This window comes from Paraglaciecola sp. G1-13 (assembly GCF_055809255.1).
This window is the reverse complement of record NZ_CM147903.1, coordinates 1,671,046-1,728,716: the sequence shown is the minus strand read 5'-3', so window position 1 is coordinate 1,728,716 and position 57,671 is coordinate 1,671,046. Positions and strand designations below refer to the sequence as shown.

The 57,671-nt window shown below is 44.9% G+C and carries 42 protein-coding genes and 1 CRISPR repeat array (2 of these 43 only partly in view); of the genes, 23 read left to right on the top strand and 19 right to left on the bottom strand.

Features of this window, described 5'->3' with window-relative positions:
* The 8 genes from AC0L6N_RS07260 to fghA form a co-directional block, all read left to right on the top strand.
* A protein-coding gene (locus AC0L6N_RS07260) for an autotransporter outer membrane beta-barrel domain-containing protein (RefSeq protein ID WP_473480155.1) crosses the window boundary here: on the top strand, positions 1 to 5,528 show its 3' portion. It extends 10 nt beyond the left edge of the window; the window shows 5,528 of its 5,538 coding nt (coding positions 11-5,538); its start codon lies beyond the left edge, outside the window; it ends in the stop codon at positions 5,526 to 5,528.
* Positions 5,529 to 5,866: 338 nt separating this feature from the next.
* Positions 5,867 to 7,288, top strand: coding sequence for a 30S ribosomal protein S12 methylthiotransferase RimO (gene rimO, locus AC0L6N_RS07255; protein ID WP_473480154.1), 1,422 nt, complete (start codon positions 5,867 to 5,869; stop codon positions 7,286 to 7,288).
* Between the two features lie 2 nt (positions 7,289 to 7,290).
* Positions 7,291 to 7,740, top strand: a complete 450-nt coding sequence (locus AC0L6N_RS07250) for a DUF2721 domain-containing protein (RefSeq protein ID WP_011574652.1) — start codon at positions 7,291 to 7,293, stop codon at positions 7,738 to 7,740.
* Positions 7,741 to 7,815: 75 nt separating this feature from the next.
* Positions 7,816 to 8,568 (top strand): SDR family NAD(P)-dependent oxidoreductase, encoded by a 753-nt coding sequence (locus AC0L6N_RS07245; RefSeq protein ID WP_473480153.1) that lies wholly within the window; start codon positions 7,816 to 7,818, stop codon positions 8,566 to 8,568.
* A 57-nt stretch (positions 8,569 to 8,625) separates the two neighbouring features.
* Positions 8,626 to 9,525 (top strand): amidohydrolase family protein, encoded by a 900-nt coding sequence (locus AC0L6N_RS07240; protein ID WP_473480152.1) that lies wholly within the window; start codon positions 8,626 to 8,628, stop codon positions 9,523 to 9,525.
* A gap of 115 nt (positions 9,526 to 9,640) precedes the next feature.
* Entirely contained in the window at positions 9,641 to 10,090 is a 450-nt protein-coding gene (locus tag AC0L6N_RS07235; protein ID WP_011574649.1) for a hypothetical protein, read from the top strand.
* A 103-nt stretch (positions 10,091 to 10,193) separates the two neighbouring features.
* A complete protein-coding gene (locus AC0L6N_RS07230) occupies positions 10,194 to 11,312 on the top strand; it encodes an S-(hydroxymethyl)glutathione dehydrogenase/class III alcohol dehydrogenase (protein ID WP_473480151.1) in 1,119 nt (372 codons plus the stop codon).
* Positions 11,312 to 12,208, top strand: coding sequence for an S-formylglutathione hydrolase (gene fghA / locus AC0L6N_RS07225; RefSeq protein ID WP_473480150.1), 897 nt, complete (start codon positions 11,312 to 11,314; stop codon positions 12,206 to 12,208). Before AC0L6N_RS07230 ends, fghA begins: the two co-directional genes overlap by 1 nt.
* A 193-nt stretch (positions 12,209 to 12,401) precedes the next feature.
* Here the strand turns inward: fghA and AC0L6N_RS07220 are convergent, their stop codons facing one another.
* Positions 12,402 to 15,137, bottom strand: coding sequence for a M14 family metallopeptidase (locus tag AC0L6N_RS07220; RefSeq protein ID WP_473480148.1), 2,736 nt, complete (start codon positions 15,135 to 15,137; stop codon positions 12,402 to 12,404).
* Between the two features lie 452 nt (positions 15,138 to 15,589).
* On the opposite strand from AC0L6N_RS07220, the gene AC0L6N_RS07215 reads away from it, so the two are divergent.
* Positions 15,590 to 18,475, top strand: coding sequence for a TonB-dependent receptor (locus AC0L6N_RS07215; RefSeq protein ID WP_473480147.1), 2,886 nt, complete (start codon positions 15,590 to 15,592; stop codon positions 18,473 to 18,475).
* A 128-nt stretch (positions 18,476 to 18,603) separates the two neighbouring features.
* On the opposite strand, the gene treF is transcribed toward AC0L6N_RS07215, so the two are convergent.
* The 3 genes from treF to AC0L6N_RS07200 form a co-directional block, all read right to left on the bottom strand.
* Positions 18,604 to 20,133, bottom strand: coding sequence for an alpha,alpha-trehalase TreF (treF, locus tag AC0L6N_RS07210; RefSeq protein ID WP_473480146.1), 1,530 nt, complete (start codon positions 20,131 to 20,133; stop codon positions 18,604 to 18,606).
* A 4-nt stretch (positions 20,134 to 20,137) separates the two neighbouring features.
* Positions 20,138 to 21,385, bottom strand: coding sequence for an MFS transporter (locus AC0L6N_RS07205; protein WP_473480144.1), 1,248 nt, complete (start codon positions 21,383 to 21,385; stop codon positions 20,138 to 20,140).
* 101 nt (positions 21,386 to 21,486) lie between these two features.
* The gene (locus tag AC0L6N_RS07200; protein ID WP_473480142.1) at positions 21,487 to 22,512 is read right to left on the bottom strand and encodes a LacI family DNA-binding transcriptional regulator; all 1,026 of its coding nucleotides are present in this window, start codon (positions 22,510 to 22,512) and stop codon (positions 21,487 to 21,489) included.
* 425 nt (positions 22,513 to 22,937) lie between these two features.
* Between AC0L6N_RS07200 and AC0L6N_RS07195 the strand changes: the two genes are divergently transcribed.
* The gene (locus AC0L6N_RS07195) at positions 22,938 to 25,208 is read left to right on the top strand and encodes a TonB-dependent receptor (RefSeq protein WP_473480140.1); all 2,271 of its coding nucleotides are present in this window, start codon (positions 22,938 to 22,940) and stop codon (positions 25,206 to 25,208) included.
* Positions 25,209 to 25,303: 95 nt separating this feature from the next.
* Here the strand turns inward: AC0L6N_RS07195 and AC0L6N_RS07190 are convergent, their stop codons facing one another.
* On the bottom strand, positions 25,304 to 25,498 hold the full coding sequence (locus AC0L6N_RS07190) for a hypothetical protein (protein WP_473480138.1): 195 nt from the start codon (positions 25,496 to 25,498) through the stop codon (positions 25,304 to 25,306).
* A 424-nt stretch (positions 25,499 to 25,922) separates the two neighbouring features.
* Between AC0L6N_RS07190 and AC0L6N_RS07185 the strand changes: the two genes are divergently transcribed.
* Both AC0L6N_RS07185 and AC0L6N_RS07180 read left to right on the top strand, forming a co-directional pair.
* Positions 25,923 to 26,297: a hypothetical protein gene (locus AC0L6N_RS07185; RefSeq protein WP_473480136.1), complete on the top strand. Its 375-nt coding sequence runs from the start codon at positions 25,923 to 25,925 to the stop codon at positions 26,295 to 26,297.
* Positions 26,298 to 26,598: 301 nt separating this feature from the next.
* Positions 26,599 to 27,918: a YHYH protein gene (locus tag AC0L6N_RS07180; protein WP_473480134.1), complete on the top strand. Its 1,320-nt coding sequence runs from the start codon at positions 26,599 to 26,601 to the stop codon at positions 27,916 to 27,918.
* A 314-nt stretch (positions 27,919 to 28,232) separates the two neighbouring features.
* Here AC0L6N_RS07180 and AC0L6N_RS07175 read toward each other — a convergent pair whose 3' ends face one another.
* Positions 28,233 to 28,499, bottom strand: coding sequence for a hypothetical protein (locus AC0L6N_RS07175; RefSeq protein ID WP_473480132.1), 267 nt, complete (start codon positions 28,497 to 28,499; stop codon positions 28,233 to 28,235).
* A 165-nt stretch (positions 28,500 to 28,664) separates the two neighbouring features.
* Between AC0L6N_RS07175 and AC0L6N_RS07170 the strand changes: the two genes are divergently transcribed.
* The 7 genes from AC0L6N_RS07170 to AC0L6N_RS07140 all read left to right on the top strand — a co-directional run bounded on the left by AC0L6N_RS07170 (position 28,665) and on the right by AC0L6N_RS07140 (position 40,604).
* Positions 28,665 to 29,825, top strand: coding sequence for a Card1-like endonuclease domain-containing protein (locus tag AC0L6N_RS07170; protein ID WP_473480131.1), 1,161 nt, complete (start codon positions 28,665 to 28,667; stop codon positions 29,823 to 29,825).
* A gap of 405 nt (positions 29,826 to 30,230) precedes the next feature.
* The gene (locus AC0L6N_RS07165) at positions 30,231 to 31,130 is read left to right on the top strand and encodes a hypothetical protein (protein WP_473480129.1); all 900 of its coding nucleotides are present in this window, start codon (positions 30,231 to 30,233) and stop codon (positions 31,128 to 31,130) included.
* A complete protein-coding gene (locus tag AC0L6N_RS07160) occupies positions 31,117 to 33,492 on the top strand; it encodes a hypothetical protein (protein WP_473480127.1) in 2,376 nt (791 codons plus the stop codon). The genes AC0L6N_RS07165 and AC0L6N_RS07160 overlap by 14 nt, the downstream gene beginning before the upstream one ends.
* Before the next feature lie 3 nt (positions 33,493 to 33,495).
* Positions 33,496 to 35,229: a hypothetical protein gene (locus AC0L6N_RS07155; RefSeq protein ID WP_473480125.1), complete on the top strand. Its 1,734-nt coding sequence runs from the start codon at positions 33,496 to 33,498 to the stop codon at positions 35,227 to 35,229.
* A gap of 2 nt (positions 35,230 to 35,231) precedes the next feature.
* A complete protein-coding gene (locus AC0L6N_RS07150) occupies positions 35,232 to 36,995 on the top strand; it encodes an RAMP superfamily CRISPR-associated protein (RefSeq protein WP_473480124.1) in 1,764 nt (587 codons plus the stop codon).
* On the top strand, positions 36,992 to 38,506 hold the full coding sequence (locus tag AC0L6N_RS07145) for an RAMP superfamily CRISPR-associated protein (RefSeq protein WP_473480122.1): 1,515 nt from the start codon (positions 36,992 to 36,994) through the stop codon (positions 38,504 to 38,506). The genes AC0L6N_RS07150 and AC0L6N_RS07145 overlap by 4 nt, the downstream gene beginning before the upstream one ends.
* Positions 38,499 to 40,604 carry a hypothetical protein gene (locus AC0L6N_RS07140; protein ID WP_473480120.1) on the top strand — a complete coding sequence of 702 codons (2,106 nt, stop codon included), beginning with the start codon at positions 38,499 to 38,501 and terminating at the stop codon, positions 40,602 to 40,604. The genes AC0L6N_RS07145 and AC0L6N_RS07140 overlap by 8 nt, the downstream gene beginning before the upstream one ends.
* A 127-nt stretch (positions 40,605 to 40,731) precedes the next feature.
* Positions 40,732 to 41,173: direct repeats of the CRISPR family, unit length 35 nt; unit sequence GTCTTAATCCCTTATTAAACAGGGTCAGTGCGTAC.
* Between the two features lie 139 nt (positions 41,174 to 41,312).
* Here the strand turns inward: AC0L6N_RS07140 and cas2 (AC0L6N_RS07135) are convergent.
* The 7 genes from cas2 (AC0L6N_RS07135) to AC0L6N_RS07105 all read right to left on the bottom strand — a co-directional run bounded on the left by cas2 (AC0L6N_RS07135) (position 41,313) and on the right by AC0L6N_RS07105 (position 47,581).
* A complete protein-coding gene (gene cas2, locus AC0L6N_RS07135; RefSeq protein ID WP_473480118.1) occupies positions 41,313 to 41,585 on the bottom strand; it encodes a CRISPR-associated endonuclease Cas2 in 273 nt (90 codons plus the stop codon).
* 2 nt (positions 41,586 to 41,587) lie between these two features.
* Positions 41,588 to 41,863 carry a CRISPR-associated endonuclease Cas2 gene (gene cas2, locus AC0L6N_RS07130; RefSeq protein ID WP_473480116.1) on the bottom strand — a complete coding sequence of 92 codons (276 nt, stop codon included), beginning with the start codon at positions 41,861 to 41,863 and terminating at the stop codon, positions 41,588 to 41,590.
* Positions 41,860 to 43,542 carry a CRISPR-associated endonuclease Cas1 gene (gene cas1 / locus AC0L6N_RS07125; protein WP_473480114.1) on the bottom strand — a complete coding sequence of 561 codons (1,683 nt, stop codon included), beginning with the start codon at positions 43,540 to 43,542 and terminating at the stop codon, positions 41,860 to 41,862. Before cas1 ends, cas2 (AC0L6N_RS07130) begins: the two co-directional genes overlap by 4 nt.
* 251 nt (positions 43,543 to 43,793) lie before the next feature.
* A complete protein-coding gene (locus AC0L6N_RS07120; RefSeq protein ID WP_473480113.1) occupies positions 43,794 to 44,213 on the bottom strand; it encodes a hypothetical protein in 420 nt (139 codons plus the stop codon).
* A 3-nt stretch (positions 44,214 to 44,216) separates the two neighbouring features.
* Complete coding sequence (cas6, locus tag AC0L6N_RS07115; RefSeq protein WP_473480111.1) at positions 44,217 to 45,149, bottom strand: CRISPR system precrRNA processing endoribonuclease RAMP protein Cas6; 933 nt, start codon at positions 45,147 to 45,149, stop codon at positions 44,217 to 44,219.
* Positions 45,150 to 45,249: 100 nt separating this feature from the next.
* A complete protein-coding gene (locus AC0L6N_RS07110; RefSeq protein ID WP_473480109.1) occupies positions 45,250 to 46,077 on the bottom strand; it encodes a hypothetical protein in 828 nt (275 codons plus the stop codon).
* Positions 46,078 to 47,278: 1,201 nt separating this feature from the next.
* Positions 47,279 to 47,581, bottom strand: a complete 303-nt coding sequence (locus AC0L6N_RS07105) for a YkgJ family cysteine cluster protein (RefSeq protein ID WP_473480107.1) — start codon at positions 47,579 to 47,581, stop codon at positions 47,279 to 47,281.
* Positions 47,582 to 47,816: 235 nt separating this feature from the next.
* Between AC0L6N_RS07105 and AC0L6N_RS07100 the strand changes: the two genes are divergently transcribed.
* Positions 47,817 to 49,895, top strand: a complete 2,079-nt coding sequence (locus tag AC0L6N_RS07100; RefSeq protein ID WP_473480105.1) for a S9 family peptidase — start codon at positions 47,817 to 47,819, stop codon at positions 49,893 to 49,895.
* 117 nt (positions 49,896 to 50,012) lie between these two features.
* On the opposite strand, the gene AC0L6N_RS07095 is transcribed toward AC0L6N_RS07100, so the two are convergent.
* Positions 50,013 to 50,552: a DUF924 family protein gene (locus AC0L6N_RS07095; RefSeq protein ID WP_473480103.1), complete on the bottom strand. Its 540-nt coding sequence runs from the start codon at positions 50,550 to 50,552 to the stop codon at positions 50,013 to 50,015.
* Between the two features lie 150 nt (positions 50,553 to 50,702).
* On the opposite strand from AC0L6N_RS07095, the gene AC0L6N_RS07090 reads away from it, so the two are divergent.
* Positions 50,703 to 51,869 carry an aspartyl/asparaginyl beta-hydroxylase domain-containing protein gene (locus AC0L6N_RS07090; RefSeq protein WP_473480101.1) on the top strand — a complete coding sequence of 389 codons (1,167 nt, stop codon included), beginning with the start codon at positions 50,703 to 50,705 and terminating at the stop codon, positions 51,867 to 51,869.
* A gap of 113 nt (positions 51,870 to 51,982) precedes the next feature.
* Here the strand turns inward: AC0L6N_RS07090 and AC0L6N_RS07085 are convergent, their stop codons facing one another.
* Positions 51,983 to 52,153 (bottom strand): hypothetical protein, encoded by a 171-nt coding sequence (locus AC0L6N_RS07085; RefSeq protein ID WP_473480100.1) that lies wholly within the window; start codon positions 52,151 to 52,153, stop codon positions 51,983 to 51,985.
* 292 nt (positions 52,154 to 52,445) lie between these two features.
* On the opposite strand from AC0L6N_RS07085, the gene AC0L6N_RS07080 reads away from it, so the two are divergent.
* On the top strand, positions 52,446 to 52,841 hold the full coding sequence (locus tag AC0L6N_RS07080) for a DUF3718 domain-containing protein (protein WP_011574635.1): 396 nt from the start codon (positions 52,446 to 52,448) through the stop codon (positions 52,839 to 52,841).
* Positions 52,842 to 53,069: 228 nt separating this feature from the next.
* Here AC0L6N_RS07080 and AC0L6N_RS07075 read toward each other — a convergent pair whose 3' ends face one another.
* The 4 genes from AC0L6N_RS07075 to AC0L6N_RS07060 are packed head-to-tail and all read right to left on the bottom strand — an operon-like array spanning position 53,070 to position 57,070.
* Positions 53,070 to 54,044: an NADPH:quinone oxidoreductase family protein gene (locus AC0L6N_RS07075; protein WP_473480098.1), complete on the bottom strand. Its 975-nt coding sequence runs from the start codon at positions 54,042 to 54,044 to the stop codon at positions 53,070 to 53,072.
* A 57-nt stretch (positions 54,045 to 54,101) separates the two neighbouring features.
* Positions 54,102 to 55,136 (bottom strand): phosphotransferase family protein, encoded by a 1,035-nt coding sequence (locus AC0L6N_RS07070; protein WP_473480096.1) that lies wholly within the window; start codon positions 55,134 to 55,136, stop codon positions 54,102 to 54,104.
* A 14-nt stretch (positions 55,137 to 55,150) separates the two neighbouring features.
* Positions 55,151 to 56,377 carry an acyl-CoA dehydrogenase family protein gene (locus tag AC0L6N_RS07065; protein ID WP_473480095.1) on the bottom strand — a complete coding sequence of 409 codons (1,227 nt, stop codon included), beginning with the start codon at positions 56,375 to 56,377 and terminating at the stop codon, positions 55,151 to 55,153.
* A gap of 15 nt (positions 56,378 to 56,392) precedes the next feature.
* Positions 56,393 to 57,070, bottom strand: a complete 678-nt coding sequence (locus AC0L6N_RS07060; RefSeq protein WP_011574631.1) for a histidine phosphatase family protein — start codon at positions 57,068 to 57,070, stop codon at positions 56,393 to 56,395.
* A gap of 335 nt (positions 57,071 to 57,405) precedes the next feature.
* Between AC0L6N_RS07060 and AC0L6N_RS07055 the strand changes: the two genes are divergently transcribed.
* On the top strand, positions 57,406 to 57,671 hold the start of the coding sequence (locus AC0L6N_RS07055) for a TonB-dependent receptor (RefSeq protein ID WP_473480094.1). The gene runs 2,323 nt beyond the window's last position; the window shows 266 of its 2,589 coding nt (coding positions 1-266); its start codon is at positions 57,406 to 57,408; its stop codon lies off the right edge, out of view.

The window sequence follows — 57,671 nt, the reverse complement described above, 5'->3', positions numbered from 1 at the left end:
GAGCAGTCCACATAAGATCTCTAACGAATGATATCAGTGCAATCCAGCCTACCAGCGCGCAGGCAATGCAGCCGTTACATCACCCCAATAGACTAAGCCAAGTCGCTTTAGCTATCACCATTGCACTGGTAAGTCAGCAGTCCTTCGCTGGTGTGCAAACCGACGAGAATACTCGTTCAAATGTGTCAATGGGCAGCTTTAATTTTGGCGTGTCAGACCAAAGCGTTTGGGCGCCTGATGGCCCGAGCAGCTTCAAAGTGGACTGGGAGTTAACAAGCAAAGAGTGGGACTCTGTGTTTGGCAGACCGCCCAGAGCCCGCTTAGGTGTAGGCAGAGTTGAAGGCGGTTGTTTTCTAGGAGCCTGTGCGTATTTTGGCGCAGCAGCGGGCGTGCAGCTTGAAGCCTATATGTTACCTTATTTGAACCTTAACCTTGAGCCTGGCACCTTCGATGCCACTGCTCATTACACCCCTACTGTCAGCTATCAATTTGAGGGCTTAGGGACCGATAGATTTTCCCTCGATACGCGTTCTGGGTTACATGAAGAAAACTCTAGCTTCTCAGTAGATGCTCCGCGATTTGAGCTTAAAACGGGGTTAAATATTCAAACCAATTTAAGCCTATTTGCTGAGGCGTGCATAGTAGACTGCTTTATCGATGAGAAATACGTCATACCCGGCACCACCAATAATTTTGATATCGACTTACTAAGAATTGATTCCTTCAAGGGCGAGTTTGCGTACCTCAATCTTGATATAAATGAAGTATCCGCTCAGGACATTGTCGACTTTATCTCGGGTGATGCCAACGTCGTGGATGCCTTTTACCATCAAATTACCACCGAAGATGTGGCGAATAAAGTCAAAGAGCAAGCGGACAAACGACTCAGTGAAGGGAAAGCCAGCACCGTTAAAAATTTACTGGAAATTGATACCGGTCCTATCTCTATTGATCTATCAAACCCTTTTACTGAAAACGCACAAGGCAGTATTAACAACGGCAGCTTTTCCGCCAGTCTTGGGGGCGATTTACTTGATGTTAGCTTGGATATAGACGAAGTCATCGGCTATGCCTTTGGCTTGACCAGTGGCGGCACGCTTGCGTTTGAAGAAGGTCCATTAACGGCTCAACTCACAATAGGTGACATAAACGCTGGGCCCACCGTTGATTTAATTCAAGATATCAGCGTGACGCCAGAGCTGATGGTCAACATGCAGTTCGATAATGAAATATTTGTCGCCGGGCGCATCGGTAAACAAACCTCTTACTATGGTGCATGGGACAGCCTGCCAGATTTCGCGCTACTCGCTGACTCAAACATACTGCGTGATGGTGAGCAACCACAAGACAAAACCGTTAATGCCAGTACCGCATTTTCATTAAACGCAACGGTTAAAAATCGCACATATTTGGATATCGGAGCACAAGTATCAGGCGAGCTGCTATCTGCCTCAATCGATATTGATGATTTTACCGCCCTAGCGATTGGCCCCTTGTTGTCATTTCAAGAAGAAGCATCGTTATTTGAAGTGGACGTATACAATAATTCCTTCGCGCTTAATCACTGGTCAAGCATAGACACCAACGGAATTGAAACCGGCGTAAAAACCTTGCAAGGTGAGAACCTCTCGTTCAATGGCTTTGGCGAAATTGTCTTTCAAGGCAGAGGTCAAGGTGATTTCAATAGCGGCGCGAGCGACGCATATTATTATGATGACGACCGCATCGACCAGTATCTAACCGCAGATGAATTGATTAAATATGATGCAGGCGAGCGCTACTACAACCAAATACAAGACAGCTCGCTCAAAAATAGACTGTACCAAGAATACACCGTTGACCAGTATCAAGCGGGTCAAATCATGCAAGACGGCAAATTAACCGTCAATTCAAATCGCACTATGACCATTGAAGCTGAAGCGAGTGTTGAAATGGGCATGGACAATAACTATCGCGTGCGCAATATTTTTGAAGAAACCGAAGACCGCACAGAGTTAGGGCTTGTTAACCAAGGGCAACTTAACGTTTACGGGGAAATATACAGCAATGCCGGTATTGAAAACCAACAATACGTGTTTCGAAACACAAGCGATGCGCAAATTTCTGTTGGTGCTAACGGCTGGCTTAAGTTTGACGGCAATATGCAAAATCAGGGTGAAATCAACAATTATGGACGAATAGAAAATACCGCGGAAGCGAGCTGGTCAACAGGAAAAATTGCCAATAAAGTGGGTGCTAACTTTGATGTGTACGGCAGCTTCGAGCTCATCAACAATCACCAAATATCTGAGCAATACTCCAACGATGGCACTGTGGGTGTGTATAAAGGGGGCGAGCTGGTCGTTAAATCATCCACTGGCCAAGGGTCTTTAAACAACACTGGTACCCTATCCATTGAGCACGGCGCAGAGCTTCGCACCCACAATACGACGAATTTAGCGACGACGGTTATCAATAATCAAGGTTTAGTCGAGAATGCAGGGTATGTGTTCAACAGCGCTCGAAGCACCATTAATAACGGCACGACATCAAGTGTTTCCCCTGACAACATTGCCAATTCAATGGTCGCATGGCAATCCTCTCGCACATCCATTGAGCAGCAGTACAATGCGGAGGGAGGCTACCTAGACACCAATCAACAAATGGAAAAAGCGGCTAACGCCAATCGTAACGCCAAGTTGTATTGGCATGACGATCCGTGGTCGAACGAAGCGACCTATGCAACGACCTCAAACACCTTAAATAACTATCGTAAAGACGGCGGTACGCTAGACCAAGCCTATCAGGCAGTACAAAGTGAAGTAGATACCCTAAAAGCGGCCGGGTTTGGCGTTTGGGAAAACAACAAAGACGCCTTACTCGTTAACGAAGGCACTTTTAATAACAATGCCGTAATGGTCAATAACGTTGGCGCACACTTTTACAATGAGGGCGCACTGAACAATAACGGTTACCTCAGTAATACTGGGCGGTTGGTAAGCCAAAATAGCACCGGGATCATCAATAAAGGCCTGATAGAAAACGGCACAGGTTCGGTGAAACTAGCCAATATTTCGACATTGGTGGTAATGGACCACTTAGATAACACCGGACACATTATCAATCACGATACCATGACAAATTATGGCGAGATATATCATGAACAAGGAAATGCTCAGTCACCATTACAACCGAAGATCACCAACCATGGACTGCTTTCAAACGTTGGTACGATGCATAGTGCTGCCCAGTTGAGCAACGAGCAAGGCGCACAAATTGACAACTACGGCCATATTGAAAACAACAGCACACTGAACAATCACGGCTTTTTAAATAACGGCATCGAAAATCAAGCGGCATCAACGATCAACGATAATGCCAGCGTCATTGCCAATGCACAGCTATTCAATAACACGTCCCGCGCGCTAGAAGTAGAAGATATTCAGTTAACAAAGCTACTGACTAAATTCGAAAATGAAAGTGCTCGCCAATCGCTCAATGGCTTTAAAGGAGAAGTAAGCGATGCCAGCACGAATGCGTTTGCTATTCACCTCTATGAGAAATACTTGGTGTCTGATCAAGCCTACGGTTACGGACCACAAGCAGGCACATTGGAAGACAACCGCGAGTCTATCCGCGATTGGGTCACCAGTAGAGGTCAGTTACGCCAGGAAACCAAAGATGCGTGCGACGACAATATGCTTGAGTGTTATAAAATTTATTACGGTGATCGAAACGATGTAAACGACAGCGTTAATGCAATAAATTACGTTTTAGGGGATAACAATACTGGTATACAACATTACAGTTTGTATGCAGATTCCGGCCTAGAGCAGAATATTAATGGTGCCCAGGGTGAACACGGTGACAATCAGAATCGCTTCGAATGGACCATGTTAATGATGCTCAATGCAGAAGGGTTAGGCCTTAACTCTGTATTGGATTTGGAAGCGATGCAAAACATTTATCCGGGTCAGTTAAACCCCCAAGATGAAGCACGTTTGTTTAAATCTAATTACTTCGCCTACGGCGACAGAGGCAATTTTGGCAGTGGCGATATTATCGGTTTAGATGCGCTATATGCGCTGTGGATTGACAAAGCCTTCCTAGAAACCAGCGGCGGATACGGCCGTCACGGTAAAAGCTTTACCTTGAATGACGTTAATGTAAACCAAAATTCAGCATCTTATGCGTTGGTATCTTTGTATCAAGGCGTGCATCAGTCGACGGCACAAATCATGGCGCTAAACGAGACACTCAGTGGCCTTAATGTCGAATTGAGTAACGTGACTTCAATCAATGCAACACTGGTTAACAATGACACCATCAATAATTATGGGGTGATAAACAATAGAGGCAGCATCACTAATCAAACAGGTAGCATCATTAACAATGACGGCGCCCTTATTAACGCCGCAGGCGCTAACATCGATAACCATGGCTCGATTGTGACAGATAACAACGGCGTTTTATTATCCTCAGGCACAATGGTCAATACGGGTACGCTTGACGTTAAATCTGGCACCATAATCAACGAAGGGACACTCATCAATAATGGCGATATCCTGCTGTCAGCGTTGTTCAGTGATGATGGTGGCGAGCAGGCAACGGTTGATAATGCGGTGTTTACCAACCGTGGATATATGGAAAATAACGCCTCAGGGCTGATTGAAGTGGGCATTAATAGCCAACAGGTCGATACGGTAGCGGGCACCGCTAGCGGTAACTATTTTGAAAGTACATTTGAAAATATAGGCCAACTGGTGAATCGCGGTCGTATTGTGATAAACGATATACTGTTTAATAGCGGAGTTATTGCGAATCTAGAAGGTGCTGAGTTCGAAAATAACGGTCTTATCAATAATGCCAGAGGGAGTCTTATTTCCTTTGCTGACAGCGCCACCTTAGATGGGTCAGTCATCAACAACGGGCTCATTGCTGTTGCCCATAGCGAGTTGCTAACACTCACGGGGGGAATAATGGGAGCAGGAACGTTTGCGGGTGATGTTTTGTTATCAGGCGCAAATATCAGCCCAGGCAATAGCCCAGGTTTAATGACCTTTGATGGCAACGTGAGTGCACTGGATACCAGCTGGGTGTTCGAAATTATGGGTACCGAGCGCGGCATAAGTTACGACGCTATCGATATTACAGGCAATCTAACCTGGTTGGATTTATACCACTCGTTCACTGTCTATTCTTTCATCGATTTTGACACAGTGATGAATTTTGATTTCAACTTCTTAAATGTCTCCGGTGATATTTTAGACGGTGATGGCAACGTAATAACCGACTTAACAACAACTATGCTGACATTTAGCGACAACTGGTTTGGTCGCTGGATTGCAGGCTCTGATGGTTGGTCCCTAGCGTTAGAGTATATCGCTGACGAACTCACCTATGATATGCAATATGCTCATTTACAACGTGATAATACCAGCGATGTACCAGAGCCACCGGTGTGGATGTTCCTTTTCTTTAGCGCGGCGTTTTTCATACTGCGTAAAGACGGCCCCGCACCCAAGCGAAAAGAGGATTTGCTACAATAAAACCCGCTGTGCAACCGTGAGTCATCGGCAAGGTATCACATCACCTCGCCGGTGACGCATGTGATGTCTTGCCGAATGTGGTCCGGTCATGTTTTGTATTACTGTTAGCGATAACGTTCAACCGATAAGGTTAAGGATACCCGTGTCTCAAGCGTAGGCATTCACTTCGAACTCAGCACCTTGCTGATAAAAGTAAACACATTGCTATCTTTGCATCTCAGCCATCAAAGACAATCAACTGTCATGTGCATCGCAAACCATTTCCGTTATAATCGCGTCAAATTGGCGTTCGCCTCGATCTACGACTTTATTGATCCATTACACTATTTGAGCATTTGATGACTGTTGAAACCTTTAATCCAAAACAAACTACGACCTTAGAAACACCGATAAAAACTATCGAAGCTGATAAGCCAAGTACTTTATCCACCGGTTCGCGGATTGGTTTTGTCAGCCTAGGCTGCCCGAAAAACCTAGTGGATTCAGAGCGTATCTTGACTCAGTTACGCACAGAAGGGTATGACGTGGTCAACACCTATAACGATGCGGATTTAGTCATTGTAAATACCTGTGGTTTTATTGATACCGCCGTACAAGAATCGCTGGATACCATAGGCGAAGCACTGGCTGAAAATGGCAAAGTTATTGTCACCGGTTGCTTAGGCATCAAAGAAGATGAAATACGTGAGGTGCATCCCAACGTATTGGCCATTACCGGCCCTCATGCGTATGAAGAAGTGGTAAATCAGGTACATGAGCATTTGCCTCAGCCAAGTCATAACCCGTATATGAATTTAGTGCCGGATATTGGGGTTAAGTTGACGCCGCGCCATTATGCTTATTTAAAAATATCTGAAGGCTGTAACCACAGATGCACCTTTTGCATTATTCCTTCCATGCGCGGCGATTTGGTTAGCCGCCCTATTGGTGAGATTTTAGATGAAGCCCAGCGCTTAAAAAACGCTGGGGTCAAAGAGCTATTGGTTATTTCACAAGACACCAGCGCTTATGGCGTAGACGTTAAAAACAAAATGGGCTTCTGGAATGGTATGCCGGTAAAAACAGGCATGACAGAGCTGTGCGAAAAGCTCGGTGAGATGGGCATGTGGGTACGATTGCATTATGTGTACCCCTATCCATCTGTTGATAAAGTCATGCCGTTAATGGCCTCGGGTAAAGTGTTGCCTTACCTAGATATTCCCTTTCAGCATGCCAGCCCGCGTATTCTTAAATTGATGAAGCGCCCCGCCGCCGCCGAGCGCACGATGGAGCGTATTAAGAAATGGCGCGAACTGTGCCCAGAGTTAGTTATCCGCTCTACCTTTATTGTGGGCTTTCCAGGTGAAACCGAAGAAGACTTCCAAATGCTGCTCGACTTTTTAGACGACGCTCAGCTTGAGCGCGTGGGCTGCTTTAAATACTCAGATGTTGAAGGCGCGAAAGCGAACGACTTGCCGGACCCTGTCAGTGAAGAAGTCAAACAAGAGCGTTTCGAGCGTTTTATGCAGAAACAGCAACAAATCAGCAGCGCGAAATTACAGCGTAGAATTGGTTCAACCATTCAAGTGCTCATCGATGAAGTAGACGAAGAAGGCGCCATTGGACGCAGTTTCGCTGATGCACCTGAAATCGACGGCCTTGTATACTTGAACGGTGATGTTGAACTGAAACCTGGCGACATAATTACCGCCACAGTTGAACACGCTGATGAATACGACCTATGGGCCTCGCGCACTGTAAACAGTGACTTGAGTGCTTAAACGTGGAGTCATCGATTTCTGATTTAGCTCAAGTGATTCAAATCGTGGTTGCGCCAGTCTTTATGCTGACGGGCATCGCTGGCTTTTTAAACGTGATGTCAGGTCGCTTGGGACGCATTGTCGATAGAGCGCGCATAATTGAGCGCCGCGTGGCCATTCTTAAAAACCCTGACAAACTCAAAATTTCCCAAGTCGAGCTTAAATACCTGTGGCGCCGGATTAAAATTATTAACCGCTCAATCGGAATGTGCACCGCTTCGGCGCTTTTTGTCTGTTCAGTGGTATGTTGCTTGTTTATCGGCGAGTTTTTGCTGATGGACTTGACTAAAGCCGTAGTGATTTTATTCGTTATCGCGCTTTTGCTCCTGATCGTTGCCTTGGTATCGTTTTTGAAAGAAGTGCAATTGGCTACCCGTACATTGCAAATGGGCAAAGAGTTCGACGACGAATAACCGATGTTGAGTGAAATAGTTGAGTAAAATAAAGAGCGGTTTGCAAACAGATAATGAAGTGTAAGAGGTAATAGGATGTCAAGCACAACACAGCCCATTTGTATTGTCACCGGTGGTAGCTTAGGGATAGGCGCTGCCATTTGTCAGCTATTTGCCCAAAAAGGCTACCGAGTATTTAATTTAGATTTACAGGCCCCACCTCAGCCTGATGTCGCTGTTCATTGGCATCAATGCGATGTATCAAACGTGACACAAGTGAGAAATATTATTGCCAGTATCCGCAGTGAACATTCAAAAATTGACTGCTTGGTGTCTAACGCTGGCGTGCATCTGTCCGCCAATATCGAGCAAACCAGTGAAGACGTGCTTGACCAGATGTTTGCGATTAATGTCAAAGGGGCTTACGCCGCCATTCAAGGCGTGCTGCCAAGCATGGTTAAGCATGGTGGCGGTTCCATTATTTTAATGGCCTCTGATCAAGCGCTAATTGCCAAGCAAAATTCTTTTGCATATAACTTGACCAAATCCGCTTTGGCATCAATGGCAAAAACGACCGCGCTGGATTATGCCAAATACAATATTCGCGCGAATGCAGTATGCCCAGGGACAATAGAAACCCCTCTGTATCATAAAGCAATTGATAGTTACCTTGAAAAGTCAGGGCGCGATGGTGACGAAGTACACGCAGAAGAAGCCGCGTTGCAACCTCTCGGGCGTCTAGGCCAGCCAAACGAAGTGGCGCAGCTTTGTTACTTTTTAGCAAGTGAACAGGCGGGTTTTATCACCGGTAGTTTGCAAGTCATCGATGGCGGTTATACCGCCCAGTAGTCGTTTTACAGCGTTACACGTAAGCGGCAGACAGAAACGGAAAAAGCAAATAGTAATATGGACATTATCGACCCACATCTGCACCTTTTTAACCTAAGAGATGGTCAATACAGCTGGTTAAAACCCGAAAATCCCCCCCACTGGCCAGACAAACACACTATTCATCGTGACGTTAATCAAGCTGAACTGCAGCTAGATTCTGGGTTGGATCTAGCTGGTTTTGTGCACATTGAGGCGGGTTTTGACAACGCCCAACCGTGGCGAGAACTTGATTGGCTAACACAACACTGCACCCTGGCCTTTAAGAGTGTGGCAGGTGGTGATCTAACGTCTGAGCAATTTTCCGAGGTGTTGGCTAATTTGCGACGCCGACCGTCACTTGTCGGTGTTAGGCACATTCTTGATGACGATGCTCACGCCTTGCTAAGCAGCTCGGTGTTTCGAAAAAACTTGGCCCTGTTGGCTGAGCATGGTTTGAGTTTCGATGCGCAGTTTTCATTATCGGATTCTCAAGCCACACAAGTGCTATGCAAGGTGCTTAATAATACACCAACCTTACGCGTGATCATCAATCATGCAGGTTGGCCGCCTCTTCAATCTAATACCCATAACTGGCTGCAAGCCTTTGACCGATGGCAACACAACCTTGGTGCACTCGGGCAATACCCAAATGTGGCAATAAAGCTTTCTGGCTGGGAAATGCAGAATCGTGCGTACACTGAAGCAGACATGCAAACAGTGATGATGGCCTGCTTACAAATACTGGGTGAGCGCCGAGTGATGCTTGCCAGTAATTTTCCGCTAACTACCTTCAGCCAATCTTATGCTGACTTGTGGCAAACTTATGGCGCACTTTTAACGTCAGTCGAAGTGCATGAACCTGCCCAAGCAGAGCCAGATAACAGATTAAAAAGCCTACTGCTGTATAAAAACAGTGCGAGTTGGTATCAATTTTAAGCATGCACCAAGGCACTTTGCGCCAGTGTTGAGCCCCGCCCATCTCTTGTATTGCACTGCTGCCTGTTAAGCGTTTAGACTAGCCACTCAAACGATAGAAAGTGAGTAAGTTTAAGTGAAAAAACAGCACAAAAACCTGTATCAATGGCCCTTAATTTTGCTCACGGCAAGCCTATTTGGCTGTGCCGGCAATGAACCGAAACCCATACAAACCACAGATCATTTCAGTACTCAAATAGGCGATGACGGCGAGACTCAATTTGCCTTTGGTTTATCATGGTTTAATTTACCCGAAGAAGACACAGACAATAGAGGCGAACGCGGCGGCAGACGTGGCGGTCGTGATGGCAGCAGAGACGCAAGACTTGGCGGGCAAAGCAACCGCCCTATCGGCTCGAATTTAAACCCGCAACCAAATAATGAAACCAAATTGGCGCTTGAAGACAAAGCTGTGCTGCATTTAAAGCAAACCCTAGATAAACGCGATCTGTGTCCCAATGGTTATACCATCGACGATATTATTTGGGAGCCCAGACGCATTCGCCTGATGGGAATGTGCAAGTAAGAGCGTACAAGTAAAATCGTTTATATAACTAACGCCCATCTATTTGATCGGGGTTGGTTATGATTTCTCAAAATACCTGTTTTCAGCAAAAAGGATCAACACTATGCAAAGCATTAAAACTCGTGCGGCGGTTGCTTGGGCAGCCGGCGAACCATTATCCATTGAAGAAGTTGATTTGATGCCGCCACAAAAAGGCGAAGTACTTATTAAAGTCATCGCCACTGGCGTATGTCATACCGATGCCTACACCCTGTCGGGCGAAGATCCGGAAGGCATCTTTCCTGCTATTTTAGGCCATGAAGGCGCTGGGATCGTTGAAGCCATCGGCGAAGGCGTGACGTCTGTCGAAGTGGGCGATCATGTTATTCCGTTATACACGCCAGAATGCGGCGAGTGTAAATTTTGCTTGTCAGGAAAAACTAACCTATGCCAAGCAATACGTGACACGCAGGGTAAAGGCTTAATGCCAGATGGCACCACACGTTTTTCAAAAAATGGTAAGCCTATTTATCATTACATGGGCACATCTACCTTCGCTGAGCACACAGTCGTGCCTGAAATTGCCTTAGCGAAAATCCCAAAAGAAGCCCCTTTAGAAAAAGTATGTTTACTTGGTTGCGGCGTCACCACGGGTATGGGCGCGGTCACTAACACCGCCAAAGTGCAAGAAGGCGACACGGTAGCGGTATTCGGTTTAGGCGGCATCGGTTTATCTGTGCTGATTGGCGCGAAAATGGCTAACGCGGGTCGTATCATTGCAATTGATGTGAACGAAGATAAATTCAAAATTGCTAAGCAACTTGGCGCGTCCGATGTGGTGAACCCAAAAGATTTTGACAAATCCATTCAAGAAGTCATTGTGGATATGACCGATGGCGGCGTAGATTACTCGTTTGAGTGCATCGGCAATGTGAATGTGATGCGCTCAGCACTTGAATGTTGTCATAAAGGCTGGGGCGAATCGGTGATCATTGGTGTGGCCGGTGCGGGCCAAGAAATCTCTACTCGACCGTTCCAACTTGTTACCGGTCGAGTATGGCGCGGTTCCGCATTTGGTGGCGTGAAAGGTCGCAGCCAATTACCTGATTATGTACAACGCTACATGGATGGCGAATTCGAGCTTGATACCTTCATTACCCACACTATGCCACTAGAGGACATCAACACGGCGTTTGATTTAATGCACGAAGGGAAATCCATCCGCTCAGTGGTGCATTATTAATGAGCGGTCAACAGCAAATGAGCGCTGCCTCAAGCGACACTTCGAGCATAATCGAAGTGTCAGCAAACCGTTGCTTTGGCGGTTGGCAGAAGCGTTTTAGCCACCAATCCGCTGTACTTAACTGTGAAATGCACCTTAGCGTGTATTTGCCCCCAGCCGCTGAACTAAGCAAACCGCTGCCTGTAGTCTATTGGTTAAGCGGACTCACCTGTACAGATGAAAACTTTGTCACCAAAGCCGGTGCACAGCGCGTTGCCAGTGAGCTGGGCATCATGCTTGTCATACCTGACACCAGCCCGCGAGGTGATGCTGTACCTGATGCTGACGACAAAGCCTATGACTTAGGTTTAGGGGCAGGATTTTATGTGAATGCAACCCAAGCCCCTTGGGCTGAGCATTACCGCATGTACGACTACATCGTCGACGAACTGCCCGTCCTCATTCAGCAGCACTTCAAAGTACAACCTAAAGCAGCGATTGCAGGGCATTCAATGGGCGGCCACGGTGCGCTTATGATTGCCTTGTCAAATGTGAAACGCTTTAGTTCCGTGTCGGCCTTTTCACCGATTGTGAATCCGATGGAATGCCCGTGGGGACAAAAAGCCTTCAGTCATTATTTAGGTGACGATAAAAGCGAATGGCAACAATACGACAGCTGTGAGCTAATGCGCCAGCAAGGCCAATTTTTACAATTGCCTATGTTGATTGATCAAGGCCTAGCGGATGACTTTTACCAAAGCCAAAAGTTAGCCAAACCGCTTGAGACGATAGCACAAGAGATAAACTACCCAGCTGAGTTTCGATACCACAACGGTTATGATCATAGCTACTTTTTCATCAGCAGCTTTATTGAAGATCACTTGCGCTTTCACGCTAAGCATTTAGCCGAGTCGTAGGCCGTTACTGCTCAGCACGAACGTCTATGCGGCTAAACTAATGCAAAATTACGTTTATAAAAAATAACACCGTATTAAACAAAAAAACGCCAAGTGGTTTTCCCCACTTGGCGTTCCTATTAGCGCCATAATTATAGCGTTCTGCTTATTGGCCTGAATTGAAAGCCCCAATAAACCTTAAATAACAGCTTAGCTATTTAGCCACATAAGCGTGAGCTGATGCGCTGAAAATAGCATTCATCAACATCACATTTAACCCGTCAAGATACGCCCGAGTGGTTGGCTCTTGAGTAAACGCTATCACCATTCCATTCCCGCTAGGTTGATGAATAAGAAATGGCTTATACGCCAATTGCTTTTTATTTTCTTGCCATAGATAACCACTGGCCAATACGTCTTTTTCACTCTTAAACCATGCAAGGTTTTTCCCTGAAGCTAATCGAATCGGCGCGAAGATATCATTTCCATAAACAAGCCCCACCACTTCGGGGGCAACGCCTGCGGTGAGCCAGTGCTCTTGGTCGACTTCCACATTGGCTAAGATCCCAGCAACGAAATCAGGGCTCTCTTCATTGTTTTCACTGTCTTTGACCAAATCTTCGCGGTTGACATAGGCTTTACCCGCTACGGTTGATGATTCATCGTCAGACTCGTCCGCGCTGCCCTCTTCTTTTATGGCTAACTCGCGTTTTACATCCAGTAAACCAATGTCGGCTTCAGCCGCAAAGCGCGTTGCACTGCCAAGGGTGATTAGCACCCCGCCCGCTTGAACCCATTGTTTTATATTCTGCGCCCCAGCCTGACCTAAGCCATTGTGATAACGCCCTGCCGGTAAAATCAGGACCTGATAATGACGCAAATCTGCGCTTGCCAATGTCGAGGTACGAATGGCATTCACCGGATAACCAAATTGCTGCTCTATCACGAAACGGGTGTTACCCGCACTGAGCGATGAAGTGGGGTCATCCCAGGCCATGGCGATTTTTGGCGCGCTCAAAAGGTGGGTATCATTGCTACCAAAACTGGGGCCGTCTGTTACCCAGCTAGTATTCACACCATCGACTATGGCGCCACTTTGGACTGCTAAATCTTGCACCGTTGCAGCAATAGCATTCTCATTAGCGGCCACTTCGATAATTAAGCTGCCCGCTGGATAGCGTTTCTTATCATCTAAGGTAAATGCACGGTCAGCCGTTTTGAGGGTGACATTTTGCTGTAACGCTGCAGTTAAAAAGCGTCCTGCGGCCATATCACCCCAAGGTACAATGTAAGCCACGGTGGCATGTGGGTTTGTAACTTTTCCTTCAAGGGTGTCAGTCATTTTCACTAAGCGGTGATCACCTGATACCCCTTTGCCACAGGTGTTTACCTCTAGGTTATACATTAGGGGTAAAGACCAGCCTGTTACATCGTAAATTTGATCACCTAGCTTGCGTTCTCGGCGACGCTCTTGCTCTTTAATAAACGCGTTACTCATGTCGACTTGCTGAGTAAACGTAGTTTTTACAAAACGCCCTCGGGGTTGAGCCGTGTCGATGTAATAGCTGCCTGGCGCATAGGTTTCACCACACAGTTTCACTTTTTCAGTAGTTTGGTAAACATCTACGCCGTGCTCGGTCATTAATTTAGCTAGTTTGAAGTTGCCAGCGCGGTCTCGTTTGTTGGGCAAAATGAAAACACGCTCTTTCTTATCAGACTTACCTGCATCGATCGCATCTACCTGATACTGGTAGTAATCATTCAGTAACTTGCTGCGATGGTTAGCAACGGTTTCAGCAGTGGAAATAGACGCTACAAAATGTCGTAATACTGTGTCTTCGTAACTTAAGTCATTACCGTCCATGCGGCGAAAAATTTCGCCCCTAGATGATGCTACTTCGTAGGTCGATGCAGCAGCGCCATAAAAAGTCGGCCAACTATCGCCATAGCCAGGATAAAAGGCATCAAAGATTTCTCGGGTAAAATAATCAAAGCCTTTGGCATCAAAATGCTTAGCATTATTGCGCCCCACCAAGTTGATATTGTCGATTTGTGCTTTGGTCATATGTGGGTTAACTGGTTGCGCTGATGGGGCAAAGTAGTAACTTTCATCGCCACCCATTTCGTGTAAATCAATGACCACCAATGGACGATATTTGTTCATACTGGCAATACGGCCTTTGGTTTCAGGTTGGGTAATGGCAAGCCAATCGCGGTTCATATCAAATAGATAATGGTTTGCCCGACCACGGGGCCAAGGTTCATTGTGCTCAGCAGATAATCTGTCGCTGCTGTGCATCATGCCCACAGTAGAATAATAGTTGGCGATAAAGCGACTTCGACCATCAGGGTTTTGCAATGGGTCGATAAATACAATGCTGTTTTGCATGATGTTATCAACCGTTGCATCCCCTTTTCCCGCCAGCAAATGATAAGCCGTCATCATTGCTGCATCGGTACTGCTTATTTCATTGCCATGCACGCTGTACTCTAACCACACTGAGGAGGGTAACGCGGTCATTAGATTTTTGGCTTTACTTTTATTGGTAACACGCGGGTCTGATAATGCCTGCATATCTGTCGAGAATTGCGCCAAGTTAGCGATGTTCTGCTTAGTACCGATGGCTGCATAAATAAGCTTTCGCCCTTCCCATGTTTCCCCGTATTCGAAAAGTTTTATCTGCTCAGGGGCTGCTTGTTGCAGGGCTTCAAAAAAGCGCAGCATGTCTGAATGCGACGTTATGCGCTGGCCTACAGAGTAACCCAACACACTTTGCATCGTAGGGATTGCATTGTCATACTGAACCGCTGGCCAGTTGGCGGCTTCAGTGAGAGATTTTGGCGTAGCAGTAAGAGGTGTCGAATTAGGCTGCGGTGCGGCAAATGCGAATGCACTCATGCACGTCAACGCACCGAAAAGCAGTGGTTTAAAAGAGTGTTTAAGAATCATATTGTTCCCTGATGTTCTGGATGTAAGTGTGCTTTAGTCGGCTTTTTATAGCCGACTTTTATTATTCAGACATATCATACCCAAAGTACCCAACGATCCCAGTAATTAGCCTACAAAATCGTAAACAAATATTCCGTGCTAGCGCTGTACTTGAACCTTGTCATGGTTCTTCTATTAGTCATTTTTAGCCTGTGTCCTCGCCATCCTCAGCGCCCAGAACATAAAGCAAACATCCACCCAGCTTTATCGTGCCAAACCGCGCCTTATCGTATACGCAATGAATTTGACTCAAACATACTATGTTTAACTTGTTAATATGTATAAACCTGCTAAATTACACACCATTAACAACCGAGCAGTATTTGCAACAAGCATTCATTGTCATTAGTGCTTGTTGCATCAAGTACCGCTTGCAACAGAAAAATGTAGTGTGAACTCATAAGGATCGGAACATGACAATCGTTAAACACTTTCGTTTATTACCTTTAGGCATCGCTGTCTCTGCAGCACTGATTAGTGCCAACACCTATGCGCAACAAACTGACGAAACAGAAGTCATTCAAGTTAGAGGAATAAGAAGTAGTCTGAGTGAAGCGATGGACCTAAAGAAATCGGCCCCTTCGATACAAGACAGTATAGTGGCCGAAGATATTGGTAAGTTTCCAGATCAAAATGTAGCCGAGTCTTTACAGCGGATTTCTGGTGTGATGATTTCGCGAAATAATGGTGAGGGTTCAAAAATTTCGGTTCGTGGCATGGGTCCACAATTTAATGCCGTGAAAATTAATAATCGAACGATTGCCACGACAGACAGAGGCCGAGAGTTTGATTTTCAAGCGTTACCTTCAGAATTGATATCGGGCGCGGACGTGATTAAAGCATCGCGCGCCAACATAGCCGAAGGAAGCTTAGGGGCCTACGTAAATATATCGACGGCCCGACCTTTAGATAGCACGGGCTTTAATGCTGCCACATCAGCAAATATTAGCTACAACGACTTGGCTGACGAGTACGGTAATAGAGTGTCAGCCATTATTAGCAATACCTTTGCTGATGATCAATTTGGCATTTTGTTTGGATTTTCTCGTCAAAAAACCACCAATAGAGTCGATGCTGCAGGCACCACCCATTGGGGCTCATTTCAAGCGGACAACCAAGCCTGGATCACCGGCCCCACTAAAGACGTTAATGGCCAAGACATCACCCAAGGCACTATTTGGTATCCTGGTAGGGGCACCTTTACTCTGGATATTGAAGAGCGTGAGCGCACAAGTGCAAACGTCACCTTTCAATGGCAACCCGACGAAGACACCACACATACCTTCGATGCTCTCTACACGGACTTGAGCCGGCAAGCTGGTAGCAACGGTATTCAAGTGCCGCTGCAGGGTTCTGGTTGGAGTGACGTAGTCGTATCTGAAAATTACACCTTGCTTGAGGGCAAGCGAAATCAAAAACCAATTGATGTGCTTATGCAAGAGCGTGGGCAAGACTCCGACACCTTGGCCCTTGGATTAAATAGTGAATTCTATCGTAGCAGCTGGAAATTCGTGAGCGATTTGTCGTATTCAAAATCCACCGCAACACCCAAAGCCAACACACTTGTAGCGCATGCCGTAAATCCTAATTACGACGATTCGTTAGATATCTTTGACCCCAACTACGTTGATGGACAGATCAAAGGCCTAACCAGTGATGACTACCTGAATGTTGATAACTACGGCGATATTATGTCCATCGACACGTCTGTTGAATACGGTAACCCAGCGGCCATCCGCACGCACTGGAATGACATTCAACACAAAGAGCTTGAAGATGAAATTTTTGAAGCCAAGTTCGATGCGAGTTATACCCTAGATTCTGGGCCAATCAGATCAGTTGATATGGGCGTGGCCTATTCGGATCGTGAAAAGTCCCAGCAAGTCTTTAAAATCAATCATGGCTGTTATAATACGGATTTATGGGTGCAGCCCGAAATAACCACACCTGAAGAACAATACCTGTTTGATAACACTCTTTTACCCTACAACACGTGTGGCCAACACATTGATTTAGAAGACAGCTTATTTCGTACAAATAACGTTAACTTCTTAGCAGATGAAAGCGGCACCTTCCCGCGTAATTTTGTGCTAGTAAATGATTTCAACGCTTACAAAGAAGCCATTGCAGATATTCGTCAGGAGCCTAATTGGACTCAAGAATATTTAGCCCCCGCCGAGTCTGTTGCGAACACAGAAGAAACCTTTGCTCTATACAGCCAACTTAATTTGGAGGGTGATGTACGAGACATTTTGATCAGCGGCAACGTCGGTTTACGCTATGTAAAAACCAAAACATCATCTGAGGGTCATCGCCGCTTTCGTGACTCAATCAGTGATGTTTACGAGCAAAACGAAGGCGTCATAGTAGAAATTGTTTATACGGATCCTGAAGCGTTAACGGTTGAAAAAGACTATTCGCACTTTCTGCCAAGTGCCAATTTAAACGTTGATTTCGGTAATGGCGTTTTTATAAAAGGTGCCGCGGCCAAAGTTATCACGCGCCCTGCCCTTGAAGATACTGGCGTAAACAGCACCTACCCTTTGCGTATTCGCGCTGATCAGTACAATACGAAAAGTGGTAATCCGTATTTAGAACCCTACGAAGCAACTCAGTATGACTTGTCGTTAGAGTATTACGCCGAAAACGGCGATGCCTACTCAGCAGGCCTGTTTTACAAAGACATAGGCACGTTCATATCGCAAAAGACAGTGCAAAAAGATACGGGTTACGTCGCCGTGAATCAGGATTGGGGGACCTTTTATGAATACTCAGAAGAGCAAACCAATCGTAGCGGCGGCAAAGTCAGCGGTATTGAAGTGGCTGCGTTGCACTACTTTGATTATTTACCCGGTTGGCTAAGTGGCTTCGGTATTCAAGCTAACTACACCTACACCGACAGCAAAGACGATGAAGCGGCGAAAGACGAGATAGCACGTGAAAACGTGTTATCTGCGGGCAGCGGTTTAGAAGGCTTTTCAAAGAATGCTTACAACGTTATCGGCTTTTATGAGCAGGAAGGCTTTCAAGCGCGCCTAGCATATAACTGGCGTGACAATTACCTGAAATACCGCTCAGGCCCAGTGATAGGAAGTAACGGTTTGCCTCAACACGTGCAAGACTATGGTCAATTTGATTTCAGCACCTCATACGACATAAACGAAACCTTCACTGTCAGCGCTGAAGCCATCAACCTGACCAATGAAAAAATAGTCGAATATGCCGATGTGCGAGAACGAGTCACTCAGATTCAGTACTCAGGAAGACGTTTTCAACTCGGTGTGAAAGCGACTTTCTAATCCTTTTTACCCCAACATGCCTCGACACGCCCTTAGATCACTCAGTCTAAGGGCGTGTCACTTTTGTTTTAGCCAAGGTTTTATAACAGAAAATACAATCTACATTGAGCGATAAAGCCAAGTCATGATTATGTTAACAAATCATAAAACGCCAATGTCACGCCATTCGTCCAACCAAACCCTTGCTGTACTTCGTACTCCCCGCCATCCGCTAAGCTATCAAGTGAGTGCACATTGTATTTTTCCATGATGTTTCCGCTTTTGATAAAATGAGCGTCTACGGTTTTTAACCAGCGCTGCATAACGTTCCTCGCATCTTCCTTGTAGCCATAATTGCGTAAACCGATAACAGCAAACCAGTGCAATGGCGCCCAACCATTGGGGGAATCCCATTGCTGACTCGTCGCATTCAAAGTGGTTACTAATCCCCCCTCTTGCAAAAATGTCGACATTAATGTGCTCTTAACGCTTCTTGCCTGCTGAGCAGTAGCAATATCGACAAATAAGGGCAACGTTGCTGCTAGCGAGCGCACGTTGAGTGGCTGTTGTTTAATGAACTGGTAATCGAAGTAAAATTGTTCTTGGTCTGACCAAAAATAACGGTCGATGGCTTCTTTGCGTGCATCTGCTCGAGCATTGAAGTGTGCCGCTTGATCATGATGGTTAAGCAGCCCATGGTATTTGGCCAAGTTACGTTCTAAACGGTACAACAAGCAATTTAAATCCACGGGAACAATTTCCGTGGTTTCTATTGAAGCAAGTTCATGACTGTCCGCCAACCAGCGTGAGCTAAAATCCCAACCAGATTCACACGCCGCACGAATATTTCGATAGAATTCAGCTCTTTGCTCTTGTGGCAAGTCCCGTGCTAACTCAATGTCTTCTAGATATGACTCAGTGCGTGGAGTGGCAAGGTTATCCCAATATCGATTCAGTATCGCGCCACACGGCATACGTACCACTCGCTCTGCAGCTGCGCCGCCATTAATGAGCTTGTCTTCGTTGTGCATCCAGAACCGGTGCTCTTGCTCCATGCCTTCAATGAATCGTAAAACAAATTCAGTGTCTGGTGCATTATCATGATTAACACACAGCTCCACCATCATTCCTAACACAGGCGGTTGAGAGCGAGAAAAGTAATAGCTACGATTGCCATTAGGGATACAGCCTAACCGTTCTTGCAATTCAATAAAGTTCAACACCATATCTTTAATAAGGTGGGTATAACCTGATTGGTTTAACCCTAGCGCGGTAAAATAACTATCCCAGTAATATATTTCACGAAAACGGCCACCTGGTACTATGTACGAGTGATCCAGCGCTAATAATGTGCTCATCGTATCTTTACGATCAGGCTGGCGTATCAACTTAGGCCATAGCTGTTGTATGTATTCTTTTAGGGTTACCTTGGCTGTAGAATCATTTAATTCAATATCTGCGGGTAGGGTAAAATGGCTGTCTACAAATGCAACGAGAGAGAAATTCGCCAGAGATTTATGGCGCTCATATTGTTCCAAAACCTCTTTCCAACTCGAACGTGGCGTAGCGTCGCAAATCGTTTTGCTGTCGTTAAAAAGCGCTTCAAGTTGAATGCGTCTAAATAATTCACTTTCAAAAAATACAATGCTTGGGTGGTCAAATGAAATCGAGTCACTCATGGTCCTACGCTCCTTCAACTGACACAGAACGATTGTTCACGGAAAGTTTTCTGAAAATATACAAACTCAGCATGATCATCATAATAGGAATAAGTGACATGTAAAAGGCGTGTTGTCCGCCAAACTTGTCGAAAACGACTCCCGTGAGGATCGAGCCAAACGTTCCCCCTAACGCCGAGAAAATAACGATCAACCCTGTCATTTTTGCGTGCTGTTTATTGGGTAAAGCACTGAGTACCACTGAGTTAATAAGCGGATAAATCGGCGCCATAAATAAGCCAATGGCAGGCAGTAAATAAGCTGCAAGCGGTGCGTCAAAAATGCCCGCGACCACTTGGTCTTCAGCAACTTGTGTCATGGGTAAGGTCAGCAGTATGGTTAAAAACATCATGACTAAACAGGCATTAATAAACACGTACCAAGGGACAAATCGCAACAAAAAACCAGCCAACAAACGACCAAGCGCAATCATGGCTGCAAAGATACTGGTCAATTGAATACTGATGTCTACGGGTAAGCCCAACACTTCGCGATTAAACGTGGGTAGCCACGAGCCAATTCCCTGCTCTACCAATACGTAAAGGAATACTGAAATAACGAAAATGAGCACCAATGGTTGGTACGTTAGCTTGAGCATGTCAACAAACTCGCTTAGTGCACTGTCTTGATTTGCCTTAAAAGGTTCACGCTCAATCGGTGCGAAATACACAAATATGGCGGCTAAGCTAATCAAGCCACCTAATAGGTAATACACGTTCAACCACTCAAGGGAAGCAGGATCATCAGCGTTAATGAACCCACTGAAAACCCAATAGCCAGAGAGCACGCCGACCATAAAAATACCTTCTACCGTGTTCATCAGTGATGAGTGACTCTCTGTATTGTCACTGAGCTGCCCTATCAATGAATACACAGATATTTTGACCAAAGCGAACGCGGTACCGATAACGGCAAACAGTATCTTAATAAAAAAGAACTCGGCAAAAAGCGGGGTCAGTAAACACACCACAGCGACCAGTACTAAACCCAAACAAAGTGCAACTTGATATCCTATGCGGGGAATAAATGACGCAACAAAAAACGATACAAAGGCAATAGACAAGTCTTTAAAACCTTCTAATGTACTAGCGTCAGTTTTGCTGACATCAAAACTGGTGATCGACTGTAGAATCACCGTGCCCACACTGTTGAGCAGAACAGCAAACACGAAATAGCACAGTGAGATAGCAATAATGGTCAGCATTCGATTCATAGGATAGGTCTACTTTTGAGAGAATGAGTAGAAGTGTAAATTGTAAGTTAACGCAATGCAATCGTTTGCATTCAATAATACATTAAACGTTGAATTGGTATTTACAGGTTATGTTTCGTTGATTGACGCGCCACTAGCGCGATGTCTATCAAAGAAGAGTCGACTTTTCTACCTTCAAACTGCGCAATTAGCTTGTCGACCATCACTTGAGCGGCACGCTGGGTATTTTGTTTAATCGTTGTTAATGAAGGGTACGACAATTCAGCCATCATAATGTCATCAAAACCAACGATAGCAACGTCGCTAGGAATGCCAATGTAACGTTCTTTCAATGCGCGCATTGCGCCTAAGGCAACCATATCGCTACAAGCGACGATGCCGTCGAAAAACAGCCCTTTGGATAAGATAAGTTCACTGATTTTGGCATACGCTGCACTGCTAGTAATGTCACATGCGACGGTGAATGCCCGGTCAAATGTGATCGAGTGCGCTTTAAGTGCATCTTGATACCCCCGGTAACGTCCAGTCATCTCCATATGCTCAGGGTCGCCCAAGAATAAGATATTTTTGCATCCACCAGCAATCAAATGTTGTGTGGCGATCTCGCCGCCTAAATGATTATTACTGCCGACAGCAGGATAATTAGACTCGGTTTTTGGATCGCCCCATACCACCATAGGTACACCAGATTCAGCCACTTCCTTTACTTTTTCATCACTCTTGCCTTGGCCTACAACGATAAGACCATCTGCACGCTGACTGTTAATAAAATAGTTAGCCCAATTGTCTGTGGCCATAAACGAATTAGATAACAATAAGTCATAGCCTCTGGTATTTAAGGCTTGGTTTAGATCGCCCACAATTTTCAATAAAAACGGGTCGCTGATACTCTGTTCAGTGTGATCGATTAGGTTAAGAATAACCGCCACTACTTTGGTTTTTTGGGTGCGTAAACGACTTGCGGCGGCATTGATACTAAAATTGTGTGACGCCGCTAACGCTTGAATGCGTACCCGCGTGTCTTTTTTAATCAAAGGGTTGTCACTCAACGCGCGAGATACTGTAGATGCAGACACCCCAGCCAGACCAGCCAAGTCGTTCAAGGTCAATTTTTTGTTACTTTTCAATCTATTACCCAAATTTATTGATTCATTGCACGCGATTATTGAATTAGCTACTTATACCATTGCCCGTTGAAAAGTGAGCACTCAGCGAGCGTTTAAAAGAAATGCCTCAGCGGCTTTGACTCTGCGTTCTCACTCTTTGAAAGGGAACAACCATTACTGCATAGCGACGCCTTAATCAAAAACCGCTGGACGCATTCTGAGGCGGCACTTATGTATGCGAATTGGTATTATTAGTAAAGCCTGCTAAGTCTAGTGTAATCGTTTTTAAACAAGACTACACCCTCCCCCATCAAGAAGCCTCAAACAAATTCCCTGTGAAATCAACACATTCCATATTAAATGCAAACGATTGCAAAATACCAATTGCAATCGTTTGCATTTATACATATCGTTAACACCACACTAACAACAGGACAGTCAAGCACATGAATTTAACAACACACAAACTGAATTCTCTAGCTCTGAGCATTTCGATGGCACTAATGTTGCCAAGCACGGTATTGGCACAACAAGAAGATGACCAAAGTAACAAAAATGAGAATAACTATATTGAGCAAATCGTGGTCACGGGCAGTGCCAGCGGTACTGCAGTGCGCAAAGTAGAAGCAAGTTACGCCACAACCCTTATCAGCGCGGCTGACATTAAAAAACTTGCCCCTAAAAGCACAGCTGACCTGTTCAAAGCAATCCCTGGCGTTTGGGCCGAGAGCTCAGGTGGGGTGTCTGGTGCTAATGTATTCGTTCGCGGATTTCCTGGCGGCGGCGATGCACCGTTTTTAACCTTACAAGTTCAGGGCGTGCCTATTTTTCCTCCTTCAACACTATCTTTCCTTGAAAATTCGTCGCTGTTTCGCATTGATGAAACCATTGACATCGTTGATGCATTGCGCGGTGGACCAGCCTCTGTAGTATCCAGCGGCCAACCCGGTTTGACCACTAACTTTTTGCTGAAAGAAGGGTCTGATGAAACTGAAGGCTCAATTAAATATTCCACCTCAGACTATGACTTACAACGTGTTGATGCGGTTGTTTCTGGAAAATTAGCGGAAGATCTTTACTTCATGTTCGGTGGTTATGTTCAGCAAAGCCCGGGCATTCGTGATGCTGGCTTTAACTCTGAAAAAGGCAACCAGTTCACCCTTAACATCACTAAAGTGTTGGATAACGGTAAAATCAACTTTTTCACCCGCACCACTGACGATCACGGTGCATGGTACTTACCTACCCCGTTAGTGGATGGCGTTGATAACAGCTACACCCAACTTGGCACACTTAATCGTCAAGCCACGATTCAATATGGACCAGAAGGCACATATGAATCAGTCGATTTTGGTGAAGGACGTGGTTTCAAGGGCACGGTAACAGGGGGAAGTGTAAACCTAGAGTTTGGTGAAGGATGGACATTTGTTGATCGCTTCGCGCATTTATCTGGTGATGCCGATACCCTCGGCTTAGTCCCTAATGGCAATCCAACACTGTTATCGAGCGTGGCTGATAATGGTGTATCAGCCACCGGCGCCGTAACAGGTGACGTATATGACGGCGATACGTTAGTCCAGCAAATTGGTCGCTGGGTGGTCCGTAAAGATATCGAATCTTTTACCAATGATGTGGCTGTCACGAAACAAACGGATAAATATAAAGCGTCTTTAGGATTATATGTTGCCAACTTTTCATCAGATGATTGGTGGAGCATCGGCAATCAGTCATATCATGTTATTCGCCCCGGTGGTGAGAATCTGACGGGTATCGATTGTAACGATAACCAAGACAGTTGCGACTGGAACTACGATTTAAATGCCACCGGTGATGGCACAACCAAAGCGATTTACGCCGCTTTTGAATATAAGTTAACGGATACCCTTACCGCTGATGTTGGGGTGCGTGATGAAAACCACACCATTGATTACACCGTAGATGAAGGCCTAGACGGCATGATTACCAAAGCGGTTCAATATGATGAATCTGACGTGGCATTTACCGCTGGGGTGAATTGGCAGTTCCAACGTGAACAAGGTGTTTTTCTGCGTTATAGCGAAGGCAGCAAAATGCCTTACTTTGATGACCTACGAGAAAATTTTGATAGCTTCTCATCAGGTGAAGACTTGATCACAGACGTGACCCAAATAGAACTAGGTTATAAATTAGCTGAAGCGAACTACACCGTTTATGCCACAGGCTTTTACAACGAAGTGCAGGGTGACCGCTTTCAAGCAGTACCGGGTGCTCCAGTCCAAACACTGACTAACGAAGCTTACGGTGTTGAAATAGACGCCAATTACTTTGCAGACAACGGTTTTTCTATCTCGTTGAATTCGACTATTCAAGAAACTGAAATTACTGAAAGCCCCACTAACAAAGGTAATGAAGCACAGCGTCAACCAGGTTGGCAGGTACGCTTGACGCCAAGCTATGACTTTGAGTTTGAAGACTTCTTTGCCACCTTATATGGCACCATTTCTATGGTCGATGATAGATTTGCCAATAATGAAAACACGGTCGTTTTAGACGGATATGAAAAATATGACGTCGGTCTGATAGTGCAAGGTGACTCTGGATTAACCTTCGAGTTAGCGGTGCAAAATATCACTGATGAAGATGCATTAACAGAAGGTGACCCACGTAATCCTAGCGCGCCCAATGGTCGTTACATTTTACCCAGAACGGCAACCTTCAGCGTCAGTTACGCATTTTAATTACAGCTTATGAACCCCAAAAGCGCGTTATGCCTATTCCCTGCGTTATATACATAGCGCGCTTTTGTCACTGCTTTCTCTTTGTAAATGCTGGTTTATAAAGTGCTGGCTATAAAGCGCCAGTTGTAGGTTATAGCGTCAAAAGCGTAAATAACTTGTGCTACACCTTCAACCGTCGTGGCCCAATTACTTAACGCAGCGCGAATAATAGGCTTGCCCTGCCACGCCCCACGGGTTAACAGTACCTGACTTGAGGCATTCACTTTCACCCTGTATTTATCACTTGTCATGCCAACCACGTCTAGGCTTGGCGTAAACAGCACAACAGTTAATTCGCAGGGCTTTAATAGCTGATATTTATCTGTAGGGTGCAGCTACATCGGAAATTCGCGAAAACGACGAGAGTTTTCGATGCCCATCGACATACAAGACACCGTATTTTAAGGGGTGGCTTAATACGGCGCACTCACCTCACAGCTCTGTTTTAATAAATCCATATCTTGCCTATATGTTGCGCCCCCCCACACACAAACACACTCACAATCGTAGGGGACGTTTAGCCATTTATGGCAATCAAGGGCAATGCTGTCGGTGCGCTCTATGCCTCGGGGTTTTCGGCTTCTCTATTCACTAAGCGCTCAAAAATACCAGACGCCGCATCAACGTATAACCAAGTTTGATGTATCTTGCACAGGCCCGTGAATTGGTCGGCGCGTGACGGCAGAGGTACCGATAAGTGTATTCGTCAACATTAAGAGGGAACCCTGGGCGGTTAATCAGCCTATACAGCTAGTGCTGGCGTGTAACATTGGCAAAGGATATAACGCCACGCGTAAAATCAAGGTGAGTAGCGCCCTTAGGCTGAACAGTGACGAATACATCGCATTTTTACATGCGCAGTTACCAACAAAAGCTGATGCGTACGCCCCCAGCGGCGGCTTAGTACTGTGGCTAACACTGCCTGAGATAGATACCCAAACACTTGCGGACGAACTTAGCGAAAAAAGCGTGTATGTAAAAGCAGGGGGCTCAGTTCTCAAGCTCTCAATCTCTCGCTTTTATCATGACAGTCTGCGTATGAACGCGTAATAACATAACGAGTGTAATACCTCCCTATTTAAATCCCGTCACACATTTGCACTAGTTCTGCACACTTCAAGGCAATATTCACGGGTTATACACTAAGGCTTGCTTGGCAAATGCGTTATTATACGCGTAGCGAATGTCGACCCTCTGAAGACTTAAATAAGCAATCAATGCGATTGATTCACGCATATAGATGTTTAGTCTAAACGACGTTTGATTTAAGCGACGTTTGCTCTATCCAAACATGGTTAATCTCTACTCATATCAATCGAGTTTAATACAACCACATTACACAAGGTGCCCTATGACCCGCTGTCATACATTAACACGCAGTAATATATGCTCATTATCCGCTAACAAAACACGAATGATTAATACACTTAGCGCAGCGCTTATTGCGCTCGTCGCCCCTCTTGCAATCACCGCCTGCAGCGATGAAAAACCATCGACTCAAAAGTCGATTGCGGTGCAAAGTACAACAACCGATGCATCCCAAGTGAATATCAATCTGTTTAGTCTTAATGCATTGGCCAAGCAGCCAGAAATCGTAGCGTGCACATTAGAAAATGGCGATGACGCCCAATGTGCAAAATTAGTGGTGAAATACCTGCCAGATGAGATGGAAATAGGCCCATTTTGCCCTAAGACCCTCGACGATAAAGGCGGCATTTGGGACTGGGACGGCTCAAAGGCAGGCTTATATCGTTTAGATAAAGACTTTCTCAGCATGCTAAACGAGCAAGGCTACACTTTTTATGATGACGATGGCACGGTGCATATTGTGGATAATGCCACCGCCAAGCCCTCTGTCGACCACGCATGTATTCAGGTATCAAAAGACCAAGACGTTAAAATCACTTTATTGATACCGACCTCGCCCGTCATGGCTGAAACAGCATCTCGTTTAGGCGTCGTATCTAAAGTGGGTATTGCTCTGGCTGGCGTGCCGATTTTCTCAGACGCCCCCAGTGTGCAGCGCACAGGCCATTTACCCGCGTTAGATACCTGTGCAGGCCATGTTGACCCCGGTGGTTGGTATCATTATCACGGCACGTCCAGCGATATTGATAGTGTGTACGCACATGAGCATGTGGAGGCTAAGTGCACTAACTTGACCCAAGATCCAGCTGCGCTTTTCGGTTATGCCTTTGATGGCGTGCCCATTTATGGCAGTGTCGATGCCGATAATGTTATGCCGACAGACTTAGACCAATGCAATGGCCACACAGGCTTGATTGGCGACAGTGGTATCAGCGCTTATCATTACCATTCAACCAATACATTTCCAAATTTACCTAAATGCTTAAAAGGCGTGGTGGCTAAAAACAATTTCTCAACTACCGCCCAAGCAGGCGTTGGCGCCCATCCACCAGCAGGGACTAAAATCACCCGTAACGAGCCCCCTGGTGGCGGTCGCCCCCAAAATATGGGTAGAGACGGTAATATGGCACCCCCGGGATTTGATAAAGCAGCGGAAAAACTTGGCGTGACGCAAGCGCAGTTGATGCAAGCCATGAACGATGCAGGCGGCCCCCAAGCTGATTTGGCCAAAGTAGCCAAAGCCCTGAACGTAAGTGAGGCAAAATTAAAGGCCGCCTTACCCGAGCGGCCAAACCAGCTATAATGGCATGTAATCCTTCGATGGCCAGTAAACCTGACATAATCTACTCCCCCGTCCTAGAACTGGCTAAGTAGTCTGATAGATCTGCAGAGGAAATGACAACAGAGGGCTTTCCTTAACACTCGGCCGCCGAAGTGTGCAGTTTTTGCGCTTGATATACAGCCCGCTCTTTCAAGCTAAAACATGTACGCACCGGCCAGCGCTGAAACATCAATAAAGGCTTAATCATGTCAGGAACAGACGAATTACTCTCGTAGTTTACATTTTAGACATTTTGGTGATTGCAGCAAAAATTTGCAGGCTAACGTTCCCCTCTTTTAAGCGCGGCACATCTGTGTGCCCATGATCATGGCGTTCAAGTAACGCACGCTCCTAAAGCAAAATATTTTCATACATACCAGCGATGATAAGCGTTTAATGAAACGCGGAGGTTCAGCTAAGGCCTTTGGAAAATTCACCGCTACCGTCACATTACTTTGTCTATCGATATATCGAGGACCGAAAATAAACACAATGGCAAGACCAAGCGCAGCGATGCTTAACAGCGTCAAAAGACTCGTTTTGAAGAATTTACCCAATCTCATAAATAACCCACATTCCCTATTAAAATAAAGCTACATTGATGAATAAGCTCGATTTTCAATCAATAGCAAGTTAATTACCCGACAAAAAAGCAAAGGATATTGCAATTAAATTCGATTAAACGTTAATATTAATTATTGAAGTTTATTCACATTTGGACGTGAATCATGATGTCTCAATCTCAAGTAACCCACGTGTGCCTGTTCGATGAACAAGCAATTTCCACGCTTAGCCCTATTGTTGACCCAGCGATCCCCAGTCGTGAAGTGGTCATTGCTGCTTACGATGATTATCAGCCACAATGTGAACAGATCATTAAGCTGGCAAAAAGCCGTGGCGCACAAGCTCAGTTTTGGCCTCTGCCACATACATCAAACACCCTCGAGCTTAAAAAATCGTTTAGGCTATTGTTTGAGCATGCATTATCTGAATCAAATGCTGTTTGGTTCAACGCCAGTAACGGTGAACGCTTCTATGTTCTTGTTGCAGTAGATGTAGCCAAAAGCCTTAATATACCGATTTACGTTGTTGAACCCAAAAGTGATTGTTTACACTGGATCGACCCTGATAACCAAGAACCTGTTCCTATCCAAGACAAGTTGAAACTTCACGAGTATTTTGCTTTACACAACGCACGTTTGACTCGGCAACAAAACAAGCAGGGAATTGCTCTCAACAAAAGACAACTTGGTGCCCAGTGGGCGGCACAATGTAAAAGTCTGAGTCACGCATTAGCCAGTTTAAATTACTTAGCTTTCTCAGCGAATAGTGAAAGTCTAACAAGCGACCCGTTACCTAAAAAACTACTCGCGGACGTCAATCTAACGAATATGTTAGCTGATTTATCAGATAACAATATGCTCACCGTAACACCCGACAACCGGTTGCATTTTACCGATGCCAGCGCAAAATTTTTCTGCAGTGGAGGGTGGTTAGAAGAGTATGTATACGGTTTATTGGTAGGTTTACGAAAAGAAATTCCTACCATACAAAACGATGCACACAGCGCAGAAATAGAACGCTTAGTGAATGGAAAAATTGTAAAAAATGAGCTCGACGTAGTCGCTCTGGTGAACAACAAACTCCATATTATTGAATGTAAAACGAATCGCACGAAAAATGGTTCAGATACGAATACCTTGTATAAACTTGACTCCTTGAGCGAGGTTTTAGGGGGTATAGAAGGACGTGCAGCATTAGTGACATTCGATAAGATAACGCCTGCAGCAGGAGCCCGCGCAGTAGAATTAAACATCAGTGTTTTCGGCCCTAACCAATTAGGCAATTTACGCGATCATTTAGCAATTTGGTTAAAGGCCAGTGGGTAAGCTTGCGCCATGTTTTTGCGCTTAGATTTAGCTAACTGAAGCAAACGTGACTTTCGTGAAAACTCTATCGACCATAAAAGTAGGATTTTCACTAATCATTAAAAATTAACACATTGAATTTATTGGAAAATATTTTAATTTTTCGTCTTATAAAAAAACAATACACGCCTCATCAAGGACGACGACGCACCCAATGTTTTACCATCCATTTATTCAAACAGAACCGCGCCATATAAACCCAATTGTTAGTCAATACGGCCAAGAACCCGTTGGCCATTCACTAATTGCGCCTGTGCCAGCGAACCTCGCTTTGATAGCGATTACCCTCAAAAAAGTAGCAACGGCATCTACCCTAGTCGTTTTATCGACTCTTGCTCGCATCATTTACTCTGGAGAATCTAACTCGTGACACCTACCGTATTAGACCGAGAGCACATAACGCTCTTGTGCCCCCAAAACGACTTAGAAGCAGTGAGTATTATTGCAATTGCCGAAAGGTTAGGCATTGATGTCATAAAAGGCCCGAAAAATTGGGGGGCAACACTCGATGACGCTATTGACCCGTTAATGACCGCGTCACTCAAAGCTAATCTAATTGTCATCGAAATGCCAGGTGCGCGAGCCACTGACGCACTGCAAGCACGTGGTATAAACGTTATTCATATTGACCATCATGTTTACAACAAGCATGGAGATTTAAGCCATGCACAAAGCTCGATCGAACAGTTTGCTACGTTAATTGGTTACACACTATCTTATGATGAACAATTAATTGCCATTAATGACCGTGACTTTATACCTGGTTTAGCCGCTCATGGGTGCTCTCACCAAAGGATGCTGCAAATTCGTGAACAAGAAGCCCATGTAAGAGGGGTTGAAACCGTTCGCAAAGACGCAATTCAGTGGCTAAATGAGCAACGCCGTCGCACCGAACACTTTTCTACCTTTGAAGTCCCTGAGCGTTTCGTTCAAGTTTTTGCCGAGGTCGCACAACTCCCCAGCGAACATGACTACCTATTAAGCCAACGTACTCATTCTACCTTGATATTACCCAATATTTTTGTAGTTTACGGCTCACCAGATGACCCCATTCAAATCGAAGTGTGCTGCAGCGCGGCTTATGCCTCCTTTTTCAAATCATTATCACAACGCCCCTACAACGCGTTAGCAACATGGTTTGGTGGGGGTAACAACAACAAATTCTTTGGAGCAAGTCCCCATAGCGATAACGCCACACCAGAACTTATCTCACTGCTTACAACAATCAGGCAATATATTGAGGAATTAAACAATGAGCATCGTTAATCGCCCTCTTGTCTTAAAGGATTTAACCCTTAGCATCGCATTGACGCCTGATGACTATAAAGAGCAAAAAGACAACATCCTGAAAAATTCGAAGAACACAGGTCAAAGTACCTTGCTTTTGTATATCACCGGGGCGAGCGAAATAGTGAAAGCTCAAGTCACGAAGGCATTTTATCATACTGGCAACACCACTTACCAAAACCGTTTAGCCCAAGCACAACTCACCGGGTTTGATCCTGCATTAACGAACCAAATTGAATATGCACGAGATGAAAATTCTTCAAAGCGACATGATTTAACCTTAGAAGATAACTTAACCAACCTTTTTGATACGGTTCTCCAAGAAGGTAGGCCGGTAGCCAAGTTTAGAAGTTTGTTGAACTTCAATTTTTCACACAAGAAAGAGCTAAATGGTACGGTTGACCCTATTTCCTATCGTAATATTCCAAATGAATTTCGCTACCTAATTGACAAAAAAGAGACAATAACCACGAGCAATGCTTCATTTAAGCCTAAAGACGAATCAGTAATAGAAAAATTAAAAAACCGAAGAGAACAAATTTACCGATACTTTTACCCTCGCTTTCGAGAGTCTGTCTTCACCTCTAAAGAAGAGTTTGCAACAGAGCCTAAAGATAAAAAAACCAAACGTATACGCGAATATCGCTATCCGGTTTATGCCCCACCAAGCCAATCAAGTTCAGAGTCACAAGAGACACAACAACGGTTCCTTTTTAGCCTTTACACTAAAAATATAGTGACAGATTCAATTGACCTTAGGCGCCCCGCTGATGTTGTATCCCACACCTATGAAAATAGCCAAAACGCTAAGGCCCAACACAATGAGTGTATCGTGGCCGAAATTGCCAGTTTACGCCTATTAAATTTATACGAAAATCACCTACTTACAATTGAATATAAGCCTGCCATCGAGGATGAAGCCCTTAGCTTAATGCCAGAACTCTCTTCATCACCAGAAGATGATGGCGTATACCTAGGCTGGTGGCGTGTATTATTCAATGCTTTTGATGCAAATAAACCGATGGCTCGACAGTATTTGTTTGAAGTACAGACGTGTCGCTGGTTAGCCTTTAACAATTTAGCCCGCAATCTATACCCATCATTTATAGAACAAAGCGACGAAAACAAAATAGCGTGGTCAGCGCTGTACCAAGAAACCCAGCAAGCTAACAATGCGTCATCCACCATCACACCGATTTTGCTTGTTGACCATACCTGCACCGAACGTACTAACGAATGGGTGCAAAGGAATAAAATTAACGATGGGATCGTCGATTCTCAGTTTCCTGAATTTAAAATTAAAGCCACCCCTATCGTCACTACCCTGGCCAGCTACTTTTTTAGCTCAGCTCACCAAGCAGGGTCAGCGACCAGAGCAAAAGAAAGAATTGAACAACATAAACCGTTAGATCCCCGCATGCATATTATGTCTAACATCGGTCTCCTGGGGGACTATCCCAAAAGTCATGGGGGCATGATAACTAATAAAAACACATTCGATCTAGCCAAATACATCGATAAATTTGACGACCGTGTAGGCCCGTTTATCACTATGTATAACCCAGACTTTATGCAAGAGATAGCCACAAGCCAAGACTACCTGCGCTGGAAAGACATCACATACCTCGCCTCATTTAACGAATTTGCCAGCGTCAACGTGTCATACGGATGGTTCGCGAACAATGTTATGTACTGGCACTGGACTGAAATGTACGCCTATCTCAGTAACTATTGTTTATTGGTCATTAACGTACTGCACAAAACAGCTGAAGAAATCCAGCAAAACACCAAAAAACTTCTCGATGATGAAGAGGAACACCTCGATAGATCTGACAAACGTCACCAACTGGCACCGGGTGAAGAATTCAGGCGACAGCGCCAAGACTTCATCGAGCTAATGAACCGCTTTTGGTTTACCTCTGCCAGCGCAGAGCAACAACCAACAGAGATTTTTAACAAATTAAAACAATCATTGGGGTTACAAAATGCCTTTGATGAAGTCAGAGAAAAAATCGATTGGGCAGATGAATTTATGGAATCACGTCGTGAAAAATACGCCCAAGACTACTCCAAAAGATTAACCTTAATAGCCTTAGGGTTCGCGGGGATCACGCTATTTTTAGACCTAAATTGGAATTTCTGGACAGAACTTCCCAAACTATTTCAGGCCACTAACCTTTGCCTATCAAACGGCGAAATAGCCTGTGGCTTTAACCCCATGGTGGCAAATTTTCTCTTTAAACTCGGGATATTCTTCTGCATAGGCTTTGGGGTATACAAATATATTAAACCGAGCGCGAAAAAAATTGGAAAACAAAAACTGGCAAATAGAAAGGAATAAATAATGCCTCACTACCTTATTAAAGCGGAAGCCGTCAATCTTGACGCAACATTCTCAGAGTCTGACAACATCAGCATGTTTCGTGGAGCCAGCTTGACCTTAAGAGATGCCGTAAAACAACTCTACATAAATTTTGATTGCTTAGAAAAAGTCAGTATTGGCGCGTCTATTGGCTTATTTAGCGTTGAAAACTGTACAGATATCACCCAACTCGTAAGCAAGATCAAGGCGTTTATCAACGAACATTACCGCGCTTACACCTTTGTGGTTAACGCAGTTGAAGTTGATAAAAGCAGAATATCCCTGCCAAATAGCAACTGCGAAGAAAATATTGCGCTTTTTGGCGTAGCAAAAGAAGCATTGATCACCGCCGGACGTCGCGCACAATTACAGCAGTCGACCATAGCTTATGCCCCCGTCAGCGCTTTAAATAGCGCAGAGCCCGTATGCGAACTCACCCACATCCTTGTCGCTGACACCACCCTGTCTTGGCAGAACAAAGTCAATCGCCCGGTAAACAATGAGGCCAAGAAGCGCTTCATGTACGGCAAAGAAAACAAGCAGCAATTCTATCGCAGTGAATTAGGTGAATTTACCCATAGTGACACAGGGCAAAAACTCGCCCCCCCAGCCATTCAGTTCACCGACAATCTTGAAGCACTCAGTGAAAATGGCCCAAATAACCAACTTAGTAACAAACTGGCTTATATCTACTTAGACGGCAACAAGTTTTCAAAACTACAGCAACTGGCGGTGCACAGTATTGATGAACAAATCCTGTTCGATATCACCATGCAAAGAAAGCGCGCACAGTTGCTTCACGACTTATTACACTGGGCATCTCAAAAGCAAGATTTCAAAACACAAAATACTGACGGCAGCGAAAGCTTGCGTCTAGAAACGCTGCTTTGGGGCGGCGACGAAATGTTATTGGTCGTGCCAGCTTGGCTAGGGTTTGAAACTCTTGGCAAAATATTCGAATTAACCCAAGGTTGGCAATACAGCTTCCAAAAAAACGATACCTCCATCACCTTTCCGCTGACCCACGCTGCTGGGCTGGTGTTTTGCAAAAAAGGCACCCCGGTATACCGCATGCGCAAACTAGCGCAAGAATTGGCTGATAATAAAAAGCATCTCGCCGTGAAATTAGATGAACATCTTCACACTCTAACCTCACAAGATAGCACTTCGCCAGAACAGAACACGTTACCCCATGGCCTTTACAATACCTTTGATTTCCTAGTACTAGAAAGTGTCGACTATGCAAATGAAGACTTAGCCCCTCACTTCGAAAAACGCTATAGCATCTTAGGTCAATATCGTAATGTGACCTTTTGCGAAGCGTTGAGCTTATCTTCGCTCGATAAGGCTAAACATAAACTTAAACTCTTATCTAAAAGCCAAGTATACGCACTAGCAAAGGCGGCACTTTCAAGGGAAAGAGAGGAAGAAGAGGAAAAAAAGGAACAAGACCTGATAAAAGAGTCACAGCCGTTTACCAAACAAAAGGCGCGTTTCTGCGACATTAACGGTTTCACAGACGATCAATATAACGCATTGTTGGCGACTTTTTCTTCCTTACTTATTGGCAATATAACACCTCTGGTTGGTGACAATATAACACCTCCGGTTGGTGACAATAACAGCAAAAATATCCTGTATGGTCCAGAACGATTGCTTTGGGTGTTACTTACTGAAATTTGGGAATATCTATTGGCGGGTGAGGACGAAGAATAATCATGATACAACATCACATAACGTTACATTTCACCCTTCAAGGCCCAATATTAACCCAAGGTGTCGGCGGCCTTAGCCATGGGTTAGACAGCGCAGTACTACGCGACCATAAAGGCGATCCAGTATTACCTGGTACGCTCATTAAAGGGAATTTACGCCACGGCATCCAAGAGTTACAACATATCTCTGAAAACCAGTTTGTTGACGCGACTTGGTTAACCGAGTGGTTTGGTGAAGCATCAGCAGATGCAACACACAACGCCCCTCAGCGAGGCCGTCTTGTCTTCGATCATCATTGGGAAACCAACCACGTAGCTAACGTTTCTGGTCAAATCAATCGGATAAAAATCAATGAACAAGGCACGGTTGAAAAAGGCTCACTGGCTTTTATTGAGTCTCCTTTTTTACCCGGTGAACATATAACCTTTAAAGGCAATATCACCGTCAATGCCAGCCAACAAGAAGTTGACGCCCTCACTAATGTGCTCAATAAAGCCGCCCAATATCTTTTTGCCATCGGTGGCTTAAAATCAATTGGCTTTGGTAAAGTGGTAAAGGTAGATATCACTACTGGTGCTATTAGCGCTAGCAAGGTTAAAGTAAAAGCCTCACAACGGGTTGACTATAGACTCAAGTTTGATCGACCAGTGTGCTTCCCTGCAAAGAGCAGTGTGGGTAACCGCTTTGAATCCCAGCAGTTCGCCAGCGGTGCTGTTGTCAAAGGGGTTATCGCACAGTTAGTAAAACCCAAAACGCTATTAGCTGAGTACCTAGATGTCATTAATTTCAGTTTTTTATACCCATACAAAAATGAAGGCAGAACACCACCATTACCGCTATCTAAAGCAGTGAACAAGCTAGGGGGCAAAGTTGATACCGCGCAGCATGCCTGCTTCGACTCAGCCAACGCCAACCTTGAAACCCCCTCCATGGTCTGGGCCAGCGACTGGAAAAACGAAGCAGAAGACGTCTACGGATGCACCCCGCTGCCTACCACATTAATGGTCCGCACGGGTATTGAACAGTATAGCGAGTATGCCCCTCACCTTAGGGGCAGCGCCCAAGAGAGCAACTTGTTTTCATTAGAATGTGTGCTGCACAAAACGGGTACAACAAAAAAGGGCCCACCGATTGAGTGGGGCGGAGAAATTAGCTTAACCCGCGTCCCAAAAGACAAAAAAGAATGCGTAGCCAAAGAGCTGATAGATATTTTCAGTTCCCACTCCATCGGCCCCTTTGGTAAAACGAAAGCCATGGCCACGTTTACCGATGTGAGCAAAGGGGTGCATGAGTATTTCAGGTTTAAAAAAAACGAAGAAAGAGCAGTCATTTTAACGCTGCGCTCCCCAGCAGCTTTACACCCTTACAAAGGCGAAGCGCCCATGCCGTGTGACGATATCACAGCGCATTATCAAGAGGTTTTTAATCTGTTAGCCGACAATAGTTTGCAACTCATCAGCGCCTATGTTGAGCACACCCTTAGCGGGGGGGATTATATGTGGCGCCGATATGGTCAACCAGCCCCCTATCAGCCTCAAATATTAACCGCCCCAGGCAGTGTTTTCATTTTTAAGGTTAATAAATTGCAAGAAGCCCAAAGCGTTATCAATCAGTGGATTAAGAATGGTATACCTTCGCACCCTGAGCAAAACGGCAATGACACTACATCAGAAGGAATACAAGAAAACTGGCAGCAAAATCCATATAACCGAGGTAATGGGTACGGTGAAGTCACCGCTGAGTTACGTACAGGAGAGGCCCAATGAATACCTTGTTAATTAAAGCCCAAGCAAATATCGCTATCGTCATCGAGACGCCTCTCAGTATTGGTGATGCAGAAGTACAAGTGACTAACCATAAAGATGAAGGGGCCAGTATTGGTGATGCCGAAGTACAAGCAACTGGCCATAACGATGAAGCTAAAACTAAAGATAAAGCTAAAGATAAATGTTTCGCCAATACTCGCATCCTGCCAAGAGACGGTAAAAACCGCCCTTATATACCGGCAGCCTCAATTAAAGGCGCTTTGCGACAATGGCTGCTCAACGCCGAATTGCCTGAAGACAAAGTAAGCCAATTACTCGGGCACTCTCTTAGTAGCAATAAAACAGAGTTACAAAGCGGCGCGTGCAGAGTCTACCCGGGATTTGCCGCAACAGACGTCGCGACGCAAGTTGTGACACAAAATAGCATTGACGAAATCACCGGGGCCAGCAAAGTCAACCAACTCTTCGAACGCGAATATATTTGCAGCGCTGCTCAACTCAGTTTCGAGCTACGCGCTGAATTTATCGATGGGCAGTTATGGCACGAAATGCTGTCGTTGCTGCACAAGCAAACGCTGCAAATTGGCGCGGGCAGCAAAAATGACTTTGGTCGAATCAAGCTAACCGTATGCACAAACACCGGCATGACCAAACATGATATTAACCATTGGCTATACCAAGAGGCCACATTAGATGACAGCATGCTCGATTTAGGGCGTGCGTTTGTCCCTAAAACAATTGTGAACAAGGGGGTATCAGTTGATTTTACGATCACCTCCCCTGACCCTATCTTAATAGCCGACCCAATTAGACTCGCTGCAATGAAACAAAACGCAGCACACCAAAAGCCAAAAGATCAATACACACAATTAGACAAACACGGTCAACCCACCTTACCGGCTTCAAGTCTGCGCGGCGCTTTGCGCGCCCAATACAGGCGTATAGTGCGCACCTTGCTATTGCAGCACGTGCAAGAAAATCAGCGTATTGAAGATATCGTCGAACAGGTTTGCCAACCTGTGTGGGGAAACCAACAGCACCAAGCCAATTTAAAAATGAATGATGCCACGCACCAAGGACACGCCCGCGCTCACCAACAAACGGCGATTGCCATTGACCGTTTCACTGGCGGCGCTAAACATGGTGCCATGGCTGAACTTGAAGGCGTTATCAGTAATGCCTTTTCATTCACCATTACCCTTAACCCTAAGCTATTGCAGCAAGAATACACCCTGCAACGAAGTATACTGCTGTTTTTATTTCGAGATATGTACGAGCAAGACATCAGCATTGGGGCGCATAAAAGCAAAGGCTTTGGTCGTCTAAACTTTACTCTACAGACGTCGGCCTTACCTCAAGGTAGCGAATTTTCGACCCAAGTAATGAATTATCTACTCGAACTATTGCACCTTGAGCTCACGCAAATCGACGAGTACCTCAATACCCTGCTTGCAAGCGAAACGGAACATACACCCCCAAAAACGCCCGACACGGAGTCAGCACATGTCTGAAGTATATAATCCTTATTATTTTGTCCCTTTCGCTGCCCAAAATCAGGCGAACCACATTGCTGCCAACAAACAAGCCTTAAAAGACAATCAAATAAGCCATGATGCTTATTACAATATGTGTGGTGATATTACCCTTACCCTCACCACTGTCACTGACGCGATTGTGGGCAATCAGCAAATAAACATTGCCAATGCAGGGCCTTTATTGCCAGAGGCACTAGTACATGACAATAAAGATGCCCGCTTTCAACTCCCTTACCTGCGCGATGGCATGCCCGCCATTGCCGGCAACAGCTTACGCGGCATGATAAGCAGCATTACCGAGGTGATAAGCGCATCGCCGCCTAGAGTGCTAGACGATGAAGATTATGTGGTACGGGAAAAAAGCCCTTCGCTAAACTATGCCATGGGGGTACTGTTAAAAGGCACAAGAACAAACGGAACTGGCAAAGAAGAGCGTGAGGGTGAGGAAGCGCCCGAAGGCGCAGAAAAAAGTAAAGCAGAAGACAACAATGACATATGGCTGCACCCTCTAGGTATGCCGTTTGTTAATTGGGACCAAAAAACCCTAAACGACAAGCCAGAGCCCGAAAATTACTTTTTACCCGAAGAATGGCAAGACATTTTCACCTCAGAAAACGGTACTCCCTTGCAACTAAGTGAAATCATGGCAATTCGATTGCCGGGGCCAACGAGTAGAAATAGCATCACCTGTTCAAGGATCAATGCTGTTAGCAGCCATACCCCACTTACGTGCGAACAAGGGGAGTGTAAACCTATTGATAGCCACATCCGTCATGCTCTAAGTGACTTTAAGGTGAACAGCGCTATACCAAAAAACCACGCAGTGCTTCACACTTGCGAAAAAAAAACGGGAAAGACTGACTTAGTCAAGCGCATATTATGTAAAGGCGACTCGAATAGCAGCGCCCAAAAGACCAAATACCTAGTGCGAAGAACGGATAAAAGCCAATATGCGTTCCTAGGCGATGACAAGGGCCGATTCAATGCCAAACGAATACGGCTGGATAACGCCAAGGTACTGCAGCCATACCTTGAAAAGTTTAAAAACGCCCAAGAAGGAAAATATAACAAAAAAGGGCAATTACCTATTGGTGAAATCGTGTTATTTTGCCTAGACGACAACAACCAAATAGTGCTTAAAAAGTCAGCCATGTGGCGAGAGAAACTCCAATATTCGACCCACCAGCTTCTTACGCCAAACGAATTGCCCTATAGCCCTACACGACACACGTTATCCCCTGCTGAGCAGCTGTTCGGCGCCATTTGCGACAGTAAAGCCGACAAAACCCATTTAAGTGCATTTGCCTCTCGCTTGCGCTTTTATGATGCCATTGCCACCGCGCCGCACCCCCGTTACGGTCTAGAGTATAAAAAAATGCCGCTTCAAGGCAGCCCCATGCCACCCTGCCCAGCAATGTATTTTAGCTACTCGGATGATTCTGGGAGCAACGAGCAATTTAATCAAAATGCCCCCCGCCCTAATGGCGCCAAGCGATACCTCAGGCAACCCGAACCTCAATTACATTTAACAAACATTGACGCAGGTATACCTCACGGCAGCATGGTCAAAGACAACTCTCAAGATAAAAACCAACTGAGGGTGTCACCTTTACCCTCAGGCACTGAACTAACGGCAAAAATCAGCTTTAATAACCTTTCAAAAGACGAGTTGGGCTTATTGCTCAATGCATTAACCCCACTTAACGCACCATACGTACATCAAGTGGGCTTAGGTAAAAACCTTGGCTTTGGCCAAATTAACCTGTCGATAAGCGGCGTTAACCTAATTAACCGGCCTCAACGCTATTCAGCCACTGGCTTGCAAAGCCCCCGCGCCAACACTTTGAACGAGCAAGAGTTTGCACAGCTAATAAACTGCGACAGATTAATTAACCAAACGTCAATGACACAGTTGTGTACACTAAATCAAGATTACTCAGCCCTAGGGCGCAAAATAGAATACCCAACAGATGCTCAGCAAATTTATAAGTGGTTCGCAAAAAATAAAAAACAGCGCCTATTAACCGACCAAGATGGTAACCCAAAACCGTTAACGTTGTTCAAAGCAAGATAGCGCCATACCAGCAGAGTACATAGGGATGAGCTTGCGCTTGCGTTGAATGTGCTTTCAACATGGCCTTAAACTACAAGAATTCCCCCCCAATAAAAAAAGCTCCCTGAGGAGCTTTTTTTATTGCTGTATTTTTAACTCTTATTAAACAGGGTCAGTGCGTACTAGAATGAAGAACTTTAGTGTAGGTCTAGTAGTGTCTTAATCCCTTATTAAACAGGGTCAGTGCGTACACAAAAATGAAGAATTCAGTTTTTAGTATTTTGGTCTTAATCCCTTATTAAACAGGGTCAGTGCGTACGGAAGGAAGAAATATATGAGTACAACAACAAAAGTCTTAATCCCTTATTAAACAGGGTCAGTGCGTACGACAAAAATATGATTATTCACGACACGACAAAAGTCTTAATCCCTTATTAAACAGGGTCAGTGCGTACAACTAAGAGGATAGATAATGAAAAAAATACTGGGTCTTAATCCCTTATTAAACAGGGTCAGTGCGTACAAAAAAAAGGAAGGGCATGTTAAACAATAAAAGTCTTAATCCCTTATTAAACAGGGTCAGTGCGTACCCTACCCGATCTAGGCCATGACTGGCAAGGCTTGTAGCGCATAAATCGGCTAACTGAACAATAACTAAGCACATCCGTTCTATTTTATGCATTTCGTCTTCTTTTTATTAAAAATAATGTTCAAAATCAACATGCTGCCCTAAACCACATGAAATCCTTCATGCCAAAAAACACTGCCATTACCGTCGGCTTTTCGTGCGCCTATGTCTTTACCGCATAACGGGTAATAATGCACACGGTCAGTTTGGGCAATTATGTTATGTATTTTACGTTGAATACTCAGCAATTGCCCATGACTTATCTGACATTCATACACGCTTTCTTGGATCCGTATCCCGTAACCTTGCAACAAGCGATTTACCTTTCGCCGGCGCTTATTGCAGCTGATATCAAAGAGGCACACCACTAACATGGTTACGTTAGATAATATGCTTGGGGGTGGGTCAATTCAGCGCTGCCTTGTACATGCCGTTTTTCAGTGCACCACTTGCAGACTGAATAATAATGTACGGTGTCGTCGCTATTGGCAATTCGCCCTAGGGCATGCCTAAGGGCAGTAAAGTGACTGGGGGTTAAACGACATTCAAACGCACTTAGCTGCACCCGTTCACCGTACCCCTCTAGTAAGCGCCTCACATGGTAACGTCTTTTATCATCGCTAATGTCATAGCATATAAGCCATAGTTTCATCGAATTCGAAATACCTCATAGTGGTCGCTGTCTTGGGTGATACTTTGTTTGAGCAGGCCAATTTGGCGGTCAATGATACGTCGGTAGTCTGTGAGTTCTTGAGATGAGGGATGAATAAGTTGACGGTTAAATTTGTCTTCAAGGGCCCGTAAAAACACACCGAAGCCATCCTTTTTAATGTGACATTGGTCTTGGATGTATTCAAAGTCATGTAAGGTTAACGTTCCTCGATTGACAAGTTTGTACACAGTGGCATCAACAATGGGTGCCCTGAATTCTTCCATTAGATCTAGCACAAGTGAGGGTTGGTCAGCGTTGCCATGATGTAAGTACCCTAACGTGGGATTGATTTTATGCAGTTTAACCAAGGTATGAATATTGTTAAATAACACGCTGTAACCCAGCGACAGCATTACGTTAATGGGGTCTTTTGGGGGTTGGCGATTGCGTTGGGTAAATTGCCATTCGTCAGCGAAAAGCGATTGATACAAAGCGAAGTACTGTTTTGCCACTTGACCTTCGATACCTAAAATAATGTTAGGGCTATTTTCACGTGCCAGTTTATGAGTAAATCGTTTTACTGTTTCACTAAACTGCTGAAGTGCTTCCGTATGGCTTTTATCTTTGCGCTTACGCACGGCACGCTTTAACACCACAAGGCTATTATTAAACTTACCTTTGAGAATATGCTTGGCTATGCGTAGTTGCTTTGGCTCTGACGCTGTGTGCTGCACTTGTTGGCGCAATAAGGTTTCTGAATACGCCCCATAGTTGTCAATAATTCCTTTAAAACTGCCTGATTGATTGGCTAATACAATGGGTATTGATTGTTGCAAGCAGTGGCTCATCACATCATTCGTCATATGTACGCGACCAAAGAGAAGGATGCCGTCTAATGTGCCTGTGGGAATTGAGCTGAGTAAGTGTTGGCCTTTCTTTACTTGTATACGCAGGGCATTTTTAGACAGCACTGCCCCTTGAGTGGTGACATACAGTGTTTTTAACTTTGGTGGTAGCTGTATGTGAGTCTTTGCCACCCTGTGTGAACCCGCAAGAGACCATTGCTCGCGATCAAAAATAATATTACTTAGCGGGGCGTTACTATCTATTTCGGGGCTTTGTACTGTGGTTAGTTCATCAAGGTTGAGCGCCTCATTTTGTTCTAGTGTTTGGGTGATGTCTTGTTGATCTTCTACTTTGGCTTCCACTGGTGTTTGACTTTTGTTGTCCAGCACTAGGTCATTAATAAACGTGTGCCCTAAAAACTCAAAACCGTCGGCAAAGGAACAGATTTGCGTTTTTTCTTCATTGAGCGATAGATTGAGTTGGGCTAACAATGATTGGGTTAGCTCGAGTGCTTGCTGCGCCTGTGCTTTCGTTCGGGTTAATATGACAAAGTCGTCAGCGTAGCGAACCATATTGTACTGTTTAGCCAGTAGTGCTTCGTCCACGCTATCAAGGTATAAATTCGCTATCAGGGGTGACAGTGATGAACCTTGGGGAATACCAAGGCCAACCGCAGCACCAAATTGCAGTGTACCTTGCTCAAGTTGCTGGCTAAATAAACACTCACTGATTAAATTAATCAATGCTTCATCCAATTGATAGCGACGTAGTAGTGACCTAATGGCTGCATGGGGGATTTGATCAAAAAATTGCTGAATGTCGGCATCGACCACCCACTTATACCAATTCCATTAAATAATTGCCCTCTCAGAATTCATCCTGCGGGTTTTGGACAAGGCGACGGTGTACAGTAATGGTTGTTCCCTTTCAAATACCGAGAACGCAGTACAGAACCCGCAGGGGTATTTCCTCCGGACGAATTTTAAAGGGACTTTCTCTGCGTTGCTCGAACTCGAAAGAGAACCACTATTACTTCATTCAAGCGCCTTGATTAAGTCCCTTTAAATTTTCGCTGAGTGGCTAATTATTTAATGGAGTTGGTATTAAAGCCCTCGCCTTGCAACACGGCTATTTTTTCAACCGCCATTTTGTATGAACGGTTGGGCCGATAACCATAGCTGCACTTTTCAAATTCGCTTTCAAAAAACGGTTGCAGCAAAAACATGATTGCGGTGTGTAACACACGATCTTTCACTGTGGGTATTACGAGATTGCGTGGTTTTTTATTGGCTTTACGCAGCGTTACTTTGAGTAAAGCCGCACTTTGAAATTGCGCTTCACTTAATTCGTTTAATAAAACATGTAAGCCCAGGGCTAACTCTTGGCCGTAGTCTTCAATTGTGACGCCATCGGTACCAGCTGTGCCCTTATTCGCCTCCACCTTACGAAAAGCACTTTCCATAAGGTGGTAATTTAATAAGTCGTTGAAGGTAGGAATATGCAAACGCTAGTGCCCCGCCGCAACACTAATATCAAACCCTCCAAAACCGAAGCTTGATTTTTTGCCCACATGAACCCTTTGCCCAGCCAGTAGCCATGCAAGCGGCAAGTCATTGTTTAATGCGTACGACCATGTGCCTGTTATCCCTTTTAAGGCATGTTTTGACTGCATAACCGCTGATGCTCTGGTTTGCCCAAATAGCTTGGTGTCGTTAAACGTCAACGGGAGTTCCTCACTGGGCAAACACCCATGCAACTCGGCGTGCTTACTATCGCCATAGGCAATACACAGCTGTGACAAACGCTGTGCGATTAACCAAAAAAACGTGTTGGCTTCTGGCGCATCATGCAGTTGACGTTTGTTTTTGTGCAGCTCCATGGGGGTTAGCGTATTGATAAATGCAGTGAGTTGAATACCGTTCAACGGGCGATAAGCCGCCAGCTGTTGTTCAATAAAATACCCCAGTGGCATAGGCGCAGGCATGTTAAATTGAGCAGCACCTTGCTGATACACGCGCATTGTTGTAGCTGGCATTTGCAAGTCGATAGAGCGAATAGTAAAAGGCGCTTTCGATTTACCTAACCCCATATTCTGCCACAAAAAAATCGCTGCCAGTACGTCTTGAATATGTTTTGCTGCCCGGCCAAAAAGTTTTAAGCGAAAGGTAAACTCATGCCCTTTGGGGTAATGGGTGAGCGTGTCGGTGGGTGGCACTAAAACAAATGGCTTTATGATGGTGTGCCCGTGGTGATCACGGCAATCGTATAACATTTGCATGATGTCGCTGTCGAGCTCCCCCAGAGCCCAACCAAACCCCCCGTGAAACGTCGCCCCTTTGTACGGCGCTAATGGCATTGCGCTGTTACTTTGGCAGGTCACTATGCATTCAAAATAGGGCAATTGCTGTAATGTGGTTAACAGTGTTGTGATGTGCGCCATCTTACTTCCTTCTGTGCGCGAGATTTGAAATATGCCATAAGCTGGCTAAACATTGATTGCTGGGAGTAAATAGCTTTACGCGAGTAAGTAAGAGCACAAATTAACTCATCCAATCATCGTCGAACGACGTATTATCGAACGTGTCGGTACTGTCGAACGTATCAAACGGGTCACTCATGTCTATGCTCGTGTCTGCACTTGTATCAATACTTGAGCTGTCATCAAAGCTGCTATCAATATGAGTGTCAGTCAATCCAGTGCCTGAGTGTATATCTATAAGATCAATTTCAATGATTGAACTATTCATGTCTGTGCCATAAGCATTCCCCGCAGAATCAACACCGCCCATCATCGGCAAGCCAGTAGCGGGATTTATACTGGGTATATCGTCAAGTTGACTGGGAGGGTATGCATCATCAGAAGCATCATCGTCTGAAAGCAAAGTGTTGGTGTTTGCACTTGCATATAGGACTGCCCCCGCAACAGTAACTGCTGCGCTTGCTTCTACGTCACCCGTCCGCGGCCCGGTTTTTTGAGCGCTGCGCTGGGCGTTAACTGATTTTTGCAGCCGGGTTGAGGCGCTTGATGTGTGACTCTGTGCTGAAAAGGTATTCGCGCCCTCTGAGGTCATGGTTCCAGCTGCCATTAAAAAATAAAACATGGCGCCAATGATGCCAAAAAGCCCCAATAATACCCAACCTTGATAAATACAAAATACACCGATTAAGGCAACTACTATGGCCTTTACCAAAACAAGGAATATCTCTGGAAACGACGATTCACTTACGGTGTATTTTGGTTGAGAGGAAGTATGAGTGGTAGGATCGTCATCCTGGTGGTGCTTGATGTTAGACATCGAACGCACTTTACCTGTAGGGTTAATATCCTGTGTACTTAGCCCGTTATTTTTATCATTGATATCGCTCATAGTCCCATCCTTTGACTGCGTTTTCTTATTTACACGTCATGTGTTGTTTCTGTCTAATGTAATAATAAATATAACGAAGTCAAAATAAATTTAACGATAGAAGCCTTTTGAAATACCTTAATAGCCGAGAACTTTAAGAGCACAAAAAGTATAAAGAAGAGCGTTCGGCACAAACGGAAGCTGAAACAAAAGCAATCAAACCTAGATGTATCCTAGTGAGATTATGAATATATAAAACCAGTACATTTAAAAATGTGTTGCACAATAGAATGATTTCATTAATGTAATTCTATAGTTATAAGGAATGTAATTAATGTATATGTCAGAGAAAGTAGGTGAGTACGTTGTTTTTGTCTTTTTGGTATTGGTATCTTTTTATACTACGCCAAAAGTTCTCTTATATACGAGTAGTGATGAAATATCCAAAGCAGCTTTCTATGGTGCTATTTTTGCCTTTGTGCACTTGAAGCTACAGTTAGGGAACGCTCTTTACAGTAAGCATACAGAGCGTGGCATCTGCCAACCGACAGGCTGGAAAGTCATTGAGTATGGGTTGTTTAGGTGGATATAAACAATGTGTTGTTACCATCAAGATACCTAGTTTAACGCTGGGATTAACGACACCCAATATTCATCACCAACGGTTTATTAAAAGTTTGTGGGAGATTTATTAATTAACATATTGAATATTGCTAAGCGTACCATTAAATGAGTAAATAAATACTCGAGTGAAAATTTCTATAAAAAATATTTTAAAAGTATTCTTTAACCAGAATGCAAAATGCACTTAAGACAGAGCAATAATGACATTATCGAAAAAGCAATTTTACTTTGTACGTTTTTTGACCGACACCGTTAAGCTATTTGGATACTGCGGTGTGATTTTATATTTCATAAATTTGATATTAGATGTGGAAATTAACGAAGACATTCCATTTAAACCTCTTATTATTCTATTCATAGGACTGACTCTTATCGCTATTTCAAAAATAATGATGTGGTTCATTCCAGATCCTAACAAAAGTATAAGCGGTTAGTTTTTAAACCTAATTAGAATATTTTGGTGATTTACTTTTAGCGAGGTCGAAATTTACTGGGTTCAAAACTTAATGATTGAGCTATGCCATGGGCTGTGAGCTACCAAACCGTTTTGGTTTGGCTCTATCAGCAACAGGTATGTTTGAGTCTTGACCAAATGAGCTTAAGTTCGTTCATCGAGACATTCAAAGCCACCCATCTCGAACTCACGGCAAATAAGCGGGCGATTCTCATATATGGTGCACAGCATGGTTTCTCGGTCGACCGCTGCGCACCAGCCGTCTTCTAAACGAAGCATGACTTCCCCGCCCCACTTGTCCTGCGCGATATATTTCTCCGGCACGCCTGTTTCAGTTATCAACATCACCTCAAGGCGGCAGCAATTCGCTCGGCACGTACTGCATGTTATGTCTTCGTTGACCGGTATGTTGGTGACATCGATTGTCGTACTTTGTTCTGATTTCATCTGTTGAGTATAAATATGCCGCTGCTGATAAAGCGAATTTTACACTATTTGCTTTAGTTCAGGCGCCATAAAATGACGACAACATGTCTAAACATTGTTGTATCTGGCCTTGGAGTGCTGCAACTGAACGACATCATTTGCAGTCTGTCTCATTGGGTATTCTTGATAACTAATGACTGTGCTAACTTATTCAAAAATAAAAACCAATAAAACAAAAACAACAGGGAACATTTAAGTGAAATTAATCAAAAAATCGATCGCGCTGGCGATGCTGGTTGGCCCATTGGCCATAACGGCCAGTAACGCCTCGGCTCAGGCCACAGAAAATACCCTCAAACTACAAGATGTATTCACCTTAGAATATGCCTCAGGCCTGGATATTACCAAGGATGGTGAAACCGTTTATTTCGTGCGTAACTATATGGACATTCAAAACGATAAAAAACGTGGCAACATCTGGAAGGTCGATAAAAATAACGTAATGACTCCAGTGACCAATGGCTTACATGCTGATTTCAGCCCTACTTTGTCACCTGATGAAAGCAAGTTAGCTTATATCTCGACCGCAAGCGGCTCAGCGCAAATCCACATCAAATGGCTAAACACCGGGCAAACGGGCCAAATGACCCATCTAACGGGCTCTCCGTCTAATCTTAGCTGGTCACCCGACGGTAAAATGCTTGCCTTTAGTCAGTTTGTGAAAGGCACGCCTAAATCCCCCGTTAATTTGTCAGGCAAACCGGAGGGTGCCAAGTGGGCGGACTCGGCTATTTTTATTGACGATTTATTTTATCGGGCAGACGGTGCGGGTTATATCCCGGCAGGAAATAACCAAATTTTTGTACTCTCAGCGGATGGCGGCACCCCTCGGCAACTCACCCAAGGTGAGTTTAACCACGGGGGCAGTATCAGTTGGAGCAGCGATAGCAAAGCCATTGTTTTCTCGGCAAATCGGCACCCCGACAGTGATTTAGAGCTCACCGATGACAACGTATATAAGGTGGATGTAGCCAGTGGCGAGATGCTGCAGCTAACCGATCGTATTGGCCCAGATAACAACCCATTGGTCTCTCCTGACGGCAAATTGATTGCCTATTTGGGATACGATGAAAAGTACACCAACTACGAGAATACTCAGCTTTACATCATGGATGCTAATGGCGGCGTGAGTCGCTCCCTTACCTCTGAGTTCGACCGCTCGGTAGGCAGTATACAATGGGCAAGCGATAGCAAAGGCGTTTACCTAAGTTATGACGATAGCGGCGAAACCTATGTGGCTTACCAGCCCTTACAAGGTGACCGAAAGATTGTTGCTGATAAAGTTGGCGGCTTGGCGTTTGGGCGCCCTTACTCGGGCGGTGAGTTTGATGTAGCCAACAATGGCACCGTGGCGTTCACTTACTCAAACCCACAGCGCCCAGCTGACATTGCTATCAAAAAAGGTGACAAAACCACGTTACTCACCCAATTAAATGAAGATGCCCTCGCCCATAAAGACATAGCAAGCATCAAACCATTGAGCCTTAAGTCGTCTTTTGACGAATTACCTATTCAGGCATGGGTTGCTTACCCGCCGGGGTTTGAACAAGGCAAAAAAGAAGGCCAACGCTACCCGCTTATCTTAGAGATACACGGGGGGCCGGTCGCCAATTACGGGCCGCATTTTTCCACTGAAATTCAGCTAATGGCAGCGCAAGGTTATGTAGTGGTATACGCAAACCCACGAGGCAGTGATAGCTACGGAAAAGACTTCGCGCAAACTATCGATAAAAACTACCCAAGTCAGGATTACGATGATTTGATGTCCACCGTAGATGCCGTGATTGCTCAAGGCGCAATCGATGAGAAAAACTTATTTGTGACAGGTGGCTCAGGTGGCGGTACCTTGACTGCGTGGATAGTGGGTCACACCGAGCGTTTTACCGCAGCCGTTGTCGCTAAACCGGTAATAAACTGGTACAGCTTTGTATTAACGTCTGATTTTTACCCGTTTTTCTATAAGAATTGGTTTGGTAAAAAGCCTTGGGAAGCGCAAGACTTATACATGAAGCACTCGCCTATTAGTTACGTAGGCAACGTCACCACCCCCACTATGTTACTCACTGGTGAGTCAGATCACCGCACGCCGATTTCGGAAACAGAGCAGTATTATCAAGCGTTGAAATTACAGGGCGTTGAATCAGCAATGGTGCGTATACCGGGCGCATCACACGGAATTTACGCTAGGCCAAGTAACTTAATGGCAAAGGTCGGCTATATCCTTTGGTGGTTTGATGAGCATCGCACAGATAAAGACACATCTAAGAGCAAATAATAGCTGATTGAGCTTAGGTTATGATGCAATACAAGCAGGCTTGAATATCACGTTCGTGCCTGCTTTTTTATTTCTGTTAGTAATGCAGCCGCTCACGGTTTTATAAGTATCAATTGTTCAAAAACGTGAATTGGCTTGGGTTAAGAACTTGCGCTCTTCTTCGGTCGAATTGCGCTGCAAAATATCGTTCCTATGGGGATAACGACCAAATCGCTGAATAATCGCCATGTGCTTTAATTCAAAATCATAGGTATGTTGACTTGCTTTGTTTTCAAACAAAGGCTGTGCTTGCTGGTGAATCGTTAAGGATTCACTGTGCATAAACGGCATGTACATAAAATTACGCTGAGACTCACCCAGTTCATCATCCGCTTTCACGGCTAGTGCTTCTTGTGCTAATGCAAGTGCTAGCGGGTCATACATAAATGCCCGAGGCGTATCGCGGTAAATATTTCGCGAGAACTGATCTATCACGATGATTTCCGCCAAGCGCCCTAGCGCTGTGCTACGCCAATGATTCAGCTCGCATTGTATCGCTTGCTGATGCACGTCCAAAAATCGTTCCTTTAGTTCGGCATCAAAAGCAGCACTTTTTTGCCACCACTGGGATGGCGTAAGTTCATCAAACCAAAATTCAATAATGTCTTCGTAAGCCATCTTTTTATTTTCCAGTTAATTAATTAGTGGATACTTCATGGGCAAATTTGAAGCACTCAGAGGCAGTAGAAGGTGCTAAAAACAAAAACAGGAACTTGTTTTTTAGCCGCTAAGAAAGTAGCTTAACACGATAATAATAAGGAACACCTCATGAGCGACACATCTTCTAATGCGCTGCAACTGCAGTCTGCCATCGCACTTTTACAACAAGGTCAATTACAACAAGCTAGACATAGCTTTCAGCACTTATGCAACCAAGCACCAAATCTCACTCATGCGTGGTTTGGGTTGGCCTTTGCGTGCTCTCAGTTGGAAGATTTTGTCGCGTCTATTTCAGCGATCGAAAACGTGTTGGAAAAAGAGCCGAAAAACGTCAAGGCATTAATTTTCAAGGCAGACCAACTGGCGTATAACCAGCAAGAGCGAAGCGCCCTAGCATTCTATGAGGGAGCGCTGCAGTTAACAGAAGGTCAGCAAAACTTACCCGATGAAATTGTTCGCGGTTTGCAACGAGGTTTAGCACTTCGTGAAAAGCATGATAATCAATATTCTGATTACTTGCTCAAAGCGCTACAAAAAAAGGGGTATCAACGGGGTAAAACAAGTCGTCGCTTCGATGAGGCGCTAGATATTAGTTTTGGTAAAAAAGAAATATTCCTGCAACAACCCACACGGTTTTACTTTCCAGGTTTACCTCAAAGAGCATTCTTTGAACGTGATGAGTTCCCTTGGCTCGGTGAGTTAGAAGCAAAAACACCCGAAATAAAAGCAGAGTTAGAAGTAATGTTAGGAGGAAAAGAGCTGTTTTCCCCCTATCTAGATAGCGGCAGCAATGAGCCAAATTTTGTTAAACATCTTGATATTGTCGATAGTTTAAACTGGTCAGCGGCCTACTTATGGCATTATGGTAAGTTAGACGAATCAATCACTCGCCAGTGCCCAATAACTACGCAAGCGCTTAATTCTGCTCCCTTACCTTACATCGCGGGGCAAACCCCGGTGGCGCTGTTTTCCAAACTAAAAGCAGGTGTTAAAATACCACCCCACCATGGGTTATTGAACACTCGGTTGATATGTCATTTGCCCATTATTGTACCGAAAGATTGTGGTGGTTTACGGGTTGGAAACCAAACCCGAGAATGGGAGGAAGGTAAGGCCCTTATTTTTGATGACAGCATAGAGCACGAAGCATGGAATCATAGCAACGACGAGCGTGTGGTGTTGCTATTTGATATATGGCGACCAGAATTGACTGAAGATGAACGGCGCTTGATCACAGATATGTTAGTGGCTGTTGACGAGTACCCTGATTTATAACCCTAACCTGTGACCCTGCCAGCAACCAATCCATGCCCTAACGAATAATATGGCAGGTCATCCTAATCACGTCAGCTCGACATCAAGCGGGAAGCAAAGCTAAACGGCGTTGATTAGCTCGCTTTTCGTCTGAAAATTTTGCCAATGCCGAGCCAAAATACCCCTTCTAGCACAATGCCTAACACGAAAAAAGCCACCACTCCTGTCATACTCCCTGCGGAATAACACAGTAACGCAGCAAGAATGACGGCAATAGATAGTAACACCCTGTACATCACGTTCATGACCATCTCCTTGTTTCGTTTCTTTGAGTTGAACTAGTTAGCTATCACACTAAATAACGCTTTTTTCTTGATATAAATTAAAACAGCTGCACGTGCTCGGGACAAGCTTATAACTGCAACAAAGTGTGACTACCCTTTAAACGCCTAGCACGGGTTTTGTATTAGCCTGAGGTATAGAGCCTTATACCTTAGTATCACCTGGTAGATTTTTTAATCACGCTATATGGCGTTTAATAACCTCAACGAAACAAACAATCTTTAAAACCCATTAAATGGAACCGAGGAATTGACCATGTTGAAAATTGTTAAAACTTCTATCGCTATCGCTGCTACCTCTATTATCTTCGCTGCCCCTGCACAAGCGGACGTAGCCGAAGCATTACAAAATATATGCACTATCGTAAAAGCCGATGATAAAGGCGAGTTACGCAAGAAAATGAAACGCGTGCAGTCTGATTATCGCCTTAAGTTACAAGATTACTATTCTGGCATTAGCTGTGGAGGCAATAGCCTTATCCGCACCGCGATGCTAAATGATGCGGTTGAAACTGGCACCCTAATGGTTAAAAAAATGCCTAAAAGTGATTTAAGCTCTCCTGAAAAAGACGGCAAAACGGTTGTGGCCTGGGCATCAGAAAATGGCCTAACCGCCTCACCTATTGTTGCTGTTCTAAACGACCGCATCTAGTTATTGTATAACGCGATACTGTTTAGCGTGTTGGCGACCAATTTACTCAACGTGTTGGAACTGACGCAAGTAAAAAGACAATGATTAATTTTGTTGTTCAACACGCATCAAAAACGAAACGGGCCTCATTTGAGGCCCGTTTTTTTGTTTAACAAGTGTTTTCAGAATCCAGTCAGAGCAAGAGCTAGGACAAGAGTCGAGACGAGAGTCAAGACAAGAGTCAGAAAACTAAGGGTTAAGTGACATTTTGCCTTTTACTTCTCGGCCCATTACTTTATTCAATGCATCTTTGGCTTGTGCTAAAGGTAATGCTTCATCTACCACCACTTTCACTTTGCCTTGCACATACCAGGTTAATAACTCTTTCATATTTTGTGCGAAGTCTTGAGGTTGATGCTGAGTAAACGAACCCCAAAACACGCCAACAACGGAATAACCTTTCACCAATGATAAATTCACTGGAAATTCAGGAATAGTACCACCTGCAAAACCAACAACCAGTAATCGACCGTTCCAGGCCATAGAGCGTGAGCAGGCGTGGAATGTATCACCGCCAACACATTCGTATACCACATCGACGCCTTTGCCATTAGTGACGTCTTTGATTGCACTCTTTAAGTCAACTTCACTGTAATTGATGAGAATGTCAGCACCATTGGCTTTGGCCATGTCGAGCTTTTCTTGAGTCGAGCACACTGCTATGACTTTTGCGCCCATTTGTTTACCAATTTGCACGGCAGCAAGCCCAGTGCCACCAGCAGCACCTGTGACTAGCAAGGTTTCACCCGGCTGAATATTAGCTCGCTGCTTAAGGCCATGATGAGCTGTAGCGTGGGCTGTTACTAGACCTGCCGCTTCATCAAAGGAGATTTCGTCTGGCAGCGGCATGACATGTGTCGCAGCACAGGCAACTTTCTGGGCGTAACCGCCTAACATACACAAAGCGATGACGCGTTGGCCAACTTTAAGGTGTGGAACGCCTTCACCGATTTCGCTGATCACGCCTGCTACTTCGTTACCCGGTATAAACGGTACTTCAGGCTTCATTTGATATAGCCCTTGTACGATCAACCCATCAGGGAAGTTAACTCCGCAGGCTTTAATGTCGACGACGACTTGGCCTTTACCCGCTTTTGGGTCGGGTACGTCTTTGTATTCCAAGTCCTCTACTGGACCAAAAGCATTACATACGATGGCTTTCATGTTTGACTCCGTTATCTGTTAAAACGCCGCTTAATCGGCGGCGTATGTAGCTGTTATTTACTTAAGAATTTTTAAGGCGTATTGCGCTAAAGGTTGCACAAGCTTGCCTACTTGCAGCGCTTGTTTATTCGACGCATTGCCGTCAACCGCTCGCTTAGCCACGCCTTGGGCGATAGCCCCTAGTCTGAAAAAGCTGAATGCCAAATAAAAATTCCAGTTCTCTATCCCATCAATACCTACCAGTTTGCAGTATTGTGCAACGTATTCCTCTTCACTTGGAATACCCAGTGCGGCTCTGTCGACATCACCCAGCCCGGTCGCTTTACCTACGTTATCTGGTAGGCGTAATTGCATACACTGGTAAGCTAAATCGGCATAGGGATGACCCAAAGTCGATAACTCCCAATCCAGCACAGCAATAATGTCTGTTGAATCTTTGGCGAACATCAAATTGTCCATACGATAATCACCGTGTACTAACGAGACTTTGCCATCATCAGCTGGAATGTTGGTTTCTAACCAGCTTATGAGTTGATCCATTTCAGGAATTTCGTGGGTTTCAGATAAACGGTATTGCTTGGTCCAGCGACTTATTTGGCGCTCAAAGTAATTACCCGGCTTTCCATAGTCCCCAAGGCCGACGTCATCCACATTGACACTGTGCATGGTCGCCATGACCGTGACCATATTCTGGTACATGGTGCTGCGGGTTTGTTTATCGGCCATTTCAGGTAACGAACTGTCCCAATAGACGTTGCCGTCCATAAACTCCATGACATAAAACATACTGCCAATAACATCAACGTCTTCACAAAGATGATAAACCTTGGCCACTGGGACATCAGTGTTTTCCAATGCTTTAATAACACGATATTCACGGTCAACCGCATGGGCCGACTTCAACAACTTACCCGGCGGTTGGCGACGTAACACATAGGTTGCGTTAGCAGTTTGCAATTTAAAAGTAGGGTTTGACTGCCCACCTGCAAATTTAGTGGCCTTTACAGGGCCACTAAAACCGGCAATATGTTGCGCTAAATAGGTGGCTAATTTTGCTTCATCTAATTGCTCTACAGCGCTTTGCTTACTCATGGGTCACACTCCAATTATGCGTTGTGATCTTTAATTAAATTGCGTCCCAGCTGCATCATGTGCACTTGATCTGGGCCATCAGCTAAGCGAATTGTGCGCGCGTACGCGTAGCTAGCTGACAAGATAAAGTCTTGGCTGGTACCCGCTGCACCGTGCATCTGTATTGACTGATCAATCACATTACACGCCATAGAAGGGGCGACTATTTTAATCGCCGCGATGATATCTCGTGCGACCTTGTTGCCATAACGATCCATCTTGTCAGCCGCTTTTAGCGTTAGCAACCTCGCTTGTTCAATCTCGCAATGCATTTTAGCAATGCTTTCACGTACCGATTGTTGCTTGCTCAATGGCTGACCAAAGGCAACCCTCGACTCTACTCGCTCGCAGGCCAAATCAAGCGCACGCTGTGCACACCCAATCAAGCGCATGCAATGATGAATTCGGCCTGGCCCCAAACGACCTTGCGCGATTTCAAACCCTCTACCTTCCCCCATCAATAAACTGGAAGCAGGCACGCGTACGTCTTCAAACAATACTTCAGCGTGACCTACCGGCTCATCATAGAATCCCATTGCGCTCAACGGGCGTAAAACGGTTACACCTTTCGTATCGATAGGCACCAATACTTGTGACTGCTGTTCATGACGGGCGGCATTGGGGTCCGTTTTACCCATTACCACTAAAATTTTACAGTCTTCATTCATGGCACCACTGGTATACCATTTACGTCCATTGATGACGTACTCATCACCGTCACGCACAATGGATGTTTCAATATTGGTGGCATCAGACGAAGCTACTGCAGGCTCGGTCATCGCAAAACCAGAGCGCACTTTGCCTTCAAGAAGAGGCTCTAACCAGCGTTTTTTATCTTCTTGTGAGCCATAACGGGCAAGCACTTCCATATTGCCTGTATCAGGCGCGCTGCAGTTGAATACCTCTGAACTGAACATGACTCGCCCCATGATTTCACATAAAGGAGCGTACTCAAGGTTGTTTAAACCGGCACCATAGGGCAAATACTCTTCGGGTAAAAATAGATTCCACAAGCCTGCTGCTTTGGCTTTTTCCTTTAACTCTTCAATCAAAGGCAAGGTTTTCCAGCGAGTTTCTGGATTAGCAGAAGCAGCCTGAACATCTGCAAGATATTGCTTTTCGTTAGGGTAAATGTGCTCGTCCATAAAGGCTTCTAAACGGGCGATAAGATCTTGTGTTTTTTCTGAGTAATCGAAATTCATAGTATTTTATTCCATTTAACTAAACGTGACGGCACCAACACGCTCGGGTATATCAAGGTGAGGTACATTATTGAAGCTGCTTAACCGCACGGTGTCGCGATTAAAAAAGAAATGACTGTAACTGGCGTTGCGCACTTGCATGTTCAGCTCGATAACATGCTTCGCCTCAAGCTCAAGAACAATACTCATTAGCATAGAGATAGCCCCACCCGAGCTCACCAGTAGGACAGGTTTATCGTGACTTTTTTGCCCTAATACATCGAGTACATCAAATACACGTTGGCGAAATTGCACCCAAGTTTCATTGAGCATACTAGGATCGAGCTGCTCAGCAGACCAAGCGCCCATGGCTTTTTTCAGCAACCGATAAAACTCTGCTGGAGGAGCGCCTTTTTGCACCGCATCATTTGGGTGCTGGGCTAAATAAGCGGCTGCGATATTTTGAAAATCGAACTCATTTAACCCCGTATGTGTCGAAGTCTCAATTTCGGTGCGTAAACCCTTACAGATACCGGCCGCCGTTTCTTGATGACGGACCATCTCACCTAACCAAAGCTGACCGAACGTCATATTCCGTTGGGCGAAATACTCACCTAACCAAACTGACTGCTGATGACCTAACTCGCTAAGTTTGTCGTAATTGGCAGCACCAAAAGACGCCTGACCGTGTCGCACGATATAAAACTCTGACATTTAACCACCTCAATATGAAACTGAAATGATAGTAGAGACAAAGCTATTATTAGTTTAATTGATTCTTTTAATGGTTTTGTATTGATTTACTTTATGCTGAATCCCTATCGCAGCAACGGTGCGGCGTACAATCCAACTGGTTGATATGAGGGGTTTAGATCCGCCTTTAACATTTTACTAACGTATTATTTACTTTAGTGTTAAAAACTTGCACTCTTATGCTCATCTGACTAGTTGCTGCCCAGGCAATGTGTTGGATATCGTCGCTCCTCACAGCAAAAATTCGAATAATAAGCCGTGAGGGCTCAGAGCTAACACATTGAGAGAAGTATAAAATGCCCATTTTACCTAATCGCTTAAAACGTACCCCCGCCGCCTCATTTATTGGTTTAGCACTTGCGCTAAACGCAGGGCTCTCTATCGCCCAAGACGTCGCTCCAGACGACAAAGGTCTCGAGACCATTACCGTCACTGCGCAAAAACGCGCGCAAAATCTGCAAGAAGTCCCCGTTTCTGTTACCGCTTTCAACGGCGAAGCAATGGCAGAGGCGGTTATCAAAGATATGTATGACTTGCAAACAAACGTACCCGGTCTAGGGGC

Bases quoted from the DNA above. Each gene is read 5' to 3' on its own strand.
- rimO (WP_473480154.1), top strand. From the start codon at position 5,867: ATGACTGTTGAAACCTTTAATCCAAAACAAACTACGACCTTAGAAACA.
- AC0L6N_RS07245 (WP_473480153.1), top strand. From the start codon at position 7,816: ATGTCAAGCACAACACAGCCCATTTGTATTGTCACCGGTGGTAGCTTA.
- AC0L6N_RS07240 (WP_473480152.1), top strand. From the start codon at position 8,626: ATGGACATTATCGACCCACATCTGCACCTTTTTAACCTAAGAGATGGT.
- AC0L6N_RS07230 (WP_473480151.1), top strand. From the start codon at position 10,194: ATGCAAAGCATTAAAACTCGTGCGGCGGTTGCTTGGGCAGCCGGCGAA.
- fghA (WP_473480150.1), top strand. From the start codon at position 11,312: ATGAGCGGTCAACAGCAAATGAGCGCTGCCTCAAGCGACACTTCGAGC.
- AC0L6N_RS07220 (WP_473480148.1), bottom strand. From the start codon at position 15,137: ATGATTCTTAAACACTCTTTTAAACCACTGCTTTTCGGTGCGTTGACG.
- AC0L6N_RS07215 (WP_473480147.1), top strand. From the start codon at position 15,590: ATGACAATCGTTAAACACTTTCGTTTATTACCTTTAGGCATCGCTGTC.
- treF (WP_473480146.1), bottom strand. From the start codon at position 20,133: ATGAGTGACTCGATTTCATTTGACCACCCAAGCATTGTATTTTTTGAA.
- AC0L6N_RS07205 (WP_473480144.1), bottom strand. From the start codon at position 21,385: ATGAATCGAATGCTGACCATTATTGCTATCTCACTGTGCTATTTCGTG.
- AC0L6N_RS07195 (WP_473480140.1), top strand. From the start codon at position 22,938: ATGAATTTAACAACACACAAACTGAATTCTCTAGCTCTGAGCATTTCG.
- AC0L6N_RS07190 (WP_473480138.1), bottom strand. From the start codon at position 25,498: ATGACAAGTGATAAATACAGGGTGAAAGTGAATGCCTCAAGTCAGGTA.
- AC0L6N_RS07180 (WP_473480134.1), top strand. From the start codon at position 26,599: ATGACCCGCTGTCATACATTAACACGCAGTAATATATGCTCATTATCC.
- AC0L6N_RS07175 (WP_473480132.1), bottom strand. From the start codon at position 28,499: ATGAGATTGGGTAAATTCTTCAAAACGAGTCTTTTGACGCTGTTAAGC.
- AC0L6N_RS07170 (WP_473480131.1), top strand. From the start codon at position 28,665: ATGATGTCTCAATCTCAAGTAACCCACGTGTGCCTGTTCGATGAACAA.
- AC0L6N_RS07160 (WP_473480127.1), top strand. From the start codon at position 31,117: ATGAGCATCGTTAATCGCCCTCTTGTCTTAAAGGATTTAACCCTTAGC.
- AC0L6N_RS07155 (WP_473480125.1), top strand. From the start codon at position 33,496: ATGCCTCACTACCTTATTAAAGCGGAAGCCGTCAATCTTGACGCAACA.
- AC0L6N_RS07150 (WP_473480124.1), top strand. From the start codon at position 35,232: ATGATACAACATCACATAACGTTACATTTCACCCTTCAAGGCCCAATA.
- AC0L6N_RS07145 (WP_473480122.1), top strand. From the start codon at position 36,992: ATGAATACCTTGTTAATTAAAGCCCAAGCAAATATCGCTATCGTCATC.
- AC0L6N_RS07140 (WP_473480120.1), top strand. From the start codon at position 38,499: ATGTCTGAAGTATATAATCCTTATTATTTTGTCCCTTTCGCTGCCCAA.
- cas2 (WP_473480118.1), bottom strand. From the start codon at position 41,585: ATGTTAGTGGTGTGCCTCTTTGATATCAGCTGCAATAAGCGCCGGCGA.
- cas2 (WP_473480116.1), bottom strand. From the start codon at position 41,863: ATGAAACTATGGCTTATATGCTATGACATTAGCGATGATAAAAGACGT.
- cas6 (WP_473480111.1), bottom strand. From the start codon at position 45,149: ATGGCGCACATCACAACACTGTTAACCACATTACAGCAATTGCCCTAT.
- AC0L6N_RS07110 (WP_473480109.1), bottom strand. From the start codon at position 46,077: ATGAGCGATATCAATGATAAAAATAACGGGCTAAGTACACAGGATATT.
- AC0L6N_RS07105 (WP_473480107.1), bottom strand. From the start codon at position 47,581: ATGAAATCAGAACAAAGTACGACAATCGATGTCACCAACATACCGGTC.
- AC0L6N_RS07095 (WP_473480103.1), bottom strand. From the start codon at position 50,552: ATGGCTTACGAAGACATTATTGAATTTTGGTTTGATGAACTTACGCCA.
- AC0L6N_RS07090 (WP_473480101.1), top strand. From the start codon at position 50,703: ATGAGCGACACATCTTCTAATGCGCTGCAACTGCAGTCTGCCATCGCA.
- AC0L6N_RS07085 (WP_473480100.1), bottom strand. From the start codon at position 52,153: ATGAACGTGATGTACAGGGTGTTACTATCTATTGCCGTCATTCTTGCT.
- AC0L6N_RS07080 (WP_011574635.1), top strand. From the start codon at position 52,446: ATGTTGAAAATTGTTAAAACTTCTATCGCTATCGCTGCTACCTCTATT.
- AC0L6N_RS07075 (WP_473480098.1), bottom strand. From the start codon at position 54,044: ATGAAAGCCATCGTATGTAATGCTTTTGGTCCAGTAGAGGACTTGGAA.
- AC0L6N_RS07070 (WP_473480096.1), bottom strand. From the start codon at position 55,136: ATGAGTAAGCAAAGCGCTGTAGAGCAATTAGATGAAGCAAAATTAGCC.
- AC0L6N_RS07065 (WP_473480095.1), bottom strand. From the start codon at position 56,377: ATGAATTTCGATTACTCAGAAAAAACACAAGATCTTATCGCCCGTTTA.
- AC0L6N_RS07060 (WP_011574631.1), bottom strand. From the start codon at position 57,070: ATGTCAGAGTTTTATATCGTGCGACACGGTCAGGCGTCTTTTGGTGCT.